The following is a 41,786-nucleotide window of genomic DNA, read 5'->3' on the forward strand; positions in this document are numbered from 1 at the left end:
TCCACGACGTGTGGATCCGGGACGCGGTGCCGGTGGTCGTCTCCTACGGCGCCCTCGGGCACTTCGCCGAGCAGGAGCACGGCGCGGCCCGGCATCCGGGCGACGCCTCGCACCTGTCCTGGGGCGCGGGCCCGCACGCCTGCCCGGTGAAGCAGCACACGCTGCTCATCGTCACCGAAGCCATCGAGCGGCTCACCCAGTGGCTGCCCGACCTGGAGCCCACACTGCCCCGCGACCGCCTGAGCTGGCGGCCCGGCCCCTTCCACCGCTCCCTCACCGCGCTGCCCGTGCGGTTCCGCCCCCGCTCCCCCGACCAGCCAGGAGAACCGACGTGACCGTGACCGACCGCATCGCGCTCGACCCGTTCGGCGCCGACATCCCCGGCGAGAGCGCCCGGCTGCGCTCCCTCGGCCCGATCGTCCCCGTCGAGTTGCCCGGCGGCATCCCCGCCTGGGCGCCCACCGGCTACGACACGCTCAAGGAGCTGATCCTCGATCCGAGGGTCAGCAAGGACCCCCGGCTGCACTGGAACCTGTGGGAGGAAGTCCAACAACGTCCGTCCTGGGCCTGGATCCTGGGCTGGGTCGGCGTGGTCAACATGCTGTCGACGTACGGCCCCGACCACACCCGGCTGCGCAAGCTGGTCGCGCCGAGCTTCACCCACCGGCGCACCGAGGCGCTGCGCACCCGGGTGGAGGGGGTCACGAAGGATCTGCTCGACACGCTGACGGCCGCCGACGACGGGGTGGTCGACCTGAAGGAGGGCTTCGCGCATCCGCTGCCCATGCGGATCATCTGCGAACTGTTCGGGGTGCCCGAGGAGTTGCGGGAGGTCACGGGACGCCTCATCGCGGCCATCATGGACACCTCCGACCCGAGCCCCGAGCACGCCGCCTTCGTGCAGGAGCAGATCGGCACGGTTCTCGGCGCGCTCATCGCCCACAAGGTGGAGCACCCGGGCGACGACATGACGACCGAGCTGATCCGGGTGCGCGACGAGGACGGCGACCGGCTCAGCGACGAGGAGTTGCTGTACACGCTGCTGCTGGTCATCGGGGCGGGCTTCGAGACGACCGTGAACCTGATCGGCAACGCGGTGGTGGCGCTGCTGCGGCACCCGGAGCAGCTGGCGGCCGTGCGGAGCGGGGAGATCGGCTGGGACGCGGTCATCGACGAGACGCTGCGGGTGCACCCGTCCATCGCCTCGCTGCCGCTGCGGTTCGCCGTCGGCGAGCTCACCGTCGGCGACGTCACCGTCCCGGCCGGGGACGCGATCATCACGACGTACGCGGCCGCCGGTCTGGATCCGGCGCACTACGGGCCGGACGCGGACGCCTTCGACGCCGGGCGCGGGGCCGAGGACCATCTGGCGTTCGGGATCGGGGTGCACCGCTGCATCGGCGCGCCGCTGGCCCGCATGGAGGCACTGACCGCGCTGCCCGCCCTCTTCGACCGCTTTCCCGGGCTTGAACTCGCCGTTCCCGGGCAGGAGCTGAGGCAGGTGCCGTCCTTCATCGCGTTCGGCTGGCAGGAGGTGCCGGTCCGGCTGCGGGGATGACGTCGCGGGGGCGCCGACCGGTCCCCCGTTCCGGTCGTGCCCCCGCGGTGCCATGAACTTACGTGGGCGGGGCTCCGCTTGTGAACCGTGCCGGTGCCCGCTCGCGGGCCTTGGGGGCTCACCCGTGCACAGGTGAGTCCTAATGGCCCGGTTTCTCCCGGTGCAGGTCGGGGTGTTCGAGGTCGCCGGTGGTCAGATGGGCGAGGACGACCTCGTACAGGTCGCTGCCGGCGGCGAGGAGCTGGCGTTCCAGGACGGGCTCGGCACCGCGCACGTGTTCGCGGACGGTCTGGGCGTGGACACCGAGTTGCTGTGCGGCGCGCTCGGCGTTGCCGCCGGCGGCGATCCAGGCGCGCAGGGTGCGGCGCAGGTCGCGTCCGTCGGTGTCCAGCCGGCCCAGGAGGGCGTCGGCCCAGGTACGCAGCGCGGGCCCGGCGAGCAGCTCGTCGAACGGGACGGCGGCCGGTCCGTCCGCGGTGTCGGTCGCCTGCTCCATGAAGCCGACCTGGGTGTTCAGGGCGAGGTGGACGGCGGCGCGGACGGTGAGGCCGGAGAAGTCGGTGCCCAGCAGGCTCTCCACGCGTTCCATGCGGGCGCGCACGGTGTTGCGGCTGACGCCGAGGACCTTCGCCGCGCTGACGGCGGTGAACTCCAGGCCCAGGCGGGTGGTGGCGAGGAGTTCGGCGCGGGTGTGGTGCGGGAGGGTGTCGAGCGGGCGCAGCAGCCGGGTGGTCCAGGTCCGCAGCGCGTCCGGGTCCATCAGGCGTTCGGGGTGGGTGCGTTCGGCGTACACCGCCGCCTTGCCGGGGCGGAAGCGGGCGACGGCGAGGGCGCTGACGGCCTGCCCGTAGGCGGTGGCGGTCCGGGCGAGGGCCTGCCGGGTGCTGCCGCCGAGGAACGTGTGGGGGTTGCGGTCGAGCAGGGAGCGCAGTTCCGCGGCCGCGGAGTCGCGGGGGGTCACGACGATCACGTGTCCGTCCATGGCCGGGCAGCGCACGACCAGGGCCTGCTCCGCCGTGACATCGACGCACGCCTCGGCCAGCCGGTCGCGTTCGTCGGGGCTGCTCTCGACGACGTAGACGCAGGCCGTGTCGGTGTCCAGCAGCCCCGGCCACAGACCGGCGGCGACACGGCGGGCCGCGACGGTGTCCTCCACCATGAGCAGTTGCAGGATGGCCAGCCGCAGGTCGGAGGTGGCCCGCTTCAGCCGTCGTCCGGTCGCCGTGGTCTCGCGGGCCCGCAGCAGGAGTTCGAGCACCGCCGCGGTGTGGGTGACGATGTCGGACGCCCGCCGGTCGAACGGGGCCGTGCGCGCGACGACCAGCACGCCCGCCGACGCGGGGCGCGGGAGCGTGACGCGGACCAGGCGCAGGTGCTGTCCCCGCCCCTCCCAGGCGGCGGAGGCGATCCGTCCGGCGACGATGTCGGCGGCCAGGTGGTCGGCCGGCGGGGGCGGCAGTCCGGCGAGGAGGGCGCCGGTGTCGTCCTGGAGGGAGGCCGTCGCCCCGAGGGTGCCGGCGAGCCAGTCGACGACCTTGCGGACGTCGCGCCCCGAGGGTCGTAGCTGGTCGAGGAGTTCCTCCGCCCACGCCGCGTCCCCTCCCGGGGTGACGTCCGTACCGTGGTACCGCTCGTCCCGGCCAGCCATCTCGGCCTGCTCCTCGTCCCTGGTGTCAGCCTGTGCGTACCCCCCGTTCGGGGACGTTACCTCACGTCGACGTGGGGGCGGCCACGCCTGGTGAGCGCGGTCGCCGGGGGCCGGGCACGGTGGCGGGGGAGCCGCGGAAGGTCGCAGGGCGCCGCGGAGGCATAAGCTCGACAGATGGCCAAGTACTACGACGTGCACCCCGACAACCCGCAGCCGCGGACCATCTCCCAGGTGGCCGACAGTGTCCGCTCGGGGGCACTCATCGCGTATCCGACGGACTCCTGCTACGCCCTGGGGTGCCGGCTGGGCAGCCGTGACGGCATCGACCGGATCCGGACGATCCGCCAGCTGGACCACCGGCACCACTTCACTCTCGTGTGCCAGGACTTCGCGCAGCTGGGCCAGTTCGTGCACGTGGACAACGACGTCTTCCGCGCGATCAAGGCCTCGACGCCCGGGAGTTACACCTTCATCCTGCCCGCGACGAAGGAGGTGCCGCGCATGCTGCAGCACCCCAAGAAGAAGACGGTCGGGGTCCGCATCCCGGACCACGTCGTGACGCAGGCGCTGCTCGCCGAGCTCGGTGAGCCGCTGCTGTCCAGCACCCTGCTCATGCCCGGTGAGGAGGAGCCGATGACCCAGGGATGGGAGATCAAGGACCTGCTCGACCACGCGGTGGACGGGGTGGTCGACTCCGGGGACTGCGGCACCGAGCCGACGACGGTCATCGACTTCTCGGGCGGCGAGGCGGAGATCGTGCGGCGGGGGGCGGGCGACACGTCGCGGTTCGAGTAAAGGGACGGTTGGGGCGCCGGGGGTCCTCGCGGGCCGTTGGATGGTGCGTGCAACGATGACCGCGGCCCGCGCCCCCGGGCCGGCGACGTTTGCTCGCAGTCGACCGCGCAGAGAGGTAGTACCCCATGACCTCCGTTCAGGGAACAGCCGTGGACATCCCCACCGAGGACGGCACCGCCGACGGCTATCTGGCGCATCCCGGCGACGGCAGCCCCCGTCCCGGTGTGCTGCTCTACATGGACGCCTTCGGCCTGCGCCCGCACCTGAGGTCGATGGCCGACCGGTTGGCGGCGGCCGGCTACACGGTGCTGGTACCCAACCTCTTCTACCGGCACGGGGGTGCGCCGGTCTTCGAGTTGCCCGAGTTCATCGACCCCCGGGCGCGCCCGGAGATCTTCGAGCAGATCGGTCCGGTGATGCAGTCCCTGACGCCGGAGCTCGCCATGCGGGACGCCGACGCCTACCTGCGGTGGCTCGCCGACAGCCCGCTCGTCGCCGAGGGTCCGGTCGCGCTGACGGGCTACTGCATGGGCGCCCGGCTGTCCCTGCTCACCGCCGGCACGTTCCCGGAGCGGGTCGCGGCCGCGGCCGGGTTCCACGGCGGCCGGCTGGCGACGGACACGCCCGACAGCCCGCACCTCGTCGCCGAACGCGTCACCGCCGAGTTGTACTTCGGCCACGCCGACGAGGACCCCTCCCTCCCGCCCGAGCAGATCGAGCGCCTGGAGGACGCGCTGGCCAAGGCCGGAGTCCGCCACCGCTGCGAGGTCTACCCCGGCGCCCACCACGGCTTCACCCAGGCCGACACCGCCGCGTACCACCAGGACGGCGACGAGCGGCACTGGGCGGCGCTGCTGGACCTGCTCAAGCGCACGTTCTGACCCGCGGGCAGGCGCCCGCGGCCTAAGGGGTCCTTTCACTATGAGCACCCGATCAGGCCGCGTGGTCTGGTGCCGTGCATCGCAAGGCGCCGGAGAGCCCTCGTAGCGGAGCTACGAGGGCTCTCCGGCAACGCGGCGAGGCGCGGTGCCGGGCCGCGCGGCCCGGGTGGGCATAGTGAAAGGACCCCTAAGGAGTCGCGGGCGCTTCTCCATGCCCGAGTGCGGTCATGCGGGTGCCATTCGCTGGTCAGGAGTTGTCGCCACTTCGTGGGGACGGGGTCACCGTCCGCGAACGTGCGCGCCAGTTCGTCCCAGCCCATGAACGAGAATCGGTCGTGCAACTCCCGCAGACGGCCGCCCCGGCGCCACAGGCCCGCCACTCCCACCGCCGCGACGGGGTTGTCCGTCCAATGATCGTCGGCGCGCCGAACTCCGTTGAGGACAGATCCCGTTAACGACATTCTGTGCGCATGGAGTTCTTCTGTTACCACCGTGATCGGCCCGGATCCCTGGAGTTGCGTGACGAGTTGCTGGAGGAGCACTGGTCCTACATGGACCGGTTCGCCAGGGAGATGATCGCCCGTGGGCCGACGATGGCCGACGACGGCGAGACGCCCACGGGCAGCGTGCACATCGTCGACCTGCCCGACCCGGCGGCCGCCCGCGCGTTCGCCTTCGACGAGCCCAACTACCAGGCCGGCGCGTACCGGGACGTGCTGCTGCGCAGGTGGCGGAACCTGCTGGGGCGTACGATGTGGGACTTTGCCGGTGGGCCGGACGAGGGCGACCGGTACCTGGTGATCGGGCTCGGCGAGGGGGAGGCGGTGGATGTCGCCGTGCCGCCCGGCGGAGACGAGCTGATCGCGTACGGGCCGCTGCTCTCGGACGACGGCACCGCGTGGCTGGGGACGGCGGCATTGGTCCGGGCGCCGGACCGGGATGCGGCGCGCGCCGTCCTGACCCCGGACGGGTATGCCGACGTCGAGGTGCACAACTGGCAGTTCGGCGGGCGGTCGTGACGGGGCACGCGCGCTGAGCCGGGGCCGGCCTGCTCAGGCGCACCCTGCCGCACCCGCGTCCCAGCCGCTCCAGGCCGGGATGTCCTCGCGGGCCTGCCGCCAAGTGGCCGGCAGGCCCCCGGTGCCGGTGCGGGCGGCGACCACGCCGCCCGCGATGGCGCAGGTGGTGTCGCGGTCGCCCCAGCCGGCCACGGTCTGCCACAGCGTCTCGGCCAGGTCGTCCAGGTGACCCGCGGCCGACCACAGGGCGAACGGCACCGTGTCCTGGGCCGAGATGAGCGTTCCCGAGCCCAGCACGGACGCCGCGTGGCGCACCGAGGTGCGGTGGTGGAAGGTGGCGGCCACCAGCAGTCGGGAGCGGACGTCGCTCTCGGGCACCTGCGAGGCCACCTCCCTCAGGAAGGCCGCGCGCTCGGGGGCGTCCCGGCCCGCGCCGGCGGCGGCCAACGCAGCGGCGACGGCCACGGCCACCGCGCCGGCGACGGCCTCCGGGTGGGCGTGGGTGGTCAGCGCGGACAGTCGGGCCTGTGCGGCGGCGACCTCCGGATCGTCCCGGAACCAGGCCCCCAGCGGGGCGATCCGCATGGCCGCGCCGTTGCCGTGCGAACCCTGTCCGCCGAACTGTTCCGCGGTGACCGCCCGCCAGTCCTCGCCCGCCCCGATGCGCCGCAGCACCCTGTGCATCGACGGGCCGTACTGGCGTCCCGGGTCGCGTTCGTACTCGGCGGCGAACTCCCGCGCCAGGTCGTCCGGGCGGACCTCCCCGTGCTTCGTCAGATGGGCGAACAGGACGAACGCCATGGCCGAGTCGTCCGTCCACGGCCACGGAGCGGGACGCGGCTGCCGCATGGCCCGCATCTCCTCGACGGGCTCCTCGGAGGGCCGGAACCATCCGTCACCGAAGGCGTCGCCCATGACGAGCCCGTCGAGACTGGCGTGGGCGTGCTGTGGACCACTCATGGCGGGACTCTCCTCCAACTGATCTTTCCTGACGGCATTCTCGCCCAAGGCCCCTGGGCAACTCACCGCCGCGGCCAGCAGGGTGGACCCCCGTCCCGGTGTCCTCGTAGATCGTTGCTACGGTGCCCCGGTGTCCGACTCTTCACGCGACACCGCCGAGGGCGCCGGCTGGGGCACCCTCGAACGCGGCGCGTACACGAAGCTCATGCCGCCCAGGGTCGAGAAGCTGTCCTGGCTGAACCCGAAGACGCTGTGGGTCGCCCGCAACGGCGTCCTGGCCTCCTGGTTCGGGGACCCCACGGGTCGTATCCGCGCCCGCTGGGTGGCGCAGCGTCAGGCCGCCGGAGCGAGCGCCGAGAAGGTGATCCGACGGGACACCGGGGACACGTTCTCGTTCATGGTCATCGGTGACACGGGTGAGGGCGACGACTCCCAGTACGCCGTCGTGCCCGGGTTCCTGAAGATCGGTCGGGGCACGGACTTCGCCGTCCTCGCGAGTGACGTGATCTACCCCGTCGGCAGCGCCGACGACTACGGCACCAAGTTCTTCCGGCCGTACCAGGACTACCCGGCGCCCATCTACGCGATACCCGGCAACCACGACTGGTACGAGGACCTCGGCGCGTTCATGCGCGTCTTCTGCGACGACGCACCGCCGCTGCCGCCGGAGCCCCGGGCCCGCCCGCTCAGCCGGGCCTGGCTGCGGTCGCTGCTCTGGCACCGGCCCCAGACGACGGACGGTCAACACCTCGACGAGGCACGGCGGTTGCGGTCGGCGGCCGGTCAACGAGCGGTCCAGCCGGGCCCTTACTGGGCGATCGACGCCGGGCCCGTGCGCATCATCGGCATCGACACCGGCCTGCTGGGCACCCTCGACGCCGAACAGGGCGCGTGGCTGCGCGAGGTGTCCACGGGCCCCCGCCCGAAGGTGCTGATCACCGGCTCCCCCCTGTACGTGGACGGCGAGCACCACCCCTGCCCGATCGACGGGGGCGGCACGGTCGACGAGATCGTCCGCGACCCGGAGCACCACTTCGTCGCGGCGATCGGCGGGGACATCCACAACTACCAGCGCTACCCCGTGAAGCTGGACGGAGGACGGATCCTCCAGTACGTGGTCTCGGGCGGCGGCGGTGCCTTCATGCACGCCACGCACATCATTCCCCGGGTCGACATCGCGGGCGTCACCGAGCAGGACTTCCGCAGCTATCCGCTGCGCGGCGACTCCCTCGCCTTCTACAGCGGTCTGTACGGCCGACGGCTGCGCCTGCGCCGCTTCTTCACGCTCACCGAGGCGGAGGCCACGGCCGTGATCGCGGAGCGGCTCGGCATCACCCCGACCCGCTCCCCCGGCCCGGACGCCCGGGTCACCTGGCGGACGCGGCTGGTCGCCACTCTGCTGGGCGCCGGCGGCCGTCCCGACCGCGTCTCACGGTTCCGGCTGCCCGTGCGCAAGATCTACACCTCACTGTTCTCGCCGGGCTCGGCGACCTACAGCCCGCCGTTCTTCAAGAGCTTCCTGCGTCTCGACGTCACCCCGGAGGCGATCCGGCTGCGCTGCTTCGCCGCGACCGGCAACCGCGCGCAGGAACTCCACCCGCCGGTCGAGGACGAGGTAACCATCCCGCTGACCTGAGACACCCTGCGACAATCGCACCCGAGTTTCCGTACGGCCCCGGGCGCCGTACGGCCCCGTGCGCCGTGACCGATGGAGGAAGCCCGTGCCGACGACCTCACGCCCCCTGCGGAAGCTGGGCTTCCTGACCATCGGGCTGTTCGACGGGGACGACCCGCGCCGGGGCCACGAGTCCACCCTGGAGATCATCGAGCTGGGCGAGCGGCTCGGCTTCGACAACGCCTGGGTGCGCCACCGCCACCTGCAGTACGGCATCTCCTCCCCCGTCGCCGTCCTCGCGGCGGCCTCCCAGCGCACCCGGCGCATCGAACTGGGCACCGCCGTGACCCCGTTGGGCTGGGAGAACCCGCTGCGCCTCGCGGAGGACCTGGCGACGGTAGACATCCTGTCCGGCGGCCGTCTGAACCCGGGGGTCAGCGTCGGCCCGCCGATGCACTACGACCAGGTGAAGGAGGCGCTGTACCCGGACACGGCCGACGCGGAGGACTTCGGTTACGAGCGGGTACGGCGGCTGCTGGATCTCGTGCGCGGGAAGTCCGCCACCGACTTCAGCGGCGTCGAAGGGTTCGAAGTGTTCTCCGACGTGGTGCAGCCGCACTCCCCCGGTCTCGGGCGCCGTCTGTGGTACGGCGGGGGCAGTCTGAGCTCGGCCCGGTGGGCCGGTGAGCACGGTATGAACTTCCTGACGAGCAGTGTCGTCAAGGCCGAGGGCCCCGACGAGTCACCGGACTTCGCCGAGGTCCAGCTGTCCCACGTGCGCGCCTTCCGCGCCGCCCACCCGGACGGCGAGGCCGCGCGGGTCTCCCAGGGACTCGTCGTCATCCCGACCGACTCCGCGTCGCCCGGACAGCGCGCCCGGTACGAGGAGTACGCCGCCCAGCGCCTCCCCCGTACGGCGACCCCGCAGGGCCCCGCCCGGTTGATGTTCGCGCCCGACCTGGTGGGCACCTCCGACGAGATCGCCGAGCGGCTGCACGCGCACGCCGCGTTCCGTGAGGTGGACGAGGTGGCGTTCGCGCTGCCGTTCACCTTCGAGCACGAGGACTACGTACAGATCCTCACCGACATGGCGACGAAGCTGGGGCCGGCGCTGGGTTGGCGGGCCGGGGCGGCCAACCGGTGACGGCGTCAGGTCGGCAGGACCGGCAGGGCTGGAGCTTCGCCTCCGCGCGCGAGCCCGCGTTCTTCACCGCGTGCGAGCAGACCGACACGCCGGGCGTGGGCCACGCCCTCGCGGCGGGCGGAACTCTGTGCGGCATCCCGGAGGACCGGCTGACCGTGTACCGGAGTCCGTTCTTCCCGAGCGGGGAAACGGCCTGCGCCAGGTGCGCGGCGCTGGCGGCCGAGGCACCCAGCAGGCCCGGCGTGCAGGAGCGCCTGCACGAGCGGGTGAGGTGCGCGCAGCCCGGCGTACTGCGCGAGGAGGTGCTGGCGGCACTGCTGCAGGGAGCCGACGTCAAGCTCTGGATCAACGGGCCGTCGAAGAGCCTGATCCGGCACTACGCGCAGCTCGACCGGATCGTCGAGGGCGGCGAACCGATCGAGGCCGTGGTGCGCGCGGGCCGGCGTCTGGGACTGGCACGCGTGGTCCACGGCTCCCGTGAGTTCGTCGTGTTCCTGCCGGAGGACGACCGCCCGTTCGTGACCCGCGCGCAACCCGCCTGACGCCGCCCGTCAGGGCGGGGCCGCCTCACCAGCGGCCCGGCTCCGTTCCCGTGATCGGCTCCGACGGCTTGCCGTCCACGCCGGCCGGCACGTCACCGGCGAGCATCACGCGGTGCATGGTCCGGGGGAAGTCCAGGTGAACGTTGTCGCTGGGGGCCAGGTGGATGGTGGCCCGGTTGTCCCAGAAGGCCACGCTGCCGGGCTCCCAGCGGAAGCGGACGGTGTACTCGGGCCGGACCGCCTGCTCCAGGAGCATGTCGAGGAGGGCCCGGCTCTCCGCGCGGGAGACGTCGGCGATCTGCTCGACGTAGTAGCCGTTGACGTACAGGACCCGCTCCCCCGTCTCCGGATGGACGCGGACCAGCGGGTGCAGGGACGCCACCTGGTGGTCCAGCAGATGGCGGAGGTAGGCGTCGTCGCCGGGCCGGGGCTGGTAGCCGACGCCGAGCCGGTGCTCGGCCCGCAGCCCGTCGACGAACGCGCGCACCGGGGCGGAGAGTCCGGCGTAGGCGGCCGCCAGGTTGGACCAGGTGGTGTCGCCGCCGTAGGGCGGGACCGTCTCGGCGCGCAGGATCGTCGCGGCCGGCGGGTCGACGCGGGCGCCGTGGTCGCAGTGCCATCCGCGCAGCAGGGTGTGGCGTCGGCGCTGTAGCCACTCGTCGTGCTCCATGCCGAACCGGCCGCCCAGCTCCAGCCGGTCGGCGGTGGTCTCGATCTCCGGGAAGCCGGGCGGTGAGGCGCTGCCGCGCCCCCGCAGCACGACGGGTTCGCCGAAGCGGCGGGCGAAGGCCACGTGCCCGGCGTGGTCGAGCCGCTGCCCGCGGAAGAACACGACCTTCCAGCGCAGCACCGCCGCCCTGATCGCGTGCGTCTGGGCGTCGTCGAGGTCTGCGGCGAGGTCCACGCCGGTGATCTCGGCGCCGATGTGCCCGGCGACCGGCCGTACCTCGATCCCCGCCGTCCGCTCCGTCGCCTCCGCCGTGCCCCGGTCCGTGTTCATGCGCGCTCCGATGGTCGTCCGGTGATGTCGCCGCCTCCATGGAGATCGTGACAGCGATCGTCGGACGGGGCGACGGGGCGTCGCAGAAGGGGGCCGTCCCGTCGAATCGGATCGAATCCGTCACGATTGCAGTGCAACGGCCCCCGGACCTGACGGAGTTGCTGCCTCGGCGGCATTGCACGGCTACGGTGTTTCCCCCAGGTCGCGGTCAAGGCATGGGAGAAAAGGCCCGGTTGATCAGGTGACAGAATTTCCTCCCACCGTGGTGATCCTCACGGCACTGCCCGTGGAGTACGCAGCCGTACGCGCCCACCTCACCGACGTGGTGCGGCGCGAGGACGATTCCGGGACGGTCTTCGACTGCGGGTGGCTCGCCGACACGGGGCTCACCGCCGCGGTGGCGCTGATCGGCGAGGGCAACGAGAACGCGGCCCTGATCACCGGTCAGGCCTACAACCTGTTCGGGCCCAGGGCACTGCTGTTCGTCGGCGTCGCGGGTGCGCTGAGCGAGGAGCTCGAGATCGGTGACGTCGTCGTCGCGACGCGGATCTACGCCTACCAGGGCGCGAAGGTGGACCCGGGCGTCTCCCTCGCCCGTCCCCGCGCCTGGGACGCCTCGTGGCGGCTGCTCCAGGCGGCGTACCGGGCGACCGACGAACCGGACGTCACGGTGTACTACAAGCCGATCGCCGCCGGTGAGGTGGTGCTCAACGACCGGACGTCGAACCTCTCGGAGCACCTGACCAAGAACTACAACGACGCCGTCGCCATCGAGATGGAGAGCGCCGGGGTGGCCCGGGCGGCGCATGTCAGCGGCCGGCTGGACATGCTGACGATCCGCTGCATCAGCGACAAGGCTGACGGTCGCAAGCGGGAGGCGGACGCCAAGGGCACTCAGCGGACCGCCGCCGCGCGGGCCGCCGCTTTCGCCGTCGCAGTCCTCAGGGAGTTCGCCAAGAGCGAGGCGGCGCGACCGGTCGTCCGACAGGGCGACGACCGACCAAGACCCGCCCCGCCGGGCGCCGAGGAACCGGCCAACGGACAGCCGGCCAACGGGCAGCCGAGCAACGGGCTGAGACCCGAGGCCGGGTCCACGCCGGTCCACGGAGCCGCGGAGGGGCCGGGCGCACCGGGGGGACCCGGAGCGGCGACGGGCAGCCGCGGGGCGCCTGAAACGTCCGCCCCCGGCGGAGGCCAGGGAGCGGCAACAGCCCCTGGGGTGATTGCCCAGCCCACCAACGGTCGGCCGGGATCCGTCCCACCCGCCCTCACCCTCTTCTCGGACGGCCCCGCCACCGAACCGTCCATGCCCCTCGGCGCCCCTCCCGCACCCTCCGCCTCGACCGGCACGCACCACGCCTCCGAGCCACCGGCGTCCACCGCTCCCGGCGGGACCACCGAGACCTCCGAGGCCACCGGGAGGGGGACGGGAGCCGCATCGACCGCCGTTCCCGCCCCGCTGTCACGCGGACTGCGCACCGTGCGCAGACACCTCACCCCGCTGCGCGCCACGGCCCTCGCCGCTGTCCTGGTGCTCACGGCGCTCGTCCCCTTCCTGCTCCCGGAGGACGACGGACCGGGCACAGGCGGCCCGAGCACCCTCAAGGGCCCCTCCGCGCTGCCGACGTGCCCCGCGGAAGAGGCCGACACCACGCTGGTCGTGGCCGCCTCCATCGACCTCTCCAAGTCGCTCGCGGAGGCCGCCGCCGAGTACGGAGCCCGACGCGTCGACGGCCAGTGCGTGAAGATCAAGGTCAACGGGGTCAACTCCGGCACCGGGATGCGCGCCCTGGCCAAGGGCTGGGGCGAAACCGACGGGGAGCAGCCCGACGTGTGGTCGCCCGCGGGCAGCGAGTGGCTGGCACTGGCCCGTACGAAGGCGGAGCCGAAGGCGCTCGAACGGCTGCCGGAGACGGCCGAGCCGATCGTGACCAGCCCACTGACGATCGCCATGCCGAAGACGATGGCCGAGGCCCTGGGCTGGCCGGAGCAGCGGATCGGCTGGAAGGAACTGGCGAAATGGGCCGAGGATCCGGCGGACTTCTGGAGCAGGAAGGGCGAGAAGCAGTGGGGCGCCCTCAAGCTGGGCAAGACGAACCCCGAGTACTCGACCTCCGGCCTCAACGCGACCATCGGCGCCTTCTACGCCCGTACCGGCACCAGCGGCGAGATGTCCCCCAAGGACATCGACGCGCCCGCCAACCAGGTGCTCGTCAAGACCATCGAGAAGTCGGTCGTGCACTACGGGGACACCACCCTGACGTTCCTGGCGAATCTGCGCGCCGCGGACGACGCGGGCGGTGAGCAGGAGGCGACGCGCTACATCTCCGCCGTCACCGTGGAGGAGAACGCGGTCGTCGCATACAACCAGGGCTACCCCTGCGGCGCGTACAGCGACGAGCCGGGCTGCGAGAAGACCGGCAAGCCCCGGACACCGCTCGTGTCGCTGTACCCCAGGGACAGCAATCCGGTCAGCGACCACCCCTACGTCGTCCTCAAGAACCTGCCCCCGGCCAAGCAGGCGGTGGCGACGGACTTCCGCCGGCAGCTGCACGACCCGGACGTGTTCGGGAAGCACTTCGCGCCGTACGGGTACCGCACCCACGACCTGAAGCCGGGTGCGCCCGTCACCCGGGAGAACGGGGCCCTGCCGGACACGAGGATCTCCGCCTACCACGCGCCGACGGGGCCCGTGCTCGACCGGATCCAGCAGGCGTGGTCCCGGCTGCGCCGCCCGGCGAACGTCCTCGTCGTCATCGACACCTCACTGTCCATGGACGACAAGGTGCCCGGCACGGGCAAGACGAAGATGCAGTTGCTGAAGGACGCGGAGCCGGCGCTGTTCGGCGGGTTCGGCCCGGCCGACCGGGTGGGGCTGTGGAAGTTCTCCAACGCGGCCAGCCTCGACGGCAGACACCACTACCAGTCGCTCGTGCCCATCGGCCCGATGGACGGCCCGGCGCCCGGGGCCGATGGCGTCACCCGTCGCGTGCAGCTCGCCGAGGAGGTGGCCGAACTCGTGCCCAACGGCGCGACCGGACTGTACGGCACGGTGGACGCCGCGGCGAAGACCCTGCGCGAGGGCTACGACCCGGGCGCCATCAACGCGATCGTGCTGCTCACCGACGGCCGCAACGAGGGGGTACCGGCCGACCCGACGCTGGAAAATGTGCTGTCCAGGATCGGGGATCCCGACGACCGGCTCCGGATCTTCACCATCGCCTACGGCTCCACGGCGGACGAGCAGGACGCGGACGGCAAGTCGGTCCTGGAGAAGATCGCCGCGGCCACCGGCGCCCGCGCGTACGACGCGAAGAACCCGAAGGTCATCGCCCAGGTGCTGACGAGCGTGATCTCCAACTTCTGAAGCCGCCGTCTCGACCGCCCCCGGCCTGTGCGTTTGATCGACCGGCCCGCCGTCCCCGAGGCTGGGGGTACGGATCGGTCGAGGAAAGGCCCCATGGTGATCGACATCCCGGTGCACCAACTCAACGACGGTACGACGCTCCCCGCGGTCGGACTCGGTACCTGGCCGATGGACGACGCCGAGGCCGAGCGGGCGGTGGCGGAGGCCCTCGGCCTGGGCTACCGCCTGCTCGACACGGCGACGAACTACCGCAACGAGACCGGCGTGGGCCGCGGCCTGTCCCGCAGCGGTGTGCCGCGCGAGGAGATCGTGGTGACCACGAAGCTCCCGGGCCGGCACCACGGGTACGAGGAGACGCTCGCCTCCTTCGAGGAGTCGCGGGCGCGGCTCGCCCTGGAGCGGATCGACCTGTACCTCATCCACTGGCCACTGCCCCGCGTCGACAAGTACGTCGACTCCTGGAAGGCCATGATCAAACTCCGCGAGGACGGTCTGGTCCGCTCGATCGGCGTCTCCAACTTCACCGTCGCCCACCTTGAGCGGCTGGAGAAGGAGACCGGGGTCCTGCCCTGCGTCAACCAGATCGAGCTGCACCCCCACCTCCCCCAGGACGAGCTGCGCGCCTTCCACGAGGCCAAGGGCATCCGCACCGAGAGCTGGACCCCGCTGGGCCGCGGCACGAGTCTGCTTCAGGACCCCTCCGTCGTGGCGACCGCCGAGGCCCTCGGCGTGACGCCCGCCCAGGTCGTGCTGCGGTGGCACGTCCAGCTGGGCGCCGTACCGATCCCCAAGTCGGCGAGCCCCGAGCGGCAGCGCGCGAACCTCGACGTCTTCGGCTTCTCTCTCGGCCCGGCGCAGATGCGGGCCGTGTCGGAGCGGGCGCACCAACGTCTCGGCGGGGACCCCGGGACGCACGAGGAGTTCTGAGCCCCGGGCCGGGGGTACCCGGGGGCCGCCGGAGTGCCGCCGGAAGGAGTGAGGACGTGGGTGAGCGGGAGCGGCTGCGGGAGTACCACGGCAAGCGCGACTTCGCGCGGACCGCGGAGCCCCCGGGACGCACGGCGCGGCACGGGGAGGGACCCCGGTTCGTGGTGCAGATCCATGACGCGAGCACGATGCACTTCGACTTCCGGTTGCAGGTCGACGACGTACTGAAGTCGTGGTCGGTCCCGAAGGGGCCCTCGCCGGATCCCAAGGACAAGCGGCTCGCCGTGCCCACGGAGGACCATCCGCTGGAGTACGAGGAGTTCGAGGGCGTCATCCCCGCGGGCGAGTACGGCGGCGGAACCGTGATCGTCTGGGACGTCGGGACCTATGAGCCGCTCAGCCACGACCGCAAGGGGCGACCCGTCGACTTCGAGGAGTCGTTGCGGCGGGGACACGCCACGTTCCGGCTGCACGGGTCGAAGCTGCGCGGCGAGTACGCGCTGACCCGGTTCCGGGGCGGGGACGACGGCGAGGAGGCCTGGCTGCTCGTCCGGGCCGGCCGGGCGGGGCGGCCGGCGCCCAGGACACCCGACCCGCGCCGTGCGCGTTCGGCCCGCACCGGCCGGACGCTCGGCCAGGTCACCGCGGAGGGGGGAGCGCGTCGTCGTTGAGGTCGTCCCGGCCGGTCCGGCGGCATGGATCAGCGGCACACTCGCGGATGTAACGGCTGCTACATTCTCCTCGTGTCGAGCACGGAATCGTCGAACGCAGAACCGTCGAGCTCAGAACCGTCGAGCTCAGGACCCGGGAGCCGCTGGGTCGTCCTCGTGATCAAACTGTCCTCGGAGCCCTCCCGGCACCGGGTCGCGGTCTGGCGGGAGCTGCGCAAGGTCGGCGCGCTCTCGCTCGGACAGGGGGTCTGGGCGGTTCCGGACGTACCGGTCTTCGCGGACGGCGTCGGCCGCGCGGTGACGCTCACGGAGCAGGCCGGCGGGCAGGCCGTGACCTTGACCGCCTCGGGGCGCGGTCCCGAAGACGCTGCCCGCTTCCGGGCCATGTTCACCGCCGCCCGCTCCGCGGACTGGGCGGAGTTCCTGGCCGACTGCGGCAAGTTCGAGCAGGAACTGGCCAAGGAGATCCGCATCGCCAAGTTCACCCTGGCGGAGCTGGAGGAAGAGGAGCAGTCGCTGGAGCGGCTGCGGCGCTGGCATCGGGACCTCACAGCGCGGGACGTGTTCGGTGCTCCGGAGGCGGCCGAGGCGGGTCGGCGGCTGAAGCAGTGCGCCGCTGGTTGTGAGGACTACGCCGAGCGGGTCTTCGCCGCCCTCCACCAGGCTCCGGAGGCGGACCGGTGACCGCGCGGTCTGCCCCGGTCCGGCAGATGTGGCCGCTGTACGCGGCCGGGTTCACCACCGCCTTCGGCGCGCACGGCATCGCCGCCAACCTCGGCGGGTACGCCGATGACGCGGCCGGCTCCCTGCTGGTGCTGGGTGGGCTGCTCGCCCTCTACGACGGGGCCGAGGTCGTCCTCAAGCCGCTCTTCGGCACCCTCGCCGACCGCGTCGGTGCCCGCCCCGTACTGCTCGGCGGGCTCGCGGCCTTCGCCGCGGCGTCCGGGCTGTACGTCGTCGCCGACAGCCCGGGCTGGCTGTGGGCCGCGCGCCTCGGGCAGGGAGCCGCGGCCTCCGCCTTCTCGCCGTCCGCCTCCGCGCTGGTCGCCCGCCTCAACCCGGCGGCGAAACAGGGGCGGGCCTTCGGCGGCTACGGCTTCTACAAGTCCATCGGATACACCCTCGGCCCGCTGCTCGGCGGCGTCCTGGTGTGGGCCGGGGGCCTGCGGCTGCTGTTCGCGGTCCTCGCGGTGCTCGGCGCGGCGGTCGCCGTCTGGTCCTTGCTCGCCGTTCCCGTCGTCCCCCCGCTGCCCAAGGCCCGCCAGACGGTGCTGGACCTGGCTCGACGGCTGGCCGACCCGGTCTTCCTCGCACCGACGGCCGCGCTGGCGGCGGCGACCGCGGCGTTGTCGGTCGGTGTCGGTTTCCTGCCGGTCTCCGGCCGCGCCGCCGGGCTGGGCGCGGTCGCCACCGGGGCAGCGGTCTCGGTGCTCGCCGGCTGCGCCGCGGTCGTCCAGCCGCTGGCCGGGCGCGCTGTGGACGACGGCCGCCTGACGACTCGTTCCGGCCTGACCGCGGGGCTTGTGGTCACCGCGGCGGGTCTGGTCTGCGCGATGCTGCCGGGGCTGACCGGCATCCTCGTCGGCGCCGCCCTGATCGGCGCCGGTACGGGGCTGATCACCCCGCTCGGTTTCGCGGCGCTGGCCGCGAACACGCCCGCGGAGCGCCTCGGCCAGACCATGGGCGCGGCCGAACTGGGCCGCGAACTCGGCGACGCGGGCGGCCCGCTGCTCGTGGCCGCCATCGCCTCGCTCACCACCCTCACCTACGGCTTCGGGGCCCTCGCGGCTCTGACCGGGATGGGCGCGGTGACCGCGTACCTTCACCGGCGCCCGGTGTCGGCCGGACCGCGGCCCGAGACGGAGAAGTGAGGGCGCGGCCCCCGGGGGCCGGCGACCGGGGTGGTCACAGGTCCGGCGGCAGGGGCTGCTCGGCCCAGATGGTCTTGCCGTTGGTCGTCTGCCGGCTGCCCCAGCGCTGGGTGAGCTGGGCGACGAGCAGGAGGCCGCGTCCGCCCTCGTCGAAGGCGTGGGCGCGGCGCAGATGGGGGGAGGTGGAACTGCCGTCGGAGACCTCGCAGATGAGGGAGCGGTCCCGGATCAGGCGCAGCTTGATGGGCGGTTCGCCGTACCGGATGGCGTTGGTGACGAGTTCGCTGACGACCAGTTCGGTGACGAAGGCGGCCTCGTCGAGTCCCCAGGCCGTCAGCCGGTCGGTGGCGGCCTGCCGGGTGACGGCCACCAGTGCGGGGTCCGGCGGCACGTCCCAGGTGGCGACCTGGTCGGTGCCCAGCGCGCGGGTACGGGCCAGGAGCAGGGCCACGTCGTCGCTGGGCTCCTCCGGCAGTACGGCCTTGAGGACGGTGTCGCAGAGGTCGTCGAGCGAGTCGGCGGGAGCGGCCAGGGCGCGGCACATCTCGGCGGTGGCGCGATCCACGTCACGGTCGCGGTCCTCGATCAGGCCGTCCGTGTAGAGGGCGACGACCGCGCCCTCGGGCAGTTCCAGTTCCGTCGCCTCGAAGGGCAGGCCGCCGACGCCGAGCGGGGGGCCGGGGGTCATCCGGATGAGCTGTGCGCTGCCGTCGGGCAGGACGACGGCCGGGGCGGGGTGGCCCGCCGCCGCGGCGGTGAGGCGGCGGGCCACGGGGTCGTAGACGGCGTAGAGACAGGTGGCACCGAGTTCCGCGACGTCCTCGCCCGCGTCGTTCGCGGCCAGATGGGTGACGAGGTCGTCCAGGTGGGTGAGGAGCTCGTCCGGTGGCAGGTCGACGTCGGCGAGGGTGCGGACCGCCATGCAGAGCCGGCCCATCGTCGCCGAGGACGGAATGCCGTGGCCGACGACGTCACCGACGACGAGGGCCACGCGGCTGCCGGAGAGCGGGATGACGTCGAACCAGTCGCCGCCGATGCCCGCGAGGGAGCCGCTGGGCAGATAGCGGTGGGCGACCTCGACGGCGGCCTGTCCGGGCAGTCCGCGCGGCAGCAGGCTGTGCTGGAGGGCGAGCGCGGTGGTGCGCTCGCGGGCGAAGCGACGGGCGTTGTCGATGCAGACGGCGGCGCGGCTGGCGAGTTCCTCGGCCAGGACGGCGTCGTCGGGGCCGTAGTCGTCCACGGCGCCGATGCGGATGCCCACGATCACGCCCAGGGTGGTGCCGCGGGCCCGCAGCGGCACGGCGAGCATCGAGTGGACACCCCTGCGGAAGGGGCGGCCCGCGGGAGCGCGGGTGTTGCGCTCGTCGACCCACCGCATGAAGTCGGGATCGCCCGCCTGGCTGAGGACCGCGCGCCCCGACCGCAGCGCCCGCGCAGGCGGGGAGAACGAGAGGTACACGTCGGTCTCGCCCAGGTGCACGGCCGCCTCGGGGGTTCCCTCGGTGACGGAGCCGTGGGCGACGCGGCGCATGGTGATCTCGCCGTCGGGGACCGGCGGCGGTTCCTCGGCGCCGAGGACCCATTCCAACAGGTCGACGCTGGCGAAGTCGGCGTACCTCGGCACCAGGAGGCCGATCAGCTCCTCCGCGGTGCGCACCACGTCCAGGGTGGTGCCGATGGCGGCCGCCGCCTCGTTGAGCAGGGCCAGGCGCTGGCGGGCCCAGAACTGCTCGCTGCTGTCGAAGGCGGCCAGGGCGACCCCGGTGACCTTCCCCTCGAGGTCGCGCACCGGCCACATCTCGGTGCTCCAGGCGTGCTCCCGGTTGAGGGCGGGCGCGCCGGTGAAGCTCTCGTAGCGGACCGGCATGCCCGTCTCGACGACCTGGCGCAGGTTGCTGTGGAAGCCGCGGCTGTGCACGGCGTCCTCCACGGTCTCCGGGAAGTGGCGGCCCAGCAGGACCTCCTCCTGGACGCCCATCACCCGGCAGGCGGCGTCGTTGAGGCGGAGATAGCGCTGCTGGGTGTCGAAGATCGACATCGACATGGACGCCTGCTCGAACGCCCGTCCGGCCAGGGTGACCTCGGGGCCGCGGGGCCGCTCGGTGGTGACGGCGAAGCCGGTGGCCTCGCCGTCCGGGCCGAGCACCGGGCACGCCGTCAGGGTGACGGGGACGGGGTGCCCGTCACGGTGGCGCAGGGTGACGTGGCCGGACCGTGCGGCAAGCGTCTGCGGCGGCAGCTCCTCGGCGAGCAGCTCAGCGGCCGGGCGCCCCACGGTCTCCTCGGCCGAGTAGCCCGTGAGCACCCGGGCGCCGTCGCTCCACCCCGTCACTCTGCCGTGGGCGTCGATGATCGCCGCAGCGGCGACATGCTCCATAGTGTCCAGAATGGTCCGGATACGGCGGTGCATCAACCGCGACGAAGATCGCTCCGGACGGCCCGGTCGGAACGGTCGGAACGGTCGGAACGGTCGGAACGGTCGGAACGGTCGGAGCAGTCCGGTCAGGACCGGCGGGACGGTCCGGTCAGGACGCGTGGGCGCGCAGTGCGGCCAGTGCCCGGTCGGCGTGGGTGTTCATGCGCAGTTCGCTGCGGACGACCTCCAGGACGGTCCGGTCCTGCGCGATGACGAAGGTGACCCGTTTGGTGGGGGCCAGCGAGAAACCGCGCTTCACGCCGAACCGCTCCCGAATCTTCCCCTCGGCGTCGGAGAGCAGCGGCATGCCCAGCGAGTGCTGCCCGGCGAACTCCTGCTGGCGGTCGACGGAGTCCCCGCTGATGCCGACGGGGCGGGCGCCGACGGCGGCGAACTCGGCGGCGAGGTCCCGGAAGTGGCAGGCCTCGGCGGTGCAGCCGGCCGTGAGGGCGGCCGGGTAGAAGAAGAGGACCACCGGGCCCTCGGCGAGCAGTTCCGAGAGGCTGCGCTCGGTCCCGGTCTCGTCCGGCAGCGAGAAGTCCTCGATCCGGTCGCCGACCTTGAGGTTCTCCGTCATGACCGGCCCTCCGCGCTCTTGGCGACGCTGCGCGCCCACAGCACCAGGGGCAGCTGCAGGGGCAGTCGGCCGAAGGCGGCGGCCTTCTGCGGTGCGGGACGGTGGCGCCAGTCCACGGCCATCTTCACGTTGGCGGGGAACACGCCGACGAAGAACGCCGCCGTGGCGAGACCGGCGACCCGCCGGGTCCGGGGCAGCGCCACACCGGCGGCGAGCGCCAGCGCGGCGACGCCACTGGCGTACGTCCAGGTCCGGGGCGAGCCCGGCAGGGCGCGCGGCACGGTCGCGTCGAACTGCCGTGGACTGGCGAAGTGGGCGACGCCCGCCGTGGCCAGCAGGCCCGCGAGCAGCAGGGATGAGCGTTCGGACCGTGGCACGGTTCCTCCTCTGACGACCTGCCGCGCGATATTACGCGACGGTAGCCCGAGGCAACCCATCGGGCCCCACCCTTCTCAAGTCCGCTGCAGACAGAGGGAGATGGGGGCGGCGATCAACCCCCTGTCACGCCGTGGGCAGCCGCTGTTCCGTCCCCTCCTCGACGGCGTGGGCGAGGAAGTCGTCGACCATGCGGTGGAAGAGGGTGGCGAGCCGGCGCAGGTCCTCCGGGTCCCAGTCGGCCAGCGCCATCTGCATGCCACGCGATCCGGCTTCCCGGATCCGGCCGATGGCCCGGCGTCCGGCGTCGGTGAGCTCGATGCGCTGGGCGCGGCCGTCGTCGGGGTCGGGGACGCGGGTGACATAGCCGGACCTCTGCAGCTGTTGCACCGTCCGGGTGACGTGGGAGGCTTCCACTCCGAGCCGCGCGGCCAGCTCGCCCGGCCGCAGCGGCTCCGAGTCGGCGATCTGGCGCAGCAGCGCCACGGCGGCCCGGTCCAGCGGCACACCGGCCAGGGCCATCAGCCGTTCGTGCTGGCGGGCTCGGGTGCTCAGGTAGGTGATCCGGTTGAGCGCACGCTCGATCTCGGTCACTTCCGGGGAGGCGGAGGCCGTGGGGAGCCGTTCGGTGGACATGAGCCCCACTTTACCATCTTGTTGCGTGACTCAATTAAGTTACTCGGTGACCCGCCACCTCATCCCAGGACGCCCGGGACGCGATCGACCGGCGCCACAGCCGGATCACCTTCGGCGGCATGCCCACCGCCAGCGCTCCGGTCACCCGGGCGCCCGTGCGGTACGCGGCCACGAACCGCCGCTCGGCGAGGTCCCCCTCCACCACGGCGACCTCGTCGTGCCCGCGCAGGAAGCCGTACGCCTGGACCTTCATGTCGTACTGGTCCGACCAGAAGTACGGCACCGGCGCGAACGGCTTCCGTCCCTCGGGACGGAGCAGGTTGCGCGCGGCGGCCATGCCCTGCTCGGCGGCGTTCGTACGGTGTTCGACCCGCATCGCCGTCCCGAACAGCGGGTTGTGCCAGCGGGCCACGTCACCGGCCGCGTAGACCCCCTCGGCGGCCTCCAGGTAGGCGTCACAGACGACACCGTCACCCACGGCCAGCCCGCTGTCGGCCAGCCATTCGGTGTTGGGCAGCGACCCGACCGCCACGAGCACCTCGTCGGCCTCGACCACCTCGCCGTCGGCGAGCCGTACGGCGCGGTCGCCCACCTCGGTCACCGTGACCCCGGTGCGCAGCTCGACGCCCCGGTCGAGGTGGGCCCGCGAAAGCATCCGGCCGACCTCCTCGCCCACGGCGTGTGCCAGCGGCACCGGCGCCGGTTCGAGCAGCGTCACCCGGGCCCCGAGACGCCAGGCCACGGCGGCGGCCTCCGCCCCGAGGAACCCGGCGCCCACCACGACGAGATGCCGGCCCGGACCCAGCCGCTCCCGCAGCGCCAGCGCGTCAGACAGGGTGCGCAGGACATGGCCGCCTCCGCCCGGCAGCCGGCGCGCTCTGACCCCGGTGGCCACGATCAGACCGTCGTACGGCACCCGCGACCCGTCGGCCAGCCGGACGACCCGGCCGGCCAGGTCGAGGCCGGTCGCGGCGGTGCCCAGGCGCAGGTCGAGGTCGAGGGCGGCGATGTCGTCGGCGGCGCGCAGTACCAGCCGGTCGGCCTCCCAGTCGGAGGCGAGCAGCTGCTTCGACAGCGGCGGCCGGTCGTACGGAGGGTGCGGTTCGTCGCCTATGAGGGTCAGGGTGCCGTCGTAGCCCTCTCGGCGGAGCGTCTCGGCGGCCGCGAGCCCGGCGGCACAGGCGCCGACGACGACGGCTCGGTTCACTTCTCGACCAGCCGGATCGCGGCCGCGGGGCAGACCGCGACCGCCTCACGCACGCTGTCGAGGTGTTCGGCGCCGGGCCGCTCCGCCAGCAGGACCGCGATGCCGTCGTCGTCCTGGTCGAACACCTCCATGGCTGCGACCACGCACTGCCCCGAGGCGACGCACTTGTCGGCTTCGAGTTCCACCTTCATGAAAATCCCCTTCGTCGTTCGGTTGCGGGACGGGGAGCCGTCACCAGGACACGGGCAGTTCGTGCACGCCGTAGATGAAGGCGTCGTGCTTGAACCGGACGTCCTCCGGGGCGCAGGCGAGCTTCAGGGTCGGGATGCGCCGGTAGAGGGTGCCGTAGACGACCTGGAGCTCCATCCGCGCCAGCGGCTGACCCAGGCACTGGTGGACGCCGAAGCCGAAGGCGACATGGCGGCGGGCGTCGCGGGTGAGGTCGAGGCGGTCGGGGTCGGGAAAGACCGCGGGGTCGCGGTTCGCGATCTCGTTGACCATGATCACGCCTTCGCCCGCGCGGAGGACCTGACCGCCGATCTCGATGTCCTCGGTGACCGCCCGACGTCGTCCGAGGTGGGTGATGTGCAGGTAACGCAGCAGCTCCTCGACCGCGGAGGCGACGAGCTTCGGATCGCCGGTGTCCCGCAAGAGGGCGAGCTGGCCGGGGTTCCGCAGGAGGGCGAGCGTGCCGAGCGCGATCATGTTGGCGGTGGTCTCGTGGCCCGCGATCAGCAGGAGCAGCGCCATCTCCGTCGCCTGCCGGTGGTCGATCTCCCCGGCGGTGATCCGCCCGGCGATGCCCGACAGCAGGTCGCCCTGCGGTCGGGCGAGCCGCTCGGAGAGGAGTCGGGACAGGTACCCGGCCACCTCCCGGCTCGCCGCGCCCCGCTGCTCGGGGGTGGCGTCCCGGTGGACCATGGTCTTGGTGTTGTCCTGGAAGAAGTCGTGGTCGGCGTAGGGCACGCCGAGCAGTTCGCAGATGACCAGCGAGGGGATCGGCAGGGCGAACGCCTCCACGAGGTCCACGGGCCTCGGTCCGGCCAGCAGTTCGTCGATCAGGTCGTCCGCGATCCGCTGCACGGTGGGCCGCAGGGCCTCCACCTTCTTGATGGCGAAGGGCGCCGTCACCATCCGGCGCAGCCGGGCGTGCTCGGGGTCGTCCATCATGATGAAGCTGAGCTTGCCCTCGCCACCCCCGGGTGAGGCCTTGGTCGGATAGCCCGGGGTGTCGGTGTCCGCGCTGACCCTCGGATCGCCCAGCAGCGCCCGCTGCTCGGCGTACCGGGTCACCAGCCACGGCTCACTGCCGTCCCACAGGCGCACCTTCGTCAACGGCCCCCGCTCCTGGAGCTCCTTGAGCTCGGGAGGCGGATCGAAGGGGCAGCGGGCCGCCCGGGGCATCGGGAACTCGGGGACGGCGTCCGGCGCTTCGGGCACGGCACCCGCCAGGGGATGGGCCATGTCTCTCCTCGGTCAATGGGGGGCTCCGGGCCGGCGGGAGAGCCGGGATGATGGGGCGAGGCCTCGATGAGCACATGCAAACAGAGGGGGCTGACACCGTCCGGTCAGTTCCCTGACGGAAACCTGACGTGACCTGGATCACGCCACGGACGGCGTCCGGTGAACCCCGCACCACCGAAGGGGAGCCTCGACCCTCTTCAGCGCATCCCCTCGAGCTCCCCCAGCCAGTAGCCGAAGCCCCGCCGGGTGTGGATGAGTGCCGACTCGCCCCGGTCCACCTTGCGGCGCAACCGGGAGACGAGTTGCTCCATCGCGTTGCCCCCGCGGAAGTCACCCCAGACGTACCGGCTGATCTGCTCCTTGGACAGCACCCGGTGCGCGTTGACGAGGAGGTGACGCAACAGCCGGTACTCGGCGGGCGTGAGGTGCAGCTCCCGGGAGCCGCGCCGGGCCTGACAGAGGGCGTCGTCCAGGATCAGGTCGCGGTAGGACAGGGGCGCCCCCCGGTGACCGGGGCCCGCCGCGCGCAGCAAGACCTTGATCCTGGCGAGGACTTCGGCCATACGGAAGGGCTTGGTGACGTAGTCCTTCTCCCCCGGGCCGAATTCGGCGAGTTCGGGAAGGATCCGGTCCAGGGACTCGCAGGCGGCCAGATAGAGGACCGGCGGACGGTGGGCGATCGTCGGACGACCGGCCGCACCCACTCCCTCGAGGGCCACCGGCTCCAGGTCGACGACCACCAGGTCGAACCGCTGCTCGGCGAGCCGGACCAGGGCCTCGGTGACCGTGTCGGTGACGCGGATCCGGTAGCCGGCGAGCTCCAGGGTGGTGCCGAGGAGGTCGGCGACGCCCGGCTCACCGGCCACGATCAGGACACGCTGACCGGCGCCGCGGGCGAGCTTCGTGGTCGGCGTTGCCTGCGGTAACTGGGGCATGGATCCACCCTACCCTTCTGCTTGCCTGACTCAAGTAACCGCTTCACTTGCCTGACTCAAGTAATCCCTGGGAGGTGTGGGGGCCCGGCCGGCCCCGGCCGAGGGCGTTGAGCGCTGAGCCGCGTCCGGCTTGGCGCATGGGTGTGGGTCAGCGCGGGGACGTGGAGCAGCGCGTGGGCGTGAAGGGCGCCAGCCAGAGGCCGACGATGGCGTCGACCAGCCCGGTGGCGGCCTCCTGCCAGGTGGCGCGCGGCGTGGGGGTGCCCTCGGCGAGGGCACGCTCGCGCTCGGCGGTGGTGTGCAGGATCAGATGGCGTGCCATGTCGCCGCGCTCGGCGCGGACCTCGGCGGGCAGCTCGTTCAGGCAGCGGTCGAGTCCGTCGACGACCGGCCGCATGGAGGGCGCCGTGAGGGACTCCTCGACCATGATCGGGTACAGCGCCGGGTCGGTCATCACCTGGGCGCAGAAGCGGGCGTACCAGGTGGGCGAGCCCAGCGCCGCCAGGTGCTCGGTGACCGGACGGACCAGGCAGGACACCCAGTCATGCAGGTCGGCCGAGTCGTCGAGGCCGGCCACCAGGCGGGCGCGGCCCTCCTCGATCCGGGCGGCGTGCTTGCGGACGATGGCGCGGACCAGGTCGGTCTTGGTGCCGAAGTGGTAGCCGACGGCCGTGTTGTTGCCCTGCCCCGCCGCCTCGCTGACCCGGCGGTTGGACACGGCGTACACGCCCCGCTCGGCGAACAGCCGCTCGGCCGCGGTCAGGATCAGCTCCCGGGTCGCCCCGGCCTGCTCCGCCCGTACCGCCCTGCCCGCCATGATCACCACCGTACCGGGACTGCGCACCACCCCTGAGCGGCCAGTCCCTCGAACCGCCCGGGGCCCACCGCCTGCACGCGGTCTTCGGAGCGGAAGCCTACGCAACGACACGGCTGCCGTGGCCGCCGGTCCCCATGGCATCCCCCTCCGCCCACACACACCACGTCGAGAGGAACGACGTCACCGCGCGAACGACCCTGCGGCGGGCGGCCCGGGCTTCGGTGTTCGTCACCGTGCTGCTGCTCACCGCGACCGGCACGGCGCCGGTGGTGGCTGCCGGCCGCTGCCCGAGACCGTGCCGCTGGTCCGGCGGATCGCGGGGGCGAAGCGGAGGCTGACAGCGGGGTGGGCGGGCCGCAGCGGCTGCCTCGGCAAGGACGTCACCGCCGAGCACTCCTCGACGGCATCCGCACGGTGGCCGCCGGGGAGTCCCTGCTCTCGCCGCACGCCACCCGGGTGCTCATCACGCGGTCCCCCCGCGGGACTCCCGGCTCGCGGCCCTCGAGGACCCGGCCGCGCCGACCGCCCGTGACCGCGAGCTGATGAACTGGGTGGCGGAGGGGCACTCCCACGTCATCGCCCACCAGTCCGGTCCGGTGCAGGCTCCGCCGCCCGCCGGGTCCTGAGTCCGTTCAGGCGAAACCGGCGTACGCGGTGCGTGGCGACGCCCGGGTGCGTCGACATCTTCCCCCGTGACGTCAACCGTGCCCCTCCCCCTCATCGCGCCCATGCTGGCCACGCCCGGCACGCTGCCGCCGGCCGCGCAGGACGCCCGCTGGGCCTACGAGACCAAGCAGGACGGCCAGCGGGTGGTGGTCTATCTCGCCGGGGACGGAAGCGTCCTGCTGCGGGCCCGCTCCGGGGAGGACATCACCGGCGCCTACCCCGAACTCGCGGCGCTGGGCACCGCCCTCGGCACCACGCCGGCCGTACTGGACGGCGAGGTCCTGGCGCTGGACGACGAGGGCCGCGCGAACTTCCAGCTGCTCCAGTCCCGGATGGGCCTGGCCCACTCCCCCGGCCGCGCCGCGCGCCAGGCGGCCAAGGTGCCCGCCCATCTCGTCCTGTTCGACGTGATGCACCTCGGGCGGGACTCCCTCCTGCCCCAGCCTTACGCGGCGCGGCGGGCGCGGCTGGAGGAGCTCGGCCTGACGGGGACGTTCTGGTCGACACCGGCGGCGATCACCGGCCACGGCCGGCAGGCCCTGGCGGCCACCCTCGAACACGGCCTGGAGGGCCTGGTCTGCAAGCGGCTCGACTCGGTGTACGAACCCGGGGTGCGCTCCCGTGCCTGGATCAAGATCCGCAACATGCGCAGCGCGGATGTCGTCGTCGGCGGCTGGCTGCCCGGCAGGGGGCGCCTGTCGGGCCTGCCCGGCGCGCTGCTGGTCGGCCAGCGGGCGGCGGGGCGGTTGCGCTACGTCGGCGGCGTGGGCACCGGCTGGAGCGAGGCCGAACGCGCCGAACTCGCCGGGCTGCTGGCGGCCGACGCGACCGGTGTGTGCCCCTTCGACCCGGTGCCGCGGGTGCCGGGCGCCCACTGGGTGCTGCCCCGGCTGGTCGGCGAGGTCCGCTACAGCACCCGTACCCGGGCCGGGATGCTGCGTCAGCCGTCGTGGCTGCGGCTGCGTCCGGACCTCACGCCGGAGGAGTCCGCCGCCGACATTCCGGACGACGCCGTCTGAAACGACGTCATGATCCGAGTATTGGCCCGCGCTTCACTGTGGATACGCCTGCGAACCCTTGGCACGGCAGGGGAAAGCGGGGAAGCTGAACCTCCTTTTCCCCCACAGCCGTTGGGCTGCGCCCGGATCAGAGGAGGACGCAGTGTCGTCACCGACCTTCAAGGCACACCGCAGGAGATGGGTCACCGGACTGGCCGGTGCCGCCGCGCTCGTGGTCGCCTTCCCCACCGCCGCCTTCGCCGCCCCACCGAAGGCCCTGCCCGGCAACGCCGACAGCCAGGAGAAGGCGTACCAGCCCGCCTTCGACTACGACACGGACGGCTGCTACCCGACCCCCGCGATCGGCCCGGACGGCACCATCAACGGCGGTCTCAAGCCCACCGGTTCGCTCAGCGGCGACTGCCGTGACGGCTCGGACCTCGACAACACCAACAGCTACTCGCGCTCCAAGTGCAACAACGGCTGGTGCGCCTTCATGTACGGCCTGTACTTCGAGAAGGACCAGGCCGTCGCGGGCAGCAGCATCGGCGGGCACCGCAACGACTGGGAGCACGTCGTGGTGTTCGTGCAGGACAACCAGGTCAAGTACGTGTCGACGTCCAACCACGGCTCGTACACCGTGCACGGGGCCTCCGAGGTCCGCTTCGACGGCACCCACCCGAAGATCGTCTACCACAAGGACGGCATCAGCACCCACTGCTTCCGGCTGGCGGGTTCGAACGACGAACCGCCGGAGAACCACGAGGGCACCTGGCAGTACCCGCCCCTCGTCGGCTGGAACGGCTACCCGGCGGGTCTGCGCGACAAGTTGACCGCGTACGACTTCGGCAGCGCCAACTTCGCCCTCAAGGACGCCAACTTCGCCTCCGACCTCGCCAAGGCGAAGCCGTCCGGGATCGCGTTCGATCCCAACGCCTGAGCTCCGGACCGGAGTCGGGCCCGGGACGTAGGACCCGAGGCGCCCTCGGGTTGGGTCCCGCGCCCGATTCCGGCCGCCCGCGGCGCGGCATAACGTCACGCTCATGGAGACCAGCGACACGAGCGGACACCTCGAAGAAGCTCTGGAACGGCTGCACAGCGCGGGACCGGAGCGCGTCGGCCATTACACCAACCACGCCCCCATGGTCGTCGAGGCGCTCGCCGCGCACGGCCACGCCGACGCCTTGCACCGCTGGCTGGACCTGTATCAGCGCAGGCTGGAGGAGTTTCCCTCCCCCTTCGCCCCCGTCACGGACGACAACTGGCGGCAGGCGCTGGGCGATCCACGCCGAGTGGCCGACTGGATCGACCATTTCTCCCGCGCCCTGGCCGACCGCCCATGGCGCGACGTCCTCGCCGAGTGGTGGCCGCGCCTGCTGCCCGGCCTCTACGGCGGCTCCACGCACCCCGTCATCCGCGTCGGCCACGCCGTCCGTGCCCTCGAAGCGCAGGAGACCGCGCCCCGTCGGGCCGAACTCGCCCACGGCCTGGGCTACTGGGCAGCGGTCCACCTCACGGTCTCCGGCATCACCGCGCTGCCCGGCGCGTCGACCGCCGCGGCCTCCCTCGACGCCGTCCCCGCCGTCCACGCGCCCAGCGAGGAGTTCCCCGACCGGCTCGCGGTGGTACGCGCGCTGCCGGTGTGGGCGGACGACGTGACGGACCCCGACACCGCACGGGAGCGGCTCACCGAACTCGTCCGGGCCGCCACCCACCGGTACGCCACGCACGGGCACGGCGAGGAGACGATGCTGGTGCACGCGGCGACGGCCCCCAACGCCGTGCTGCGCACACTCGGTTCGCTCCCCCGCGAGCTGTGGGCGCCGAGCCTGCACGCCGCGTGGACGGCGTCCGCGGCGGTCACCGCGATGTACGCCCCCGCCGAACCGGTCCCCTACGCGCCGCCCTCCCTCCGCACCCCGGAGGAGGTCCTCGAACGCGCCCTGGCCCATGGCGACGAGCACGTCGTCAAGCTCACCGACACGGCCCTCGACGTCGGCGACGAACCCGCCCTCGCCGCCGCCCTGCGCGCGGTCGAACTCAGCGTCCCGCTGACCTGAGGAGGGCAGGCCGGGCAGGCCCCCCGGCATACGCCGTGGACGTACCCGGGAAACGGCACTCATGATGTCCTTATGGATCATCACGAGGAACTCCCGTCGGCGGTGGCGGCCGAAGCCCTGCTCGCCCTCGCCGACGAGCATCACGCCCGCCCCGCACGGCCGTTGGGCACCCGCGAGGCCGCCGGACACCTGGTGAAGGTGTATGCCCTCGAGGCGCCGGGCCGCACCGTGACCGACGCGGACGCGGCCGCGGCGCTCCAGGTCGCCGAGGATCATCTGACACTGGGGCGGCTGCGCGGTTCGCTCGGTCTCGCCGTGCTGATCGTGCACGCGGGCGGTGACGGCGACTACGTGCTCGTGCACAGCTGGATCGAGGGCGACATGGCTGACCTGGCGGTCTTCGTCGGCCCCGTCGGCCGACCCGACCTACTGCGACCGGGCCGGGCCGGACTCGCCCCCTGCGTCTGGGAGGCGGCAGTCCTGGCGCACGAGCGCGAGGCGTTCTCCCGGCACGTCCTCGACGGCACCGGACCGCTGGGCGAGCGCCTCACCGCCTGGGGTGCGGACACCGTCGAGGGCACCGTGCGGTGACCGGCGACCCCTTGGTGCGCCCCGCCGAGCCCGCCGATCTGCCCCGGGTGGCCGAACTCGCCGCCCAGCACGCGCGGTACGAGCGGGCGGCGCCGCCCGCCGCCGGGCTCGACGGCCGCCTGGCCGCCCTGCTCTTCGCCACCCCGGCGCCCCGGCTGAGTTGTCTCGTGGCCCAACTGCCCGACGGCGAGGTCGTCGGTTACGCGACGTGCGAGCCGGCGGTGTCCACCTGGGAGGGGCGGGCCTACCTTCACATGGACTGCCTGTTCCTGGCGCCCGGACACCGCGGGCTCGGCCTGGGCGCCCTGCTCGTCGAGGCGGTCCTCGCCGAGGCCCGCCGCCTGGGCCTCACCGAGGTCCAGTGGCAGACGCCCGTGTGGAACGAACGCGCGGCGCGCTTCTACGACCGTCTCGGCGCCCGAGCGCAGGAGAAACTGCGCTACAGCCTGCCCGTGGTCCCTTGACAGTGGCGGAGGGGGCACGCGCCCCGGTCCGGAGGGTCTATCGTGTCCCGCATGTCCGTCCCGGAACTCATCCGTATCGTGTCCCGCGACTCCCCCATGGCTCTCGCCCAAGTGGAACGCGTCCGCACCGAGTTGGCCGCCCTGCACCCCGGCATCCGCACCGAGGTCGTCCCGGTGAGGACCACCGGCGACAAGTGGATGGGGGACCTGTCGCAGGTGGAGGGCAAGGGCGCCTTCACCAAGGAGGTCGACGCGGCGCTGCTGGCCGGGGAGGCCGACCTCGCGGTGCACTGCGTCAAGGACGTGCCAGCCGACCGGCCGCTGCCCGCGGGCACGGTGTTCGCCGCGTTCCTGAAGCGGGACGACATCCGGGACGCGCTCGTCCATCCGGACGGGCTCACCCTCGACGAACTCCCCGCGGGAACGCGGATCGGCACCTCGTCGGTGCGGCGACGGGCCCAACTGGCCGCCACCCACCCGGAGCTGCAGTGCGTGCCGTTCCGGGGCAACGCCAACCGGCGGCTGGAGAAGCTCGCGGCCGGTGAGGCGGACGCGCTGCTGCTCGCGGTCTCCGGTCTGGAACGCATCGACCGGCGGGACGTGATCAGCGAGGTGCTGTCACCGGAGACGATGATGCCGCCGATCGGCGCGGGCATCCTCGCCCTGCAGTGCCGCCAGGACGACACCGAGGTCATCGACGCGGTCAGCGGGCTCGGCGATCCGGCCACCCACCGGGAGGCGACGGCGGAGCGCATGTTCCTGCATGTGCTGCAGGGACACTGCAACAGCCCGATCGCCGGGTTCGCGCAGGTGGACCGCGGTGGAGAGCTGTCCCTGCGGGCGTGTGTGTTCACCCCGGACGGCAAGACCCGCCTGAACGCCCATGAGTGGGCCGGCCCCCTCGACCCCGCCACCCTCGGCACGTCGGTCGCCGTGGCGCTGCTGCGCCAGGGCGCCCGTGAGATCATCGACGGCATCCCGCACTGACGGCAACGCGCCTTCCTCTGCCGCTTCGATGCATCCGACCGCGGTCGACACCGGGAACCCCTGTGAGACAGCGCCTCGGGGCGAGGGCCACTCGCCGCCGTTCGGCGCCGCGAGAGGGAGGCAGGGGGCCATGACGACGTACACGCGTGAAAGGGCAGCCGCCCGCACCCCCGTCCAGCATGCGGCGCTGCTGGTCGGGGCGGTGTTCCTGCTCGTGGGGGTCCTGGGGTTCATCCCCGGCATCACCACCGACTACGGCTCGATGGAGTTCGCCTCCGAAGACTCCGGGGCCGAACTGCTCGGGATCTTCCAGGTGTCCGTCCTGCACAACCTCGTGCACCTGGCTTTCGGCGTAGCGGGTGTCGCCATGGCCCGCACGGCCTCGCTCGCCGGGACGTTCCTGCTGGCCGGGGGCGCGGTCTATCTGGTGCTGTGGCTGTACGGCTTGATCATCGACCACGACGGCGGAGCGAACTTCGTACCGTTCAGCACGGCCGACGACTGGCTGCACTTCTTCCTGGGCATCGGCATGGTCGCTCTGGGAGTCCTGCTGTCCCGGCGCCGGGACACCTCCGAGCCGACCGGGATGTGACCCGGACGGCCGACCGGCCCCGCCTCGCGTCAGGCGGTGCCCTCCTCGGCCTGGTCGCGCAGGAAATTGCTCACCTGTCGGGCCAGGCTGTCTCGTCCCGGGGCCGCGGGGGCGCCGCCGGCGCCCTCGGTCAGGCCGATGCCGCCGGTCCACAGCCGGCGGTCGGTCCACTCCTCCTCGACCCGCAGTTGCACCTGGACGTCCACCTGGCTCAGCGCCGCCTCGGGGCCTGCCGCGTAGAGCACGGCGGTGGCCCGGCGCAGCGGGTAGACGTCGAAGCCCTCGATGAACTGCGAGTTGCGCCAGTCGAGGAAGGCGCTCTCGCCGTCAGGGCCGATCCGCACGTCGATCTGGCCGTCCTCGAGGTGGATGCCGTAGTGGCGGCCGCCGCGATTCTCGACGGTCACGCGCAGACGGAAATACGTCATTCCCTCGGCCGCGTCATCCCTCCCGCGGGGCGGCTCGGCCGGCTCCAGGCGGTGGACGCGGACCCGCAGACCGGCATGCTCGTCGTACTCGTGCCAGTCCCCGACCACGTTCGGCTCGTACACAGTCCACCTCTCGACTTCTTCGGGCTGCTTCCTATCCGTGGGCTCAGCGCACTGTCAAATGAGCAGAATGGGCTGTGGCCAGGGAGTTCACCCCTTTTGATCGCTGATCAAGCCGTGCGCAGGAACAATCCCGATCCGGGTCGCGCGACCGCTTTCCCGAGCGTGCCGCACATCACGTTCTCGGCCATGATCAGCGGGCGAGCCGGCCCAGGAGCGAGGAGGCCGCGGCGATGCCGAGCGCGGCGGCCACGGCGAGCACAGCGAAGTCGGCCGGAAGGTCGGCCGGCGTCCCGAGGAGGAGACCGCGCAGGGCGTCAACCTGATGGCTGAGCGGGTTGACCTTGCTGACCGCCTGGAGCCAGCCCGGCATGACCGACACCGGGTAGAGGGCGTTGGAGCCGAAGAACAGCGGCATCGTGATCGCCTGTCCGATGCCCATCAGGCGGTCGCGGCTGAGCACGATGCCCGCGATCGTCATCGACAGGCAGGAGAAGAAGGCCGAGCCGAGGACGACGACCACGGCCACCCCGAGCAACTTGAGGGGGTTCCAGGTCAGCGCCACGCCGAGCAGTGCCGCGATCACGATCACGACGACCGCCTGGACCAGCGACTTCACCCCGGCCGCGAACGCCTTGCCGGTGATGAGCGCCGAGCGCGGGGTCGGGGTGACCAGGAGCTTGTTGAGCACGCCGGCGTCGCGCTCCCAGATGATCTGGATGCCGTAGAAGATCGCGATGAACATCGCGGACTGGGCGATGATGCCAGGCGCCAGGTAGTCGATGTAGGGGATGCCGTCGGTGGGGATCGCCTTGATGCGGGTGAAGGTCTGGCCGAAGATCAGCAGCCACAGGGCGGGCTGCACGGCCCGGGTGTAGAGCTCGGTGCGGTCGTGGCGCAGTTTCTGCAGTTCGACCGCGCACATCGCGGCCACCCGGGCGGGCAGCACCCGCCGGCCCGCGCGGGGCTGCGGCGGCCGGACGAGGAGGCCGATGCCCTCCAGGCGGGCGCGGTCAGCCGACGCGGTGCGCGGTGCGGCGGGTGCTTCGGACATCGCGGAAGTCTCCTGACTCGTCGTCGAGGCCGCTGCCGGCGACGTCCCGGAAGACGTCCTCCAGCGTGGGCAGCGTGTCCGCGTCCGCCGTACCCTCGGCGCGTCGGCGTTCACCGAGTCCCCGCCGCAGCTCGACGGGGGTGCCGAGGGCGCGGACGCGGCCGCGGTGCATCAGACCGACCCGGTCGCAGTAGTGGTCGGCCTCGTCCATGTAGTGCGTGGTCACCAGGACCGTCATGCCGGTGGCGGCGCGCACGGCCTCGATGTGCTCCCAGACACTGGTCCGGGCGATCGGGTCGAGGCCGATCGTGGGTTCGTCGAGGATCAGCAGGCGGGGCGCGCTGACCAGCGCCTGGGCCAGTTCGAGCCGGCGGACCATACCGCCGGAGTAGGTGCTCGCGAGCCGGTCGGCGGCATCCGCGAGGTCGACGGCGGCCAGCGCCTGTGCGACGCGTTCGGCGCGTTCACGGCGGGGCACGTCGAACACGCGAGCGAATAGGTCGACGTTCTCCCTGCCGGTCAGGCCCGCGTCGGCGGACAGTTGCTGCGGGACGTAGCCCAGCAGGCGCCGTACCGCCATCCGGTCGCGGGCGGCATCGTGCCCGAAGACGCCGACCATGCCGGGCGGGACCGGCAGGAGCGTGGTGATGCAGCGGATCGCGGTGGTCTTCCCGGCGCCGTTGGGGCCGAGCAGCCCGAAGACCTCACCCTCCCGGACGGTCAGGTCGAGGCCGTCGACCGCCTTGGTCCCTCCGAAGGCGTAGGCCAGCCCGGTGCAGGTGACCGCCTCGGCGGCGGCGTCGCCGGTCATGACTCCTCGACCTCCTCGTGAAGGGTGACGGCGAGCTTGCGCAGGGCCGGGAGCGCCGCGCGCAGCGCCTCCCGGTCCGCCTCGTCCAGGCGGGCCACATGGCGGCCGACGAGGGCGGCGCGGCGCTGCTGCCAGGCGCGCAGCCGGATCTCGGAGGCCTCGGTGAGCAGCAGGCGGGCGGCGCGTCGGTCGGCGGGATCCGTCTCGCGGATCAGGTATCCGTCCCTGACCAACTGGTTCACCAGCGTCGACACGGAGTTGCCGGCCAGGTGGAGTTCGCCTGCCGCCTCGGACACACCGATGCCGGGCCGGGTCCGCACCAGGCGCAGCAGCTCCACCTCGGCGCCACGCAGCCGCGGCACGGCGAGCCCGGCGCGCAGTCGGCGCCGGACCAGCCGCTGTACACCGACGAGGGCGTCGGCCAGCTCTTCCGGGAAGGTCTGCTGCACGGGTTCCTGCTCCACGTTTCCGACATTAGCTCTGTAGCAGAGGTAATGAGCCCAAGGGCGGGTCAAGAGATGCCCCTCGACGCTCCAGAGGTGCTGTATGTACCTAATTGCTACCTTTTGTTTTGAAATCTGCTGCCCGGGAAGGTGCACTTCAGTGCTTCGGACAGGAGGCACGTCCGTGGGAACGGGCCGCCCGCTTTCAAGCGACGTACGTCGTCGGCCGCGCACGCGCCCTTTCCACGGTGTCCGTCCACCAGGCACCTGCTTCAGGGAGGCGCGCAGGATGCGTACCGCCGGCAGCACACGACAGCACCCCCACGACGACGCCCCGGACACGGCCGCGGCCTTCGTCCGGCTCGCGGGGCTGCCCGAGGGCCCGGAGCGCACGGCGCTGCGGGACGGCCTGGTCGAGGTCTGGCTACCGATGGCCGAGCGGATCGCCGTCCGCTTCCGGGGCCGCGGCGAGAGCCTGGAGGATCTCTACCAGGTGGCGGCCCTCGGTCTGGTCAAGGCCGTCGACCATTACGACCCGGACCGCGGCCGCGCTTTCGAGGCGTACGCCGTACCGACGATCACCGGGGAGATCAAGCGGCACTTCCGTGACCACATGTGGACCCTGCACGTGCCGCGTCGGGTCCAGGACCTGCGCAACCGCGTCCGGCACGCGTCGAAGGAACTGGGACAGACGATCCCGGGGCGCGCGCCGACGGTCGTCGAGATCGCCGAGCACGCGCATCTGACGGAGGCCGAGGTGCGCATCGGGATGGAGGCCCTGGAGTGCTTCACCGCGCTGTCTCTGGAGGCGGAGATGCCCGGCACCGACGGTTACGCGCTGCAGGACGCGATCGGCGATGTGGACCCGGGGTTCGACGCCGTCGTCGACCGTGAGGCCCTCAAGCCCTGCCTGGAGGCGCTGCCCGAGCGCGAGCGGACCATTCTCTACCTGCGCTTCTTCCAGGGCATGACGCAGAGTCGTATCGCCCAGCAGCTGGGGATCTCCCAGATGCACGTCTCGCGGCTGCTCAGCGGCTGTTTCGCCCGGCTGCGCAAGGAGGTGCTCGCCGAGACGGGCTGCGCGCGCTGAGTGCCGCCCGCACCGCGTCACTCGACCGGGGGTGCCCCCGGAACCTGGGTGGGACCGTGACGGTCGAGGGCGTCCTCGAGTTCCCCCCGGATCTGCGGGGGCATGTCGCCGCTGCGCCCCCAGAGGACGATGAGTTCGGCGACGCTGCGGAGTTTGATGTTGGTGTGCTGGGAGACCTCTCTCAGGACCGCCCAGCCGTCGTCCGGTGCCACCCGCCCCAGTGCCACGACCATTCCGATCGCCTGGTCGACGACGGCGTGCGAGACAATCGCCTCCTTGAGCTGGTCGATCTCTTCCTGGAGCTGAAAGATCCGGCCCGTTTCGTCGTCGGGCTCCTCGGGTACTCGTGCCACCCCTCCATCGTGCCACCGGCCTCCTCGGCAAGCGCCCCGAGCGGGTCCGGCCGGACACTGGAGGAAGACCGGGGGACGCCGAACGACGAGAGCAGGACGCGAGTGCCATGAACCACGACACGAAACCCTCCCCCGCCACGGCCGAGGTCGTCTCCACGCACTCCGTCTTCGGCGCGCCCTGCTGGGTGAGCCTGACCAGTCGCGACCTGGACGCCACGCAGGACTTCTACTCGGCCGTGCTCGGCTGGAAGTGGCGCAGGAACCGGCTCGGGGACCGCTTCCGGATCGCGCTGGCGGACGACGTGCCGGTGGCCGGGATCGCCGCGGTCGCCGTCATGTGGAACATGGCCGTGGCCTGGACGCCGTACTTCGCCGTGCCGGACGCCGACGAGGCCGTGAGCCGGGCGCGGGAGCGCGGTGGTACGGCGGCCGTGGGGCCGTTGTCCTTCCCGCCCGGGCGGGCCGCGCTGCTCGCCGACCGGGACGGCGCGACCTTCGGGATCTGGGAGGGCGACCTGATGGGCGCCTGGGAGAACTGGCGCCGCGCCGCCCCCACCTTCATCCGCCTCCACACGCGGGACGCCTTCGACGCGGCGATCTTCTACGGCGAGATCCTCGACTGGGCGTCGGACCGCCTCGGCTGCTGTCAGGTCCACTACGAGGGCGACGAGGTCGTCCTGCGCAGCCAGGGGGACGTGGTCGCCCGAATCCAGTCGGGGGCCCTGGGATCGGCGCCGGATCCCACCATCCGGCCGCACTGGCAGGTCCACTTCGCCGTGTCGGACGTGGCCACCTGCGCCCGCGCGGCAGAGCGGAACGGCGGCAGCGTCCTGCGCAGGGCCGCCGACGAGGCGGTGCTGCGCGACCCGGACGGAGCCCAGTTCACCGTGACCTCCCGCCGCGAACGCTGAAGGTGTCCGGCCCGGCGCACGGGCGGCACATCACCCCCGGGGCCCGCGGGCTCCGGGGGTGATCCGTGTTCTCTCCGGTGGGGCTGGTTCCGGGGGCTCGGCGGGTCTCACTCCTCCCGCAGGGACGGCCTGGACAGCAGCAGGAGGCTGCGGGACTCGACGGTGAGGGTGGTGGACGCCTTGTGTTCCGCCTCGTCCGGGATGCTCTGCGGCTCGGCGGTGTCGACGAGGGCCGTCCAGCGTTCGCCGTAGGCGGCGGCCGGCAGGCGGAAGTCGACGGGTTCCCAGGAACTGTTGAGGAGCAGCAGGAACGATGCGTCGATCACGGGCCGCCCGTACGGGTCGGGCTCGGCGATCGCGTCGCCGTTGAGGAACATGCCGACGCAGTGGGCGTCGGGGCGCTGCCAGTCGCGGTCGGTCATCTCGCGGGCGTCCGGGCGCAGCCACACCAGGTCGGGCAGCGGCTGCCCGGCATGCGTGACCGTCTCACCGAGGAAGAAGCGGCGTCGGCGCAGGACGGGGTGGGCGGCCCGCAGGGCGATGACGCGGCGGGTGAAGTCCGCGAGGTCGCGCTGTTCCCCCGTCAGCCGCCAGTCGATCCAGGACACCTCGTTGTCCTGGCAGTAGGCGTTGTTGTTGCCGCCCTGGGTGCGGCCCAGTTCGTCGCCGTGGCTCAGCATCGGGATGCCCTGGGACAGCAGCAGGGTGGCCAGGAAGTTGCGCTGCTGGCGGGCGCGCAGTTCCCGCACGGCCGGGTCGTCGCTCTCGCCCTCGGCCCCGCAGTTCCAGGACCGGTTGACGCTCTCGCCGTCCTGGTTGTCCTCGCCGTTGGCCTCGTTGTGCTTGTCGTTGTACGAGACCAGGTCGTGCAGCGTGAACCCGTCGTGCGCGGTCACGAAGTTGACGCTGGCGCGGGGGCGCCGCCTGCTGTGGGCGTACAGGTCGGCGGAGCCGGTCAGCCGGGAGGCGAACTCGCCCAGTGTGTGCGGCTCGGCCCGCCAGAAGTCGCGTACGGCGTCGCGGTACTTGCCGTTCCACTCCGACCACAGCGGCGGGAAGTTGCCGACCTGGTAGCCGCCCTCGCCGACGTCCCAGGGCTCGGCGATCAGCTTGACGCGGCTGATCACCGGGTCCTGCTGGATCAGGTCGAAGAACGCCGACAGCCGGTCCACCTCGTGGAACTGCCGTGCCAGTGTGGCCGCGAGGTCGAAGCGGAACCCGTCGACGTGCATGTCGGTGACCCAGTACCGCAGTGAGTCCATGATCAGCTGGAGGACGTAGGGGTGGCGCATCAGCAGGCTGTTGCCGGTGCCCGTGGTGTCGTAGTAATGCGCCCAGTCGCCGTCGACCAGGCGGTAGTACGAGGCGTTGTCGATGCCCCGGAAGGAGAGCGTGGGGCCCTTCTCGTTGCCCTCGGCGGTGTGGTTGTACACCACGTCGAGGATCACCTCGAGCCCGGCCGCGTGCAGCGCCTTCACCATCCCCTTGAACTCGCGGACCTGCTCGCCGCGGGTGCCGTGGGCGGCGTAGGCGTTGTGCGGGGCGAAGAAACCGATGGTGTTGTAGCCCCAGTAGTTGGACAGGCCCCGGTCCTTCAGCACGCCGTCCTGCACGAACTGGTGCACCGGCATCAGCTCGACGGCGGTCACGCCGAGCCGGACGAGGTGCTCGACGACGGCCGGATGGGCGATGCCCGCGTAGGTGCCGCGGAGTTCGGGCGGCACGTCGGGGTGGGTGAGGGTGAGGCCCCGCACATGGGTCTCGTAGATCACCGTGTCGGCGTAGGGCCGCCGGGGCGGACGGTCGTCGCCCCAGTCGAAGGCCGGGTCGGTCACCACGCCCAGCAGGGTGTGTCCGGCGCTGTCGGCGGGATCGGGGCCGCCGGGCGAACGCTCGTAGAGCGAGCGGTGGTTGTCGATCTGACCGTCCACCGCCCGGGCGTACGGGTCCAGAAGCAGCTTGGCCGGGTTGCAGCGGTGTCCGGCGGACGGGTCCCACGGACCGTGCACCCGGTAGCCGTAGCGCTGACCGGGGCCGACGCCGGGCAGATAGCCGTACCAGACGAAGCCGTCGGCCTCGGTCAGCGGGACACGGTGTTCGGTGCCGTCGTCGTCGACGAGGACCAGCTGGACGCGTTCGGCGACCTCGCTGAACAGCGCGAAGTTGGTGCCCTCGCCGTCGTGTTCGGCGCCCAGCGGGTAGGGGTGCCCGCTCCAGGCGGCCACCCCTGCTCGGTGTTTCGGCCTCGGCGTCACCGGGCGTCCTCCAGGACACCGTCCGCCATGGAGGCCAGCGCGGTCACCGGGAGCTCACGGGGGACATCGAGTCCCTCCCACACGTTTGGAGCGGGTGCCGTCGGCACCAGCGGGACGCGTTCGCCGGCGCGGGCGCGCTGCGAGAACCAGATGACCTTGCTGCCGGTGTCCGTGGCGCAGCAGCCCCAGCCGTCGCTCATCGCGGCGATGTGTTCCAGGCAGCCGCGCAGGTCCTGGTCCGGGCGCAGGTCACGGTTGTCCTCTCCCACGGCGGTGATGAGGTGCTGGCCGGTCCACCACAGCTCGATCGAGGCCTTCTTGTCCGTCGCGTGCTCGTCGATGGCGGTCAGCAGCAGTCCGGCACCGCGGCAGACGGGCTCGACGAGGTTCTCGAGGTCCCAGAGCCGGAGGTGGGCGGCCAGGATGCGGCCGACCTGTCCGACCCGTTCGGGGCTCACTTCCAGGTCGAGGTGGTAGTAGCAGGGCACTGCGCTCTTCATCGTCGTTCGCTCCTCACCGGCGAGACCTTCGCTCCCTCTCGGCCCCCGCGGGGCCGAGCCCCGAACACGGAGCGTGGGCACTGTTCGCTTCTGAGTCACTCCCCACAGTGCGGCTCTTACGCCATTCGTGCAACACGAGCCCCACCGAGAGGCGCGAGAGGTAGTTGAAGATCCAACAGGACGCTGCGTGGCTGTGTGTGCACCATGGGTGAAAGCCTCGATCGCCGAAGCGGACCGTGCCTCTGGCGTGCACGGCCACCGGCCCGACCGTCGGGCATGTGCCCATCGAGAGCCCGGGAAGGTGAAGGGCGCCATGCTGCTACCCGCTAAGGCCGAAGTCGCACGGCAGCTGCGGCGGTACCGGGCGTGGGAACGCGTGATGCTCGCGTCCCCCGCCGACCTCACGGTGCGCGCGACCTTCGAGGACTCGGGCTACACCCTCTGCGTCCTGATGGGAAAGCGCTGTGCGCGGGAGGCCGCCGACGCCGCCGAACGCTACCTCCGGGAGCAGGGCGAACGGCCGTACGCCGCCGGGGTCGGCAGGCGGGGTCCGCCGTCCGAGCGACGTTCCCCGGCGGGGCTCTAGACCCCTTCCGGCGCAGGATCCCCAGCCGGGCCGACAGGCCCGGCTTTAGTACGGCGGAGGTGATACCCATGAGTTCGATCCCGGCCATCGGCCGAGTCCCGGTACGCGACGTGCGCCCGGCGGTGGAGTACGGACGGCGCCCTGCGAAGGCGGTCGCGGGCGAGACGTTCCAGGTCACCGCCACCGTCTTCGGCGAGGGCCACGACGCGGTCGCCGCCAACGTGGTCCTGACGGACCCGGACGGCCGCCCCGGCCCCTGGACCCCCATGCGCGAACTCGCCCCCGGCACCGACCGCTGGGGCGCCGACGTCACCCCGGACGCCGTCGGCCGCTGGACGTTCCACGTCGAGGCCTGGAGCGACCCGGTGACGGCGTCGCAGACGCTGCCGTTGCTGGTGGAACGGGAGCGGGCGCTGTACGGCGCCTGGTACGAGTTCTTCCCCCGCTCGGAG

The 41,786-nt window shown here is 72.3% G+C and carries 43 protein-coding genes (1 of these 43 cut by a window edge); 24 read left to right on the forward strand and 19 right to left on the reverse strand.

The window, feature by feature from the left end; all coding sequences use genetic code 11:
* Both IG99_RS30805 and IG99_RS30810 read left to right on the forward strand, forming a co-directional pair.
* Nucleotides 1-335: the 3' portion of a cytochrome P450 family protein gene (locus IG99_RS30805; RefSeq protein ID WP_037679673.1), read on the forward strand. The gene continues 919 nt to the left of window position 1, outside the view; 335 of the gene's 1,254 nt are visible here — the last part of the coding sequence; its start codon lies beyond the left edge, outside the window; it ends in the stop codon at nucleotides 333-335.
* A complete protein-coding gene (locus IG99_RS30810) occupies nucleotides 332-1,558 on the forward strand; it encodes a cytochrome P450 family protein (protein ID WP_037679675.1) in 1,227 nt (408 codons plus the stop codon). Before IG99_RS30805 ends, IG99_RS30810 begins: the two co-directional genes overlap by 4 nt.
* A 139-nt stretch (nucleotides 1,559-1,697) precedes the next feature.
* On the opposite strand, the gene IG99_RS30815 is transcribed toward IG99_RS30810, so the two are convergent.
* Nucleotides 1,698-3,206: a helix-turn-helix domain-containing protein gene (locus IG99_RS30815; protein WP_037679677.1), complete on the reverse strand. Its 1,509-nt coding sequence runs from the start codon at nucleotides 3,204-3,206 to the stop codon at nucleotides 1,698-1,700.
* 174 nt (nucleotides 3,207-3,380) lie between these two features.
* Between IG99_RS30815 and IG99_RS30820 the strand changes: the two genes are divergently transcribed.
* The 3 genes from IG99_RS30820 to IG99_RS30830 all read left to right on the forward strand — a co-directional run bounded on the left by IG99_RS30820 (nucleotide 3,381) and on the right by IG99_RS30830 (nucleotide 5,901).
* Complete coding sequence (locus IG99_RS30820; protein WP_037679679.1) at nucleotides 3,381-4,001, forward strand: L-threonylcarbamoyladenylate synthase; 621 nt, start codon at nucleotides 3,381-3,383, stop codon at nucleotides 3,999-4,001.
* A gap of 125 nt (nucleotides 4,002-4,126) precedes the next feature.
* Nucleotides 4,127-4,882 carry a dienelactone hydrolase family protein gene (locus tag IG99_RS30825; protein WP_037679683.1) on the forward strand — a complete coding sequence of 252 codons (756 nt, stop codon included), beginning with the start codon at nucleotides 4,127-4,129 and terminating at the stop codon, nucleotides 4,880-4,882.
* Nucleotides 4,883-5,352: 470 nt separating this feature from the next.
* On the forward strand, nucleotides 5,353-5,901 hold the full coding sequence (locus tag IG99_RS30830) for a YciI family protein (RefSeq protein ID WP_037679686.1): 549 nt from the start codon (nucleotides 5,353-5,355) through the stop codon (nucleotides 5,899-5,901).
* A 33-nt stretch (nucleotides 5,902-5,934) separates the two neighbouring features.
* Here the strand turns inward: IG99_RS30830 and IG99_RS30835 are convergent, their stop codons facing one another.
* A complete protein-coding gene (locus tag IG99_RS30835; RefSeq protein ID WP_037679690.1) occupies nucleotides 5,935-6,861 on the reverse strand; it encodes an ADP-ribosylglycohydrolase family protein in 927 nt (308 codons plus the stop codon).
* A gap of 130 nt (nucleotides 6,862-6,991) precedes the next feature.
* Between IG99_RS30835 and IG99_RS30840 the strand changes: the two genes are divergently transcribed.
* The 3 genes from IG99_RS30840 to IG99_RS30850 all read left to right on the forward strand — a co-directional run bounded on the left by IG99_RS30840 (nucleotide 6,992) and on the right by IG99_RS30850 (nucleotide 10,162).
* Entirely contained in the window at nucleotides 6,992-8,497 is a 1,506-nt protein-coding gene (locus tag IG99_RS30840; RefSeq protein ID WP_037679693.1) for a metallophosphoesterase family protein, read from the forward strand.
* An 85-nt stretch (nucleotides 8,498-8,582) separates the two neighbouring features.
* Complete coding sequence (locus tag IG99_RS30845; protein WP_037679695.1) at nucleotides 8,583-9,620, forward strand: LLM class flavin-dependent oxidoreductase; 1,038 nt, start codon at nucleotides 8,583-8,585, stop codon at nucleotides 9,618-9,620.
* On the forward strand, nucleotides 9,617-10,162 hold the full coding sequence (locus IG99_RS30850; protein WP_158973274.1) for a hypothetical protein: 546 nt from the start codon (nucleotides 9,617-9,619) through the stop codon (nucleotides 10,160-10,162). The genes IG99_RS30845 and IG99_RS30850 overlap by 4 nt, the downstream gene beginning before the upstream one ends.
* Nucleotides 10,163-10,187: 25 nt before the next feature.
* Here IG99_RS30850 and IG99_RS30855 read toward each other — a convergent pair whose 3' ends face one another.
* On the reverse strand, nucleotides 10,188-11,162 hold the full coding sequence (locus IG99_RS30855; protein ID WP_037679698.1) for a TauD/TfdA dioxygenase family protein: 975 nt from the start codon (nucleotides 11,160-11,162) through the stop codon (nucleotides 10,188-10,190).
* Between the two features lie 241 nt (nucleotides 11,163-11,403).
* Between IG99_RS30855 and IG99_RS44370 the strand changes: the two genes are divergently transcribed.
* The 5 genes from IG99_RS44370 to IG99_RS30880 all read left to right on the forward strand — a co-directional run bounded on the left by IG99_RS44370 (nucleotide 11,404) and on the right by IG99_RS30880 (nucleotide 17,998).
* A complete protein-coding gene (locus IG99_RS44370; protein ID WP_078948005.1) occupies nucleotides 11,404-14,529 on the forward strand; it encodes a phosphorylase family protein in 3,126 nt (1,041 codons plus the stop codon).
* 96 nt (nucleotides 14,530-14,625) lie between these two features.
* Nucleotides 14,626-15,456: an aldo/keto reductase gene (locus IG99_RS30865; RefSeq protein ID WP_037679773.1), complete on the forward strand. Its 831-nt coding sequence runs from the start codon at nucleotides 14,626-14,628 to the stop codon at nucleotides 15,454-15,456.
* A gap of 56 nt (nucleotides 15,457-15,512) precedes the next feature.
* Entirely contained in the window at nucleotides 15,513-16,127 is a 615-nt protein-coding gene (locus tag IG99_RS30870) for a DNA polymerase ligase N-terminal domain-containing protein (protein ID WP_037679700.1), read from the forward strand.
* A 156-nt stretch (nucleotides 16,128-16,283) separates the two neighbouring features.
* A complete protein-coding gene (locus IG99_RS30875; protein ID WP_037679702.1) occupies nucleotides 16,284-16,811 on the forward strand; it encodes a Chromate resistance protein ChrB in 528 nt (175 codons plus the stop codon).
* A gap of 26 nt (nucleotides 16,812-16,837) precedes the next feature.
* Nucleotides 16,838-17,998, forward strand: a complete 1,161-nt coding sequence (locus IG99_RS30880) for an MFS transporter (protein WP_051866098.1) — start codon at nucleotides 16,838-16,840, stop codon at nucleotides 17,996-17,998.
* A 34-nt stretch (nucleotides 17,999-18,032) separates the two neighbouring features.
* Here the strand turns inward: IG99_RS30880 and IG99_RS30885 are convergent, their stop codons facing one another.
* The 9 genes from IG99_RS30885 to IG99_RS30925 form a co-directional block, all read right to left on the reverse strand.
* A complete protein-coding gene (locus IG99_RS30885; RefSeq protein WP_078948006.1) occupies nucleotides 18,033-20,408 on the reverse strand; it encodes a SpoIIE family protein phosphatase in 2,376 nt (791 codons plus the stop codon).
* 115 nt (nucleotides 20,409-20,523) lie between these two features.
* Nucleotides 20,524-20,991 (reverse strand): peroxiredoxin, encoded by a 468-nt coding sequence (locus IG99_RS30890; protein WP_037679706.1) that lies wholly within the window; start codon nucleotides 20,989-20,991, stop codon nucleotides 20,524-20,526.
* On the reverse strand, nucleotides 20,988-21,368 hold the full coding sequence (locus tag IG99_RS30895; protein ID WP_037679707.1) for a DoxX family protein: 381 nt from the start codon (nucleotides 21,366-21,368) through the stop codon (nucleotides 20,988-20,990). The genes IG99_RS30890 and IG99_RS30895 overlap by 4 nt, the downstream gene beginning before the upstream one ends.
* 124 nt (nucleotides 21,369-21,492) lie before the next feature.
* Nucleotides 21,493-22,002 (reverse strand): MarR family winged helix-turn-helix transcriptional regulator, encoded by a 510-nt coding sequence (locus tag IG99_RS30900; RefSeq protein WP_037679710.1) that lies wholly within the window; start codon nucleotides 22,000-22,002, stop codon nucleotides 21,493-21,495.
* A 34-nt stretch (nucleotides 22,003-22,036) separates the two neighbouring features.
* Nucleotides 22,037-23,209 (reverse strand): NAD(P)/FAD-dependent oxidoreductase, encoded by a 1,173-nt coding sequence (locus tag IG99_RS30905; protein ID WP_037679713.1) that lies wholly within the window; start codon nucleotides 23,207-23,209, stop codon nucleotides 22,037-22,039.
* Nucleotides 23,206-23,400: a ferredoxin gene (locus IG99_RS30910; RefSeq protein WP_037679715.1), complete on the reverse strand. Its 195-nt coding sequence runs from the start codon at nucleotides 23,398-23,400 to the stop codon at nucleotides 23,206-23,208. Before IG99_RS30910 ends, IG99_RS30905 begins: the two co-directional genes overlap by 4 nt.
* Nucleotides 23,401-23,440: 40 nt before the next feature.
* A complete protein-coding gene (locus tag IG99_RS30915) occupies nucleotides 23,441-24,673 on the reverse strand; it encodes a cytochrome P450 (RefSeq protein WP_051866091.1) in 1,233 nt (410 codons plus the stop codon).
* 197 nt (nucleotides 24,674-24,870) lie between these two features.
* Nucleotides 24,871-25,608, reverse strand: a complete 738-nt coding sequence (locus IG99_RS30920) for a response regulator transcription factor (RefSeq protein ID WP_037679718.1) — start codon at nucleotides 25,606-25,608, stop codon at nucleotides 24,871-24,873.
* Nucleotides 25,609-25,756: 148 nt separating this feature from the next.
* Nucleotides 25,757-26,425, reverse strand: coding sequence for a TetR/AcrR family transcriptional regulator (locus IG99_RS30925; RefSeq protein WP_037679779.1), 669 nt, complete (start codon nucleotides 26,423-26,425; stop codon nucleotides 25,757-25,759).
* Between the two features lie 704 nt (nucleotides 26,426-27,129).
* Between IG99_RS30925 and IG99_RS30930 the strand changes: the two genes are divergently transcribed.
* The 7 genes from IG99_RS30930 (at nucleotide 27,130) to IG99_RS30960 (ending at nucleotide 32,783) form a co-directional block, all read left to right on the forward strand.
* Complete coding sequence (locus IG99_RS30930) at nucleotides 27,130-28,110, forward strand: ATP-dependent DNA ligase (RefSeq protein ID WP_037679721.1); 981 nt, start codon at nucleotides 27,130-27,132, stop codon at nucleotides 28,108-28,110.
* 142 nt (nucleotides 28,111-28,252) lie between these two features.
* Complete coding sequence (locus tag IG99_RS30935) at nucleotides 28,253-29,029, forward strand: NPP1 family protein (RefSeq protein WP_037679723.1); 777 nt, start codon at nucleotides 28,253-28,255, stop codon at nucleotides 29,027-29,029.
* 103 nt (nucleotides 29,030-29,132) lie between these two features.
* Nucleotides 29,133-30,149 carry a questin oxidase family protein gene (locus IG99_RS30940; protein ID WP_037679725.1) on the forward strand — a complete coding sequence of 339 codons (1,017 nt, stop codon included), beginning with the start codon at nucleotides 29,133-29,135 and terminating at the stop codon, nucleotides 30,147-30,149.
* Nucleotides 30,150-30,221: 72 nt separating this feature from the next.
* On the forward strand, nucleotides 30,222-30,740 hold the full coding sequence (locus IG99_RS30945) for a hypothetical protein (protein ID WP_037679727.1): 519 nt from the start codon (nucleotides 30,222-30,224) through the stop codon (nucleotides 30,738-30,740).
* Nucleotides 30,737-31,204 (forward strand): GNAT family N-acetyltransferase, encoded by a 468-nt coding sequence (locus IG99_RS30950; protein ID WP_037679729.1) that lies wholly within the window; start codon nucleotides 30,737-30,739, stop codon nucleotides 31,202-31,204. Before IG99_RS30945 ends, IG99_RS30950 begins: the two co-directional genes overlap by 4 nt.
* Before the next feature lie 51 nt (nucleotides 31,205-31,255).
* Complete coding sequence (hemC, locus tag IG99_RS30955; protein ID WP_037679731.1) at nucleotides 31,256-32,191, forward strand: hydroxymethylbilane synthase; 936 nt, start codon at nucleotides 31,256-31,258, stop codon at nucleotides 32,189-32,191.
* A gap of 130 nt (nucleotides 32,192-32,321) precedes the next feature.
* A complete protein-coding gene (locus IG99_RS30960) occupies nucleotides 32,322-32,783 on the forward strand; it encodes a DUF4383 domain-containing protein (RefSeq protein ID WP_037679734.1) in 462 nt (153 codons plus the stop codon).
* 29 nt (nucleotides 32,784-32,812) lie between these two features.
* On the opposite strand, the gene IG99_RS30965 is transcribed toward IG99_RS30960, so the two are convergent.
* The 4 genes from IG99_RS30965 to IG99_RS30980 all read right to left on the reverse strand — a co-directional run bounded on the left by IG99_RS30965 (nucleotide 32,813) and on the right by IG99_RS30980 (nucleotide 35,660).
* Nucleotides 32,813-33,334: a hypothetical protein gene (locus IG99_RS30965; RefSeq protein WP_037679735.1), complete on the reverse strand. Its 522-nt coding sequence runs from the start codon at nucleotides 33,332-33,334 to the stop codon at nucleotides 32,813-32,815.
* A 190-nt stretch (nucleotides 33,335-33,524) separates the two neighbouring features.
* Entirely contained in the window at nucleotides 33,525-34,385 is an 861-nt protein-coding gene (locus tag IG99_RS30970; protein ID WP_037679738.1) for an ABC transporter permease, read from the reverse strand.
* Nucleotides 34,345-35,196, reverse strand: coding sequence for an ATP-binding cassette domain-containing protein (locus IG99_RS30975; RefSeq protein ID WP_037679740.1), 852 nt, complete (start codon nucleotides 35,194-35,196; stop codon nucleotides 34,345-34,347). The genes IG99_RS30970 and IG99_RS30975 overlap by 41 nt, the downstream gene beginning before the upstream one ends.
* On the reverse strand, nucleotides 35,193-35,660 hold the full coding sequence (locus IG99_RS30980; RefSeq protein WP_078948007.1) for a MarR family winged helix-turn-helix transcriptional regulator: 468 nt from the start codon (nucleotides 35,658-35,660) through the stop codon (nucleotides 35,193-35,195). The genes IG99_RS30975 and IG99_RS30980 overlap by 4 nt, the downstream gene beginning before the upstream one ends.
* Before the next feature lie 268 nt (nucleotides 35,661-35,928).
* Between IG99_RS30980 and IG99_RS30985 the strand changes: the two genes are divergently transcribed.
* Complete coding sequence (locus tag IG99_RS30985; RefSeq protein WP_037679742.1) at nucleotides 35,929-36,729, forward strand: RNA polymerase sigma factor SigF; 801 nt, start codon at nucleotides 35,929-35,931, stop codon at nucleotides 36,727-36,729.
* Between the two features lie 17 nt (nucleotides 36,730-36,746).
* On the opposite strand, the gene IG99_RS30990 is transcribed toward IG99_RS30985, so the two are convergent.
* Nucleotides 36,747-37,082: an ANTAR domain-containing protein gene (locus tag IG99_RS30990; RefSeq protein ID WP_037679745.1), complete on the reverse strand. Its 336-nt coding sequence runs from the start codon at nucleotides 37,080-37,082 to the stop codon at nucleotides 36,747-36,749.
* 107 nt (nucleotides 37,083-37,189) lie between these two features.
* Between IG99_RS30990 and IG99_RS30995 the strand changes: the two genes are divergently transcribed.
* Complete coding sequence (locus IG99_RS30995; protein WP_037679748.1) at nucleotides 37,190-37,993, forward strand: VOC family protein; 804 nt, start codon at nucleotides 37,190-37,192, stop codon at nucleotides 37,991-37,993.
* A 107-nt stretch (nucleotides 37,994-38,100) separates the two neighbouring features.
* On the opposite strand, the gene glgX is transcribed toward IG99_RS30995, so the two are convergent.
* Nucleotides 38,101-40,248, reverse strand: a complete 2,148-nt coding sequence (gene glgX, locus IG99_RS31000) for a glycogen debranching protein GlgX (protein WP_051866093.1) — start codon at nucleotides 40,246-40,248, stop codon at nucleotides 38,101-38,103.
* Nucleotides 40,245-40,748, reverse strand: coding sequence for a hypothetical protein (locus IG99_RS31005; RefSeq protein WP_037679752.1), 504 nt, complete (start codon nucleotides 40,746-40,748; stop codon nucleotides 40,245-40,247). The genes glgX and IG99_RS31005 overlap by 4 nt, the downstream gene beginning before the upstream one ends.
* 313 nt (nucleotides 40,749-41,061) lie before the next feature.
* Here IG99_RS31005 and IG99_RS31010 point away from each other — a divergent pair, with 313 nt between their 5' ends.
* The gene (locus IG99_RS31010; protein ID WP_037679756.1) at nucleotides 41,062-41,334 is read left to right on the forward strand and encodes a DUF5133 domain-containing protein; all 273 of its coding nucleotides are present in this window, start codon (nucleotides 41,062-41,064) and stop codon (nucleotides 41,332-41,334) included.
* 68 nt (nucleotides 41,335-41,402) lie between these two features.
* A partial coding sequence (locus IG99_RS31015) for a maltotransferase domain-containing protein (RefSeq protein WP_037679757.1) occupies nucleotides 41,403-41,786 on the forward strand: 384 nt, incomplete at its 3' end.

This window comes from Streptomyces griseus subsp. griseus, from assembly GCF_000720255.1.
GTDB classification, from domain to species: Bacteria; Actinomycetota; Actinomycetes; order Streptomycetales; family Streptomycetaceae; genus Streptomyces; species Streptomyces griseus_I.

Bases quoted from the DNA above. Each gene is read 5' to 3' on its own strand.
- IG99_RS30815 (WP_037679677.1), bottom strand. From the start codon at position 3,206: ATGGCTGGCCGGGACGAGCGGTACCACGGTACGGACGTCACCCCGGGA.
- IG99_RS30820 (WP_037679679.1), top strand. From the start codon at position 3,381: ATGGCCAAGTACTACGACGTGCACCCCGACAACCCGCAGCCGCGGACC.
- IG99_RS30825 (WP_037679683.1), top strand. From the start codon at position 4,127: ATGACCTCCGTTCAGGGAACAGCCGTGGACATCCCCACCGAGGACGGC.
- IG99_RS30830 (WP_037679686.1), top strand. From the start codon at position 5,353: ATGGAGTTCTTCTGTTACCACCGTGATCGGCCCGGATCCCTGGAGTTG.
- IG99_RS30835 (WP_037679690.1), bottom strand. From the start codon at position 6,861: ATGAGTGGTCCACAGCACGCCCACGCCAGTCTCGACGGGCTCGTCATG.
- IG99_RS30855 (WP_037679698.1), bottom strand. From the start codon at position 11,162: ATGAACACGGACCGGGGCACGGCGGAGGCGACGGAGCGGACGGCGGGG.
- IG99_RS30880 (WP_051866098.1), top strand. From the start codon at position 16,838: ATGTGGCCGCTGTACGCGGCCGGGTTCACCACCGCCTTCGGCGCGCAC.
- IG99_RS30885 (WP_078948006.1), bottom strand. From the start codon at position 20,408: ATGCACCGCCGTATCCGGACCATTCTGGACACTATGGAGCATGTCGCC.
- IG99_RS30890 (WP_037679706.1), bottom strand. From the start codon at position 20,991: ATGACGGAGAACCTCAAGGTCGGCGACCGGATCGAGGACTTCTCGCTG.
- IG99_RS30900 (WP_037679710.1), bottom strand. From the start codon at position 22,002: ATGTCCACCGAACGGCTCCCCACGGCCTCCGCCTCCCCGGAAGTGACC.
- IG99_RS30910 (WP_037679715.1), bottom strand. From the start codon at position 23,400: ATGAAGGTGGAACTCGAAGCCGACAAGTGCGTCGCCTCGGGGCAGTGC.
- IG99_RS30915 (WP_051866091.1), bottom strand. From the start codon at position 24,673: ATGGCCCATCCCCTGGCGGGTGCCGTGCCCGAAGCGCCGGACGCCGTC.
- IG99_RS30920 (WP_037679718.1), bottom strand. From the start codon at position 25,608: ATGCCCCAGTTACCGCAGGCAACGCCGACCACGAAGCTCGCCCGCGGC.
- IG99_RS30925 (WP_037679779.1), bottom strand. From the start codon at position 26,425: ATGGCGGGCAGGGCGGTACGGGCGGAGCAGGCCGGGGCGACCCGGGAG.
- IG99_RS30940 (WP_037679725.1), top strand. From the start codon at position 29,133: ATGGAGACCAGCGACACGAGCGGACACCTCGAAGAAGCTCTGGAACGG.
- IG99_RS30945 (WP_037679727.1), top strand. From the start codon at position 30,222: ATGGATCATCACGAGGAACTCCCGTCGGCGGTGGCGGCCGAAGCCCTG.
- hemC (WP_037679731.1), top strand. From the start codon at position 31,256: ATGTCCGTCCCGGAACTCATCCGTATCGTGTCCCGCGACTCCCCCATG.
- IG99_RS30960 (WP_037679734.1), top strand. From the start codon at position 32,322: ATGACGACGTACACGCGTGAAAGGGCAGCCGCCCGCACCCCCGTCCAG.
- IG99_RS30970 (WP_037679738.1), bottom strand. From the start codon at position 34,385: ATGTCCGAAGCACCCGCCGCACCGCGCACCGCGTCGGCTGACCGCGCC.
- IG99_RS30975 (WP_037679740.1), bottom strand. From the start codon at position 35,196: ATGACCGGCGACGCCGCCGCCGAGGCGGTCACCTGCACCGGGCTGGCC.
- IG99_RS30985 (WP_037679742.1), top strand. From the start codon at position 35,929: ATGCGTACCGCCGGCAGCACACGACAGCACCCCCACGACGACGCCCCG.
- IG99_RS30995 (WP_037679748.1), top strand. From the start codon at position 37,190: ATGAACCACGACACGAAACCCTCCCCCGCCACGGCCGAGGTCGTCTCC.
- IG99_RS31005 (WP_037679752.1), bottom strand. From the start codon at position 40,748: ATGAAGAGCGCAGTGCCCTGCTACTACCACCTCGACCTGGAAGTGAGC.
- IG99_RS31010 (WP_037679756.1), top strand. From the start codon at position 41,062: ATGCTGCTACCCGCTAAGGCCGAAGTCGCACGGCAGCTGCGGCGGTAC.